The organism is Iodobacter sp. BJB302, from assembly GCF_002735645.1.
Classification (GTDB): Bacteria; Pseudomonadota; Gammaproteobacteria; order Burkholderiales; family Chitinibacteraceae; genus Iodobacter.
On sequence record NZ_PDZG01000032.1, the window covers coordinates 1 to 51,526 of the forward strand.

At 50.7% G+C, this 51,526-nt stretch carries 52 protein-coding genes; 33 read left to right on the top strand and 19 right to left on the bottom strand.

Annotation, left to right across the window (positions count from 1 at the left end; genetic code table 11):
* Positions 1-121: IS3 family transposase (locus CSQ88_RS11600; protein WP_143449386.1), on the top strand; the 121-nt coding region annotated here is incomplete at its 5' end.
* A gap of 64 nt (positions 122-185) precedes the next feature.
* Here CSQ88_RS11600 and CSQ88_RS11605 read toward each other — a convergent pair.
* Positions 186-2,909: an ImpA family metalloprotease gene (locus CSQ88_RS11605; RefSeq protein ID WP_180273638.1), complete on the bottom strand. Its 2,724-nt coding sequence runs from the start codon at positions 2,907-2,909 to the stop codon at positions 186-188.
* Positions 2,910-3,352: 443 nt separating this feature from the next.
* Between CSQ88_RS11605 and CSQ88_RS11610 the strand changes: the two genes are divergently transcribed.
* The 4 genes from CSQ88_RS11610 (at position 3,353) to CSQ88_RS11625 (ending at position 8,014) form a co-directional block, all read left to right on the top strand.
* Complete coding sequence (locus CSQ88_RS11610) at positions 3,353-4,813, top strand: catalase (RefSeq protein ID WP_099398260.1); 1,461 nt, start codon at positions 3,353-3,355, stop codon at positions 4,811-4,813.
* A gap of 234 nt (positions 4,814-5,047) precedes the next feature.
* Entirely contained in the window at positions 5,048-5,593 is a 546-nt protein-coding gene (locus tag CSQ88_RS11615; protein ID WP_099398261.1) for a cysteine hydrolase family protein, read from the top strand.
* A gap of 228 nt (positions 5,594-5,821) precedes the next feature.
* Positions 5,822-7,606, top strand: coding sequence for a DNA helicase RecQ (gene recQ / locus CSQ88_RS11620; protein ID WP_099398262.1), 1,785 nt, complete (start codon positions 5,822-5,824; stop codon positions 7,604-7,606).
* An 87-nt stretch (positions 7,607-7,693) separates the two neighbouring features.
* Positions 7,694-8,014 carry a DUF2845 domain-containing protein gene (locus CSQ88_RS11625; RefSeq protein ID WP_099398263.1) on the top strand — a complete coding sequence of 107 codons (321 nt, stop codon included), beginning with the start codon at positions 7,694-7,696 and terminating at the stop codon, positions 8,012-8,014.
* A gap of 55 nt (positions 8,015-8,069) precedes the next feature.
* On the opposite strand, the gene CSQ88_RS11630 is transcribed toward CSQ88_RS11625, so the two are convergent.
* Entirely contained in the window at positions 8,070-8,837 is a 768-nt protein-coding gene (locus tag CSQ88_RS11630; RefSeq protein WP_099398264.1) for an SDR family NAD(P)-dependent oxidoreductase, read from the bottom strand.
* A 108-nt stretch (positions 8,838-8,945) separates the two neighbouring features.
* Here CSQ88_RS11630 and CSQ88_RS11635 point away from each other — a divergent pair, with 108 nt between their 5' ends.
* Positions 8,946-9,314 carry a helix-turn-helix domain-containing protein gene (locus tag CSQ88_RS11635; RefSeq protein WP_099398265.1) on the top strand — a complete coding sequence of 123 codons (369 nt, stop codon included), beginning with the start codon at positions 8,946-8,948 and terminating at the stop codon, positions 9,312-9,314.
* A 221-nt stretch (positions 9,315-9,535) separates the two neighbouring features.
* A complete protein-coding gene (locus CSQ88_RS11640) occupies positions 9,536-10,615 on the top strand; it encodes a patatin-like phospholipase family protein (protein WP_218963073.1) in 1,080 nt (359 codons plus the stop codon).
* Between the two features lie 135 nt (positions 10,616-10,750).
* Here CSQ88_RS11640 and murI read toward each other — a convergent pair whose 3' ends face one another.
* The 14 genes from murI to CSQ88_RS11710 form a co-directional block, all read right to left on the bottom strand.
* Positions 10,751-11,563 (bottom strand): glutamate racemase, encoded by an 813-nt coding sequence (gene murI / locus CSQ88_RS11645; RefSeq protein WP_099398267.1) that lies wholly within the window; start codon positions 11,561-11,563, stop codon positions 10,751-10,753.
* 206 nt (positions 11,564-11,769) lie between these two features.
* On the bottom strand, positions 11,770-13,149 hold the full coding sequence (locus tag CSQ88_RS11650) for a peptide MFS transporter (RefSeq protein ID WP_099398268.1): 1,380 nt from the start codon (positions 13,147-13,149) through the stop codon (positions 11,770-11,772).
* A 712-nt stretch (positions 13,150-13,861) separates the two neighbouring features.
* Positions 13,862-14,335: a copper chaperone PCu(A)C gene (locus CSQ88_RS11655; RefSeq protein WP_099398269.1), complete on the bottom strand. Its 474-nt coding sequence runs from the start codon at positions 14,333-14,335 to the stop codon at positions 13,862-13,864.
* A gap of 375 nt (positions 14,336-14,710) precedes the next feature.
* Entirely contained in the window at positions 14,711-15,067 is a 357-nt protein-coding gene (locus CSQ88_RS11660) for a Mor transcription activator family protein (protein ID WP_257212572.1), read from the bottom strand.
* Positions 15,064-15,645, bottom strand: coding sequence for a gp16 family protein (locus tag CSQ88_RS11665; RefSeq protein ID WP_099398270.1), 582 nt, complete (start codon positions 15,643-15,645; stop codon positions 15,064-15,066). Before CSQ88_RS11665 ends, CSQ88_RS11660 begins: the two co-directional genes overlap by 4 nt.
* Before the next feature lie 67 nt (positions 15,646-15,712).
* The gene (locus CSQ88_RS11670) at positions 15,713-15,997 is read right to left on the bottom strand and encodes an HU family DNA-binding protein (RefSeq protein WP_099398271.1); all 285 of its coding nucleotides are present in this window, start codon (positions 15,995-15,997) and stop codon (positions 15,713-15,715) included.
* A gap of 38 nt (positions 15,998-16,035) precedes the next feature.
* Positions 16,036-16,647, bottom strand: a complete 612-nt coding sequence (locus tag CSQ88_RS11675) for a DUF3164 family protein (RefSeq protein ID WP_099398272.1) — start codon at positions 16,645-16,647, stop codon at positions 16,036-16,038.
* A gap of 107 nt (positions 16,648-16,754) precedes the next feature.
* A complete protein-coding gene (locus CSQ88_RS11680; protein WP_099398273.1) occupies positions 16,755-16,994 on the bottom strand; it encodes a hypothetical protein in 240 nt (79 codons plus the stop codon).
* Complete coding sequence (locus CSQ88_RS11685; RefSeq protein ID WP_099398274.1) at positions 16,976-17,254, bottom strand: hypothetical protein; 279 nt, start codon at positions 17,252-17,254, stop codon at positions 16,976-16,978. The genes CSQ88_RS11680 and CSQ88_RS11685 overlap by 19 nt, the downstream gene beginning before the upstream one ends.
* Complete coding sequence (locus CSQ88_RS11690) at positions 17,251-17,574, bottom strand: hypothetical protein (RefSeq protein ID WP_099398275.1); 324 nt, start codon at positions 17,572-17,574, stop codon at positions 17,251-17,253. Before CSQ88_RS11690 ends, CSQ88_RS11685 begins: the two co-directional genes overlap by 4 nt.
* A 1-nt stretch (position 17,575) precedes the next feature.
* The gene (locus tag CSQ88_RS11695; RefSeq protein ID WP_099398276.1) at positions 17,576-18,796 is read right to left on the bottom strand and encodes an ExeA family protein; all 1,221 of its coding nucleotides are present in this window, start codon (positions 18,794-18,796) and stop codon (positions 17,576-17,578) included.
* A gap of 14 nt (positions 18,797-18,810) precedes the next feature.
* The gene (locus CSQ88_RS11700; RefSeq protein ID WP_099398277.1) at positions 18,811-20,595 is read right to left on the bottom strand and encodes a DDE-type integrase/transposase/recombinase; all 1,785 of its coding nucleotides are present in this window, start codon (positions 20,593-20,595) and stop codon (positions 18,811-18,813) included.
* Positions 20,596-20,598: 3 nt separating this feature from the next.
* The gene (locus tag CSQ88_RS11705; RefSeq protein WP_099398278.1) at positions 20,599-21,591 is read right to left on the bottom strand and encodes a hypothetical protein; all 993 of its coding nucleotides are present in this window, start codon (positions 21,589-21,591) and stop codon (positions 20,599-20,601) included.
* A gap of 12 nt (positions 21,592-21,603) precedes the next feature.
* Positions 21,604-21,912, bottom strand: coding sequence for an HTH domain-containing protein (locus CSQ88_RS11710; RefSeq protein WP_099398279.1), 309 nt, complete (start codon positions 21,910-21,912; stop codon positions 21,604-21,606).
* Positions 21,913-22,386: 474 nt separating this feature from the next.
* Here CSQ88_RS11710 and CSQ88_RS11715 point away from each other — a divergent pair, with 474 nt between their 5' ends.
* The 18 genes from CSQ88_RS11715 (at position 22,387) to CSQ88_RS11800 (ending at position 43,773) form a co-directional block, all read left to right on the top strand.
* Positions 22,387-22,836, top strand: coding sequence for a helix-turn-helix domain-containing protein (locus CSQ88_RS11715; protein WP_180273639.1), 450 nt, complete (start codon positions 22,387-22,389; stop codon positions 22,834-22,836).
* Positions 22,836-23,363: a hypothetical protein gene (locus tag CSQ88_RS11720; RefSeq protein WP_099398280.1), complete on the top strand. Its 528-nt coding sequence runs from the start codon at positions 22,836-22,838 to the stop codon at positions 23,361-23,363. The genes CSQ88_RS11715 and CSQ88_RS11720 overlap by 1 nt, the downstream gene beginning before the upstream one ends.
* Positions 23,364-23,425: 62 nt before the next feature.
* Entirely contained in the window at positions 23,426-25,186 is a 1,761-nt protein-coding gene (locus tag CSQ88_RS11725) for a DUF262 domain-containing protein (protein WP_099398281.1), read from the top strand.
* A complete protein-coding gene (locus CSQ88_RS11730; RefSeq protein WP_099398282.1) occupies positions 25,183-27,720 on the top strand; it encodes a DUF262 domain-containing protein in 2,538 nt (845 codons plus the stop codon). Before CSQ88_RS11725 ends, CSQ88_RS11730 begins: the two co-directional genes overlap by 4 nt.
* Positions 27,721-28,129: 409 nt before the next feature.
* Positions 28,130-30,925, top strand: coding sequence for a class I SAM-dependent DNA methyltransferase (locus CSQ88_RS11735; RefSeq protein WP_099398283.1), 2,796 nt, complete (start codon positions 28,130-28,132; stop codon positions 30,923-30,925).
* Entirely contained in the window at positions 30,918-32,192 is a 1,275-nt protein-coding gene (locus CSQ88_RS11740; protein ID WP_099398284.1) for a restriction endonuclease subunit S, read from the top strand. The genes CSQ88_RS11735 and CSQ88_RS11740 overlap by 8 nt, the downstream gene beginning before the upstream one ends.
* On the top strand, positions 32,185-32,835 hold the full coding sequence (locus CSQ88_RS11745; RefSeq protein ID WP_099398285.1) for a DUF4433 domain-containing protein: 651 nt from the start codon (positions 32,185-32,187) through the stop codon (positions 32,833-32,835). Before CSQ88_RS11740 ends, CSQ88_RS11745 begins: the two co-directional genes overlap by 8 nt.
* Positions 32,835-33,941 carry a macro domain-containing protein gene (locus tag CSQ88_RS11750; protein ID WP_099398286.1) on the top strand — a complete coding sequence of 369 codons (1,107 nt, stop codon included), beginning with the start codon at positions 32,835-32,837 and terminating at the stop codon, positions 33,939-33,941. The genes CSQ88_RS11745 and CSQ88_RS11750 overlap by 1 nt, the downstream gene beginning before the upstream one ends.
* A 7-nt stretch (positions 33,942-33,948) precedes the next feature.
* Positions 33,949-37,212, top strand: coding sequence for a type I restriction endonuclease subunit R (locus CSQ88_RS11755; protein WP_099398287.1), 3,264 nt, complete (start codon positions 33,949-33,951; stop codon positions 37,210-37,212).
* Positions 37,212-37,919 carry a M48 family metallopeptidase gene (locus CSQ88_RS11760; RefSeq protein WP_099398288.1) on the top strand — a complete coding sequence of 236 codons (708 nt, stop codon included), beginning with the start codon at positions 37,212-37,214 and terminating at the stop codon, positions 37,917-37,919. The genes CSQ88_RS11755 and CSQ88_RS11760 overlap by 1 nt, the downstream gene beginning before the upstream one ends.
* A gap of 26 nt (positions 37,920-37,945) precedes the next feature.
* Positions 37,946-38,524: an N-acetylmuramoyl-L-alanine amidase gene (locus CSQ88_RS11765; protein ID WP_257212574.1), complete on the top strand. Its 579-nt coding sequence runs from the start codon at positions 37,946-37,948 to the stop codon at positions 38,522-38,524.
* Positions 38,511-38,759, top strand: coding sequence for a hypothetical protein (locus tag CSQ88_RS11770; protein WP_099398290.1), 249 nt, complete (start codon positions 38,511-38,513; stop codon positions 38,757-38,759). The genes CSQ88_RS11765 and CSQ88_RS11770 overlap by 14 nt, the downstream gene beginning before the upstream one ends.
* A 585-nt stretch (positions 38,760-39,344) precedes the next feature.
* Positions 39,345-39,680 carry a hypothetical protein gene (locus CSQ88_RS11775; protein WP_099398291.1) on the top strand — a complete coding sequence of 112 codons (336 nt, stop codon included), beginning with the start codon at positions 39,345-39,347 and terminating at the stop codon, positions 39,678-39,680.
* A complete protein-coding gene (locus CSQ88_RS11780) occupies positions 39,673-39,987 on the top strand; it encodes a hypothetical protein (RefSeq protein ID WP_099398292.1) in 315 nt (104 codons plus the stop codon). The genes CSQ88_RS11775 and CSQ88_RS11780 overlap by 8 nt, the downstream gene beginning before the upstream one ends.
* A gap of 72 nt (positions 39,988-40,059) precedes the next feature.
* Positions 40,060-40,605 (top strand): DUF3486 family protein, encoded by a 546-nt coding sequence (locus CSQ88_RS11785; protein WP_099398293.1) that lies wholly within the window; start codon positions 40,060-40,062, stop codon positions 40,603-40,605.
* On the top strand, positions 40,602-42,101 hold the full coding sequence (locus tag CSQ88_RS11790; protein WP_099398294.1) for a terminase large subunit domain-containing protein: 1,500 nt from the start codon (positions 40,602-40,604) through the stop codon (positions 42,099-42,101). The genes CSQ88_RS11785 and CSQ88_RS11790 overlap by 4 nt, the downstream gene beginning before the upstream one ends.
* Before the next feature lie 117 nt (positions 42,102-42,218).
* A complete protein-coding gene (locus CSQ88_RS11795; protein ID WP_099398295.1) occupies positions 42,219-43,409 on the top strand; it encodes a DUF935 domain-containing protein in 1,191 nt (396 codons plus the stop codon).
* A gap of 148 nt (positions 43,410-43,557) precedes the next feature.
* The gene (locus CSQ88_RS11800; RefSeq protein ID WP_099398296.1) at positions 43,558-43,773 is read left to right on the top strand and encodes a KTSC domain-containing protein; all 216 of its coding nucleotides are present in this window, start codon (positions 43,558-43,560) and stop codon (positions 43,771-43,773) included.
* Between the two features lie 270 nt (positions 43,774-44,043).
* On the opposite strand, the gene CSQ88_RS11805 is transcribed toward CSQ88_RS11800, so the two are convergent.
* The 3 genes from CSQ88_RS11805 to CSQ88_RS23395 form a co-directional block, all read right to left on the bottom strand.
* Positions 44,044-44,481, bottom strand: a complete 438-nt coding sequence (locus CSQ88_RS11805) for a hypothetical protein (RefSeq protein WP_143449470.1) — start codon at positions 44,479-44,481, stop codon at positions 44,044-44,046.
* A gap of 269 nt (positions 44,482-44,750) precedes the next feature.
* Positions 44,751-45,035 (bottom strand): hypothetical protein, encoded by a 285-nt coding sequence (locus tag CSQ88_RS11810; RefSeq protein ID WP_099398298.1) that lies wholly within the window; start codon positions 45,033-45,035, stop codon positions 44,751-44,753.
* Between the two features lie 79 nt (positions 45,036-45,114).
* Positions 45,115-45,879: a PAAR domain-containing protein gene (locus CSQ88_RS23395; RefSeq protein WP_257212575.1), complete on the bottom strand. Its 765-nt coding sequence runs from the start codon at positions 45,877-45,879 to the stop codon at positions 45,115-45,117.
* Between the two features lie 175 nt (positions 45,880-46,054).
* Between CSQ88_RS23395 and CSQ88_RS11820 the strand changes: the two genes are divergently transcribed.
* Genes CSQ88_RS11820 through CSQ88_RS11855 form a run of 8 tightly spaced genes read left to right on the top strand, consistent with a single transcriptional unit; the run spans position 46,055 to position 51,368 of the window.
* Complete coding sequence (locus tag CSQ88_RS11820) at positions 46,055-47,158, top strand: peptidase (protein ID WP_099398299.1); 1,104 nt, start codon at positions 46,055-46,057, stop codon at positions 47,156-47,158.
* Positions 47,159-47,168: 10 nt separating this feature from the next.
* Positions 47,169-48,092, top strand: coding sequence for a hypothetical protein (locus CSQ88_RS11825; protein WP_099398300.1), 924 nt, complete (start codon positions 47,169-47,171; stop codon positions 48,090-48,092).
* 11 nt (positions 48,093-48,103) lie between these two features.
* Positions 48,104-48,388: a hypothetical protein gene (locus CSQ88_RS11830; protein ID WP_099398301.1), complete on the top strand. Its 285-nt coding sequence runs from the start codon at positions 48,104-48,106 to the stop codon at positions 48,386-48,388.
* Positions 48,385-48,798 (top strand): capsid cement protein, encoded by a 414-nt coding sequence (locus tag CSQ88_RS11835; RefSeq protein WP_099398302.1) that lies wholly within the window; start codon positions 48,385-48,387, stop codon positions 48,796-48,798. The genes CSQ88_RS11830 and CSQ88_RS11835 overlap by 4 nt, the downstream gene beginning before the upstream one ends.
* A gap of 2 nt (positions 48,799-48,800) precedes the next feature.
* Positions 48,801-49,265 carry a gp436 family protein gene (locus CSQ88_RS11840; protein ID WP_099398303.1) on the top strand — a complete coding sequence of 155 codons (465 nt, stop codon included), beginning with the start codon at positions 48,801-48,803 and terminating at the stop codon, positions 49,263-49,265.
* Complete coding sequence (locus tag CSQ88_RS11845; RefSeq protein WP_099398304.1) at positions 49,265-49,729, top strand: Gp37 family protein; 465 nt, start codon at positions 49,265-49,267, stop codon at positions 49,727-49,729. Before CSQ88_RS11840 ends, CSQ88_RS11845 begins: the two co-directional genes overlap by 1 nt.
* Positions 49,726-49,932, top strand: a complete 207-nt coding sequence (locus CSQ88_RS11850; protein WP_099398305.1) for a hypothetical protein — start codon at positions 49,726-49,728, stop codon at positions 49,930-49,932. Before CSQ88_RS11845 ends, CSQ88_RS11850 begins: the two co-directional genes overlap by 4 nt.
* A 2-nt stretch (positions 49,933-49,934) precedes the next feature.
* Complete coding sequence (locus CSQ88_RS11855) at positions 49,935-51,368, top strand: phage tail sheath subtilisin-like domain-containing protein (protein ID WP_099398306.1); 1,434 nt, start codon at positions 49,935-49,937, stop codon at positions 51,366-51,368.
* The last annotated feature ends 158 nt before the right edge of the window (positions 51,369-51,526 follow it).

Below are 51,526 nucleotides of genomic sequence, written 5' to 3' on the forward strand. Positions count from 1 at the left end.
TCTTGAGCAACTAGAGCAAGGCATCGTGGATTACATCCATTACTATAACCACGACCGAATCAAACTGAAGTTAAAAGGGCTGAGTCCTGTGCAATACAGAACCCAGCCCTTGAGCGCCTAGCTTTTAATACTGTCCAACTAATTGGGGTCAGTTCAGACCTGCGGGCTTTTTCTGCATACGCCATTTATTGCGGATAGGCTGGTGTTGCTGAGGCTAAATCCAGCCATTTTCCGCTGGAAACCTGGTTGAATTTCTTTTGGGCCAGCGCATAAAACTGCTCCGGGGCCAGCGGCAGCTTCAGATCGGCCACCGAATCCAGCGCGGTCTGGCTTAAAGGCAAGCCATACATGGCAAAGATTTTACGCACATCCTGCCCGATGATTTTGGAGCTCAACACATAGAGCAGCTCATGATTGCTGATGGTGTTATTGGTGTAACGGCTCATGCCATATTTATTGCCCGCTTCCCACTCCTTACAGACTAAACGATCGGCCTTTGTCAGCAGGGTGAAGTAATCCATGCTGGCCTGCATACCCGGCACGGCTTCTTTGGCACGGTATTTACTGAACAGAAAGGCCAGCTGAAAATGCACCGCCCGCATCGGGTCCTGAGTATCGCCGCCCCAGAGGCGGTTTTCCATATCGGCGCGTTGTGCTTCACCGCTCTTGCCGCTTTGGCGGTTTTCTACAATGTACTGATACAAAGCGGGGTGATCGGTGATATGGCCGTTATCAATCCCTGTAAGGGCGTACTGCCGCATCATATGGGCGCTGGCCAGTATATTGTTATCACACTCAACCAGGCAGCCTTTGCCGTTAAGCTCGATATGCATCACACGCTGCACGGTGTTGTGCCCCAGCTCATGAGCATGCCCCCAGCCTGTACCGCTTATACCCGCAAAACCATCCGAAGGATTACCCGAGCACAGATAGCCGCAAGCCGCTATCCAGCCCACAAAATGCTGTACACCCGGCGCACGGTGAATTGGCCCGTCACACGTCCAGCCCAGTTGCATACACAGTGTGGCCACATTGGCCGACATAGGCATATTGCTGTAGCCATTGGCAATATGGTTGGAATCAAACAGCAGGCCTTTAATCTGATCGACAATATAGACTTTAGGGTCCAAATTGCCCATCGCCTCATTGGCGTAATGAATGGTCTGCTGGATTTCTCCACCCACAAACTTGGCGGTTTGCCAGCCAAAATCTTTGCGCTTTAAAGCGGCAACCGCCTCGTTAATATCCTCATCGCTTTGCGCTTTAGTAAAATCAAAGTGTGAATATCTGGCAGCGCCACGGATTTTCAGCGTCACACTCTGGCCTGCAGCAGCGCCCGCATAATTTAAATACAGCGGGCCGCCAAACGGGCTGACCAGCACCGTTTCACCGCTCGCTTTCAATGGCAGCGTAAACGACTGCGGATGGCGCGGGCGCTTATAGCCCTCGCTCAGCTCATCGGTCAGCGGGTTGCCCCAGGTGCGCAGATAATTACTTTGCACGCCCAGCTTGCCGTTGCTTGCCAGCACTTCGATATAAACCGGCTTACCCGGCACCGCCGCCCGGCCAATCGCCGTTACACCATCAGCCTGAGCAATCGTTACCTCAATGGTTTCGGCACTGCTGCTTACTGGTAATTGCTGCGCAACCTGCGGCATAAAATCGCCCTGCCCGGCCCGTGCAACCGTGGTATTCGCCCGGTTAAAAGCCAGCCACGAATCAGAAGCATAAGTGCGCAAAAATTCAGCAGGCTGAGTGCTGCGATTAATTTTGCCGTATTCAATATCCGGACGGTACAGATCGGCCCACAAAACCAGCAACTGATGAAGATCTGCAGTGGCTTCGGCAAACACATCACCACCTGTGCTCTGCAGGCTCTCCAGCTCTTTATGTATTGCCGTAATTGCATCGGCAGATGATGTGTCTTTACTTAAATCCAGGCTTAAGTTACTGCTGCTCATCTGCGAAATGGCTTGTATCAACAGCGCCAACTTATCGCCCTGCTTAAGGGCATCGCTCACCGTACGCTGGCTGCCTGCCGACATCCCCGCCGTGCTTGCAAAATAATTACCGCCATAGCCACCCAAATCCATGCCCATGGCTTGCAATACCTTGCGCCCTCCTGCCGAATCACCCCAGTTGGGGTGCATATAGATCACGGCTTTGCCGCTTTCTAAATATTTACGGACCTGGCGGCTTAGCTCGGCATCGTCTTTTACCCCTGCGCCAAAGAACAACACATCGGCATCCTGCCAGCAGCTGTTAGTACTGGCGGCCAGATCGCAGGCCTGGGCTTGCGGCGTTTTGCCCATGCGGGTCAGCAGTTTAGTCACACTTCTGGCGTCGTAGCCCGCCGTGGCAAATTTAACGGTGGCGGGCAGTGGCCCGGCCGCCTTGCCTGTTAGCACCCAGTTAAAGGCACGGCTGAACAAAGCAAAGTGCTGATTCTCTTTAGACTGATCAGCCATCCAGGCCAGCACATCCGCGCCATAAGCCAGGCCGCGCCCCTTGCCATACTGGCTGATTGCCGCCAGACCCCGGCCTTCATCCGACACCATTAAGGGCGTGGCAATGGTCGACAGAGCGGGAGTAATTAAATTGCTGTTTTTGCTTAGATTAAGCGTCAGATCAAGGCTGGCACCGCCATAGATATCGCTCAGCGCGGCATTGTTCTGCTGCTGATAACGCTGAGCCAGCAGTAAAGCCTGCTGCAATAACAAGGCGCGATGTGAAGCGTTCAGGCCTGCCGTGCTGCCATTTTTAACCGCCGTCGCAATTAAACTTGCATCGCTGCTGCTGATGGGCACATTTGCCGGGGGTGAAACGGATGGTGAATCAGAGCTGCCACTGCCACCACAAGCGGTAAGCAGGCCCAGCATCAGCATACTCAGAAGAGATTTATATTTCATCAGGGGAAATGCCTCGTTGAAACCGCGCGATTTGCTCTGCTTGAAGAGCATTAGATTTTCATGATATTACCAAGCGCCCCAAAAGCATGACATTGGTGTTTCTAATCAGCAGGGTAAATCATCCACTGGCACGGCCCCTCGCTGCCGCCCGTCAGTAAAACCCTCATTACAGCGATTACTGAACAACAGTGATAAAGATCCTGCACTTGCAATGATAAAAACTATCAATCAAATTTAAACAATCAATTTGTTTTAACTATAGCAAAACTGCATAATCGTTTTCAACAAAAGCGAGGCCACCATGAAGCAAGAAATGTCTTTGGGGGAACTCTTTTGCGAGCTGCTTGCCAGTCTTGTCTGGATGCAGTAATCCCAAACCAAGCGCTGAGCAGGTTGTCCACTGCCCTACCCATGCCTGCAGCGTTAAGCAAAGGAAGCAAATCATGTCATCTAAAAAACTCACCACCCAGGCAGGCGCACCCGTCAGCGATAACCAGCACGCCCTTACAGCAGGCCCGCGCGGCCCGATGCTGATGCAAGATGTTTGGTATATGGAAAAGATGGCGCACTTTAACCGTGAAGTGATTCCTGAGCGCAGAATGCACGCCAAAGGCTCAGGCGCTTACGGCACCTTTACGGTAACGCACGATATCAGCCAGTACAGCAAGGCGAAGATTTTTTCTGAAATTGGCAAAGAAACCCCAATATTCATGCGCTTTTCTACCGTTGCCGGTGAGCGCGGTGCGGCAGATGCCGAGCGCGATATCCGTGGTTTCTCAATGAAGTTTTATACCGAAGAAGGCAATTGGGATTTGGTCGGCAATAACACGCCCGTGTTCTTTTTACGCGACCCGCTCAAGTTCCCTGATCTGAACCATGTGGTGAAACGCGACCCGCGCACCAATATGTTTAACCCCAATTCGCAATGGGATTTTTTCTCCAGCCTGCCCGAAGCGCTGCACCAAATCACCATCGTAATGAGCGATCGCGGCCTGCCTAAAAACTACCGCCAGATGCACGGCTTTGGCAGCCACACCTTTAGCCTGATTTCTGCCGACAACACGCGCACATGGGTGAAATTCCACTTTAAAAGCATGCAAGGCATAGCAAACTACAGCAATGAAGAAGCCGCAGCGGTGGTGGCCAATGACAGAGAAAGCTCGCAGCGCGATTTATACAACAGCATCGAAAACGGCGATTTCCCGCGCTGGAAAATGTGTGTGCAGCTGATGAGCGAGGCCGAAGCGGATAACTACGCAATCAACCCCTTCGATCTGACCAAAGTCTGGCCACACGGTGATTTCCCACTGCATGAAGTAGGGATTCTGGAGCTGAACCGCAACGCAGAAAACTATCACGCCGAAGTAGAACAATCCGCGCATAACCCGGCCAATGTGGTGCCCGGCATCAGCTTCTCGCCAGATAAAATGCTGCAAGGCCGCTTATTTGCTTACGGGGACGCACAGCGCTACCGCCTTGGCGTCAACCACGGTCATCTGCCGGTGAACGCGCCTAAATGCCCGTACCACAACTATCACCGTGACGGGCAAATGCAAATGGGCAACTACAACGGCAGCGCCTACCCAAGCTACGAGCCAAACAGCTTTGGCGGCCCGGTTGAGGTCCCAAGCGCAGCCGAACCGCCTTTGGCGATTCACGGCAGCGCAGATCGCTACAACCCGCTGCAAGATCAGCCGGATGATTACAAACAAGCAGGTGATTTATTCCGCCTGATTGGCAAAGAAGCGCAAGAGCGCCTGCTGGACAATATGGCGGGCGCACTGAGCCAGGTCACAATCAAAGAAATCCAGGTGCGCCAGCTACGCCACTGTTATAAAGCCGATCCGGCTTATGGCTTGGGCTTAGCGAGTCGTTTGGGGATTGATGGAGCTGAGATTAAGTAAATAGATTTGCCAAGCTATAAAGCAAAAAAAAGGTCACTCTGCAAGGAGTGGCCTTTTTTATGCTTATCAGGCATGCGGCTAGTGCATGTTTTATCAGTCCATAGGATTGCGATAAATTTTTAAATATCGAACGAATAAATCCTTAGCCCATGCCCCCGAACTTAATTTAAAATCGCCCGATGCAATGAATCAAAGCGCTATATCTTTCAAAATATCTTTCACCCCAAGGCCACTATGAAAACCGCAATGCTGATCATTGATGTACAAGAAGCGCTCTGCAGTGGCGAATATGCCGCCTTTGAAGCAGCGCAGGTCATTAACCGGATTAATGCTGTGGCCCAATTAGCACGCCAGAATAAGGTGCCAGTGATCTATATCCAGCACGAGGCCAATGATGGCCTGCTTGAATATGGCTCTGTTGGCTGGCAATTAGCCGTGGGCTTGCAAGCTCAGCCGGACGATTTATTTATCAGAAAAACGGCATCGGATTCATTCCACAATACCAATCTGCACACCCTGCTCAAAGACCTTGGTACCGAGCACTTAATTATTTGTGGATTACAAAGCGAATTTTGCGTAGACACCACCGTCCGCCGCGCCCTTGCCTTAGGCTACCCGGTTACGCTGATTGCCGATGGCCATTCCACCGTGGACAACGGCGTATTATCAGCCGCACAAATTTCCGCGCATCACAATGTCACGCTTTCAAACCTAGCCAGCTTCGGGCCACGGGTTAAAGCTATTACAGCGGAGCAGATAGGATTTTATTCAATATCATAATGTGCAGCATTGTAGGGCGTACTCAAAGCGCGACAGCACCGTAGCTTGGGCAAGTTTTATCTGCCCAAGTAACTGCGGTAAATTAAGAAGTGTTGAGCTGATAAAACTTTAGCCCAAGCTACCCTACTGTGCTCCTTCCCACGTAAATCTTCCCCCAAAACCAAGCCAGGTTTTAGCTTCGCCCCGCACACGGGTACAATCCTCCCTTTGCTGCACATAAGATTTGCCATGTCCCCCCATTCAGTCCTCGAACACGTCTTTGGTTACCGCAGTTTTCGCGGTGAGCAGGAAACCATTGTCAGCCATGTGGCGGGGGGTGGGGATGCGCTGGTTTTGATGCCTACCGGCGGGGGGAAATCGCTTTGTTATCAAATCCCCGCTCTGCTGCGGGATGGCTGCGGCGTGGTGGTGTCGCCACTGATTGCACTAATGCAGGATCAGGTGGACGCACTAAAAGAGCTAGGTGTTGCAGCGGCTTATTTAAATTCAAGCCTAAATCAGGAAGAAGCGCGTGATGTAGAAAACGCGTTTATCAATGGCCAGCTCAAGATGCTGTATGTAGCGCCAGAGCGGCTGGTTACGCCGCGCTTTATGGCGCTACTCAAACGCGCGCATATTGGCCTGTTTGCAATTGATGAGGCGCATTGCGTATCGCAGTGGGGCCATGATTTTAGGCCGGAATATCTGGCGCTATCCTTACTTGCCGATGAATTCCCCGGCATTCCGCGCATTGCCCTCACCGCCACGGCGGATCATGCCACGCGCACCGAGATGATAGAGCGGCTGCGCTTAGAGGACGCGCAAAAGTTTGTCTCTAGTTTTGATCGCCCCAATTTGCGCTACGCCATGGTGGAGAAAAAAAACGCCCGCGATCAGCTGCTCACCTTTATCCGCAGAGAGCACGAGGGCGATTCGGGCATTGTGTATTGCTTAAGCCGTAAAAAAGTTGAAGACACCGCCGCCTGGCTGCGAAGCAAGGAAATCAACGCCCTGCCCTATCACGCCGGGCTGGATGTGAGCGTGCGCACCAAGAATCAGCAAATATTCATTCGTAACGAAGGCGTGGTGATGGTGGCGACGATTGCCTTTGGCATGGGCATTGATAAACCCGATGTGCGCTTTGTGGCCCACTTGGATTTACCCAAAAGCATAGAAAACTATTATCAGGAAACCGGCCGTGCCGGGCGCGATGGCTTGCCTGCCAACACCTGGCTGGCGTATGGCCTGCAAGATTTAATTCTGCTCAATAGCATGATTGATAACTCCGGCTCGCCGGACATGCAAAAGCTGGTAGAGCGGCGCAAGCTCGACGCCATGCTGGGTCTCGTGGAGGCCACGGCCTGCCGCCGTCAGACACTTTTGGGCTATTTTGGCGAAGAAAGCCAGCCCTGCGGCAATTGCGATAATTGCATCAACCCGCCCAAGCTGGTGGAAATGACCGAAGCCGCCCGAAAAGCGCTGTCGTGTATCTTCAGAACCGGCAATCGCTTTGGCGTTGGGCATTTAGTGGATATTTTGCAGGGCAAGGCCACGCCCAAGGTAAAAGAGCATTTTCATGACCGCATCACCACCTTTGGCATAGGCAAAGATGTGGATGAATCCGGCTGGCGTGCTGTGTTTCGGCAGCTGTTGGCCCGTGGTGCAGTCCGCCTGAATGAGTCCGGCCACGGCGGCCTGGAGCTGACCGATGCAGCACGGCCCTTACTCAAGGGCGAAACATCGCTGTTTTTGCGTGAGCGCACCGAGAAATTTAATTACAAGGGCGAAAAAGACAGCGATTTTATTACCGGCTCTGATCAGGCCCTCTGGCAAGCGCTGCGCCGCCGCCGCAAAGAATTGGCCGACGAACAAAACGTGCCCGCCTATATTATCTTTGGCGATGCCACACTCAAAGAAATGGTGAGATTACGCCCGGGGGACCATTATGAAATGTCCCGCGTTTCCGGTATTGGTGACAGAAAGCTGGAAAAATACGGCGATGCATTTTTGAAAGTGATTGCAGAGAATATGTAAAGAAATCAACCAGTATAAATCAGCCCGTATATAATAAAGCTCGATATACAGCTCTGAATAAAACCCGAATCATCACAAGGCACAACAATGAAATACCTCTGCGCGCTTAGTCTTTTAGCCAGCATGGCAGCCCATGCCGATACCATGCGCTGCGATCAGCAGCTTGTTAGCAGTGGTGATCTATTAACGATGGCGGCTGAAAAATGCGGCCCTCCCACCGAAAAACGCGAATACAGCATGCCAGCTACTTATCGTAACTCAGCAGGTGATTTAGTAGCCGACCCAAGCAAAGCCCCCATTCAGCATCGGGAATGGACATATAACTTTGGCTCAAGCCGACTCATGATGCGGATCTATGCTGTTGATCAAAAAATAAACAAAATAGAAACCTTAGGCTACGGTAAGTAAATACTGGGGCCAGCTTGCAGCGGCAGATTTAAAAAAATCTGCAGCTTCTTCTGTCTTAATTACGCCCTGCCATCACTCCGCCATCCACATCCCAAACCGCTCCCGTTACCCAAGCGGCCTGATCACTCAGTAAAAAAGCAATCACCTTTGCTACGTCATCCGGCTCTGCAATCCTGCCTATTGGGTGGAAAGCATTAAATGAAGCCATTACAGTATCGATTTGCTCAGCTTCAATAAACGACTGGTAAATGGGTGTTTTAACTACGGCTGGTGAAACCGCATTCACGCGAATATGGTGCGCCGCTAATTCCATTGCTAAATGCTGGGTTAATGAATGCAAACCCGCTTTAGCCATTGAATAAGCCGATGAAGGCGTGGCTTTAATGGCCTGCTTAGCCCACATTGAGCCAATATTGACAATTGATCCGCCCCCGTTAGCCACCATATTTTTAGCCACGGCTTGGGTAATAAAAAAGGTAGCGCGATTTAAATTTAAATACTGATCGTACTCTTGCGCACCATGCTCCAGGAATGATTTAGGGTTAAATGATCCGGCTGCATTCACCAGATATTTAATATGCTGTTCATGATTTTTGGCAAAGTTAATTAAGCGCTCAATATCCGCTGCATTAGATAAATCAGCCTGCAGGGTTTCAATTTCACCAGTGCCAGCTAATTGCTGCTGAGCTTGTGCTAATTTGGCGGCAGAGCTACCCACAATCACGGTTTTAATGCCTTGCTCTGATAAACGCTTTGCCGTGCTCAGGCCCATACCGCTTGAGCCGCCCACAATAAGGGCAATCGTTTGATTTAAGTTTTTCATTAGTGCGTCTCCGTTAAACAGTAAGATGTGAAACAGAGTTTATTTCCCCCCTGGCCCCATGAAAACTAGGCACAAAACGGTGGGGTAGGCACAAATGGGTACATCTTGATGATTGAACAGAGCAAAAAATTTTCTAAAAAAACCGCACCAGAGCGCAGTGCACGCATGGTTGAAACCATCTGCGGCTGCAAATGGTCGCTTACTGTGTTTAGCCTTCTGGCGAACGGCATCAGGCGCCCAGGTGAGATGGTGCGCTGCGTGGATGGCTTAAGCACCAAAGTGCTGAACGAGTGCTTACGCAAAAATATGGAATTTGGCATTTTAGAAAAAACCATCTACCCCGAGCTGCCGCCGCGCGTTGAATACGCCCTTACCCCTCTGGGTGAAAAATTCCTTCATATCCTGGATTCGCTGGAAAAACTGCAGCAAGAAATGGATAGTACGCCAGCCAATCCGGAAATCCTTTCTGATAAATAATTTATAAGAAAGAAAAAAGTTAGAAACTAAATAGAAAATCCATAGACCATCATCTATCTTATTGAAAGCACTTCGCCAAATTTTTCATGTCTTTTGTAAGCACCCAGCGAAGATGCGTTCCTCCTTAAAATAATTTTAAGGAGCCATTCGTAACATTGTATGGAGTGACTGAGATGGCGGCGGCAAGCAAAAAATCGACAAAATCCCCCAAAGTGGTTCTTGTGCTTCAAGGTGGAGGTGCCTTAGGCGCTTATCACATTGGTGCTTATGCTGCGATGCAGGAAGCAGGCTTTGAGCCTGATTGGGTAACAGGTATTTCTATAGGTGCAATCAATGCGGCAGTGATTGCCAGCAACCCGCCGGAAAATCGCCTTGAAAAACTGGAAACACTCTGGGAATCGATTTCCCGCCCAGATGGCTGGGGCAGCTTTTTATCAGGGAAAAGCCTTTGGGCTTTTAATCAGTTTAATGTGGCCGAAGCCATGCTGCTGGGCCAGCCTAATTTCTGGCTGCCACGCCTGCCCAGCCCGCTTTTATTGCCATCGCTGCCAACCGATCAGGCCAGCTTTTGCGACACCACCCCTATGCTCAGCACCCTGCGTGATTTAGCCTCTTTTGAAAACTTAAATGCAGGAAAAACAGCAAGGCTAACGCTTGGGGCCACCAAAGTAGATACAGGCGAGCTGGTGTTTTTTGATTCTGCCACACAAAAAATTGAAGCCGAGCACGTACTTGCCAGCGGCTCGCTTCCGCCTGGCTTTGCAGCCACAAAAATCGGTGATGAGTATTACTGGGATGGAGGCTGCGTCAGCAACACACCTTTAAACGCAGTACTGGATGACAAGGGCGAAGATGACTTGTTGGTGTTTATGGTGGATTTGTGGAGCGCCGAAGGACCACTTCCTACCAGCATGGATGCCGTGGCATGGCGGCAGAAAGAAATCCAGTATGCCAGCCGTAATACCCAAGTAGAGGCCGCCTGCACCACGCACAATCTGCGCCGCGCTCTGGCCCAGGCCTCGCCAGACACTAAAGCCGTAGGCAAGGAAAGCGCAATCGATGTGCCACAACGCCATATTGATATTGTGCACATTACTTACACCCCCAGCGCAGAAGAAGGCTCTTGCAGCGATGCTGAATTTTCCCGCCCATCCATAGCCCGGCGCCGTGCGGCAGGCTATGCCGATATGCAGGAAGCGCTGGCTCAGTCACCATGGAAAAAACAAGAAAGAGCCGCCCATATCGCAACCACCCTGCACCGCTTGCAAGCAGGCAAATTAGATACACAGGTGTGTTTATAGGGAGATGTCAGTAACCTTGTTGCATCAACACCGTCAAAATCGTCGCCCCCGAGTGGTTTTATCGGGGGTCCAGCAAAGACTCTGGATTCCCGATAAAACCACTCGGGAATGACGATCCTTTGAATGCGTTTAAAACTAGAGATTCACCCGCTCAATCTTATTCAGGCTGCGCCCTAAGAAGCGCTCGCCGATGCTCTGGAACTTTACCGGCACATCGGTCACGTAAAAACGATAATCCGGGGCCTGATGAGATGGGTTGGCCATTCCGGAAGATTGCAGCAAATCGGCCGCCTGATCGGCAATGGATAAGGCTGAATCCACCAGCTTCATCCGCCCGCCCACTACATCAAGCAGCAGCGGTTTAATCAACGGGTAGTGGGTACAGCCCAAAACCAGCGTATCGATTTTTTCTACAAACACGGGCTTTAAATATTCCTGCGCCGTCAGTTTAGTAACGGCATGATCCAGCCAGCCTTCTTCTACCAGCGGCACAAACAACGGGCAAGCTTGCGAATACACGCGATAGCCGGGGTTGAGCTGATGAATCGCACGGGCATAGGCATTTGAATTAATGGTGGCTGGCGTGCCGATCACGCCAATGCCGCCGGTCCAGCTTACATCCACCGCATTTTTGGCTCCCGCCTCAATCACGTCCAGCACCGGCACATTGGCGCTGGCCCGCACCAGATCAGCAGCCACCGCCGCCATGGTATTACAGGCAATAATCAGCATTTTTACCTGCTGGTTTTGCAGAAACTGGGCAATTTCCTGCGTGAAATGAGCGATGGTATCCACCGATTTCACCCCGTAAGGCACACGGGCGGTATCGCCAAAATAAATGATATTTTCAAACGGCAGTCTGTCCATCAAAGCACGCACTACGGTTAAACCGCCTACGCCAGAATCGAACACACCAATTGGATGAGAAGGAAGAGATGGATTTTGCATGGGATGGCATTTTACGCCGGAGTACCGATCTGAGCGAGCCGGATATTGGGTAATGCTGGCTTATATCGCATATTTTTTGCTGATAAACAGGAAAACACACTCTGAAACCACTTCAGCAGCAGCGCTTATCGCGCTTCACGGTAGAAATAAAAATGGCCCGTTTCACTGAAACGGGCCATCACTCAGGTATCAATGACTAACGATACTTAAGCCACTTCCGGGTGCATCATTTTTTGCAGCTTCTTAGTCGACAAGAGCAAGAGTGCCGCTGCGGCCATCGCCATCCCTACAAACAGCATAAAGAATTCATAGATGCCGCTGATTTGGTAGCCCATAAAGCTTGGTATGGCCTGGCCTGATTCCGGGTAAAAACCCGCCAGGATACCGGCAAACCAGTTTGCAGCCGCGCTGGCCGTAAACCAAACCGCCATCAACAGCGATGCAAAGCGTGCAGGAGCCAGCTTATTCACCAAAGACAAACCAATCGGTGAAAGACATAACTCGCCCATGGTGTGCAGCCAGTACATAGTCACCAGCCACATGATCGATACTTTTACGCCCGGCTCGATATGCTTCACGGCCATCGCAACCACGATATAACCAAAGCCAAGGAATAACAGACCCCATGCCATTTTGGTTGGCGAGCTGGGCTCTGCGCCTTTTTTAGACAAGAAAGTCCAAAGCGAAGCCAGTACCGGTGCAAAAATCAGCACAAACACAGGGTTTAAGGATTGGAACCATGATGTGGGCACAACAAAGCCCAATACTTCACGATCAAGCGATTCAGCCGCAAAGAATGTCAGCGAAACACCTGCCTGCTCAAATGCAGACCAGAAAAAGATCACGAAGAAGGACAATACGCCAATCACGATAATGCGTTCGATATCCACCTGCGTGAGCGGGGTATCGCGTTTAGCGCGCTCTTCTGCACTGATTTTACCCGGAGCCCGGCCAATGAGCTGGCCAGCCGGATCAACCAGATATTTATCACGGAAAGTAATAAAGATCGCCAGAGAAATCAGCATACCTAAGCCGGCCGTTAAGAAGCCCCAGCGAAAATCGGCCGGATTACCTGTGTCGCCCAAAGCGCCGCAAATCAGCGGAGCCATAAACGAGCCTAAGTTAATCCCCATATAAAAAATGGTGTAGGCCGTGTCTTTGCGACTGTCGTTTGGCTCATAAAGCTGGCCAACCATGGTCGAGATATTGGGTTTAAAAAAGCCATTGCCCGCAATAATAAAACCTAAGCCACTGTAAAACAGCGGGATCGCAATTTTAGCTTCTTGAAACCAAGTACCCGCAAAGAACAAGAGAAACTGCCCCAGTGCCATCAGCAAACCGCCCACCACAATAGAGCGGCGATTACCCCAGAACCGATCGGCTACATAACCACCAACCAGGGGGGCCAGATAAACCAAGCCCGTATATTGGCCATACAGTGCCGAGGTAAAGTGCTTGTCAAACGACAAAGCTGAAATCATAAACAGTGCGAGTAAGGCACGGTTACCGTAGTAAGAAAAGCGCTCCCACATTTCAGTGGCGAATAAAAGGTAGAGGCCTTTAGGGTGGCTAGACTGTTTTGCCATCTGGGCATCCTTAGTGAGTGTGAGTGTTATATTGCTACTATTAATACCTTACAAACAGGCGGATGCGTTACTAAAAATAACCACTTTTTAGCTGGTAATTTTCACATCAAAGGAACTTCATTCCTAAAAACAACACTAAGGCGACGTAAATTTTATAGATTCAGGATGTGCAAAATCCCCGCAATGCCGCGTAAATACTCACTTTTAGTGCTGCAATTTTTCATGTAAGGAAATACGCCCAGGGGAATATACCAGGAGCCAGGTAAGAGCTTGGCTTTTAATGACAGGAGATTGCTTGATCTAGCGCAGATATTGGCTTTTTATGCTTATGATAGGATCATAAACATAAATATATTTGATAAATTAAATGATGAACGGCAAATAGTTGCTAAACCCATAAGAAAAACTTAAGTAAGAATACATACAATATTCTTACTTAAACAGAAAACAATTAAGCGGGCAGAAAGCAAGTTTACAAAGCGGCCATGGCCAGCCCGGCAAGCCATTATGGCCCAGCCAACCAAGCTCTGGCGAAGAGGCTTTTGGCTTAAAGCAAAATACCGCAGCCACAATCCATCCTTAAAATACACAGCGCCCCACAGAGAAACCCTGGTCTGATGGTTTTCTCCGCGAAGCGCTGTGAGCCTGCAAAAGCCAGCTACTTTAAAGCTGGCTGGCACTCAGGCACCGCCAAAAATCTTGCCGGTCAAAATTAATGAAAGTGCCCTTCTGCGGCTTTAACACCCATATCACGCTCCTGCACCATCACCGATACTTCTACTGATCCTGATTTTTTGAACTGCAATTTAAGCGGAAATTTGTCCCCTGCTTTTAGTGGCTGCTTCACGCCAAAAATCATCAGGTGATAGCCCATGCCCGGCTTCATCTTAATGGTTTCACCGCCCTTCACCTCCAGCTCTGGCACCTGGCGCATTTTCATCACATCACCTTCCATACTCATGGTGTGGATCTCTACCCGCTCAGCCCGATCGCTGCTTGCCGCAATCAGCTGATCATCCGCAGAACCTTTGTTTTCCAGCCCGATATACACCGAGCCAATGTCTTTACCCGGCAAGGTAGGCACCGAATACGGATGCACCACCCGAATCTCCCCGGCCTTGTATTCATGGGCAAAAGCAGTAGCAGACACGCAGACAGCGGCCAGTAGTAAAGCGATTTTTTTCATTTTTATTTCCCTTAAAAGAGGCAGAACATGGATCTGCCAAAGTAATAAACGAGCGTTACATCATGCTTAGGGCGGGTGAAACCCGCCGTTTTCCTGGCATTTCATGCAAAAGATTGATAGGTTGCACCCCATACGCGCTCAGCGATTTGGTTCTTAGTAGTAAACAACGAAAAAACACAATAACCACGCTCTCGGCACGGGGCTTAAATCTCCCCTTGAAACACGCCGGATGAGGGGGTGTGAGATAAATCCACAGGGGTGTGCACGATAAGTGGGACTAACTGGAATGATACGGGAAGGTATGGGACTGTTGAAGTGAAATACTCTTGCTGCAGGTGAAACGCAAAACGAGCCACAATTTTGGCTCGTTTTTGTTTACACAAACAGATCCTGCTGTCTGCGGGCGATCTCTTCCAGCCGTACTGTTTTGACTATCTTATAGATCCACTGCAGCGACACACCAAATTTGCGGGCCAGATCGCTGTGATTGGTGCCGTCAAACTCATCATAAATCAGCTGATCCCGTTTGGATAATCTCACCGACAAGCCCATCGGAAAATAAATATTCTGCCCGCCCCAATGTGCGGCCATCCGGTCGGCAATTTCGCTGGCCAATTGCGCGGCTTTTTCCTGGTCGATATTCGCAAGCTCAACCAATGCCGCTGCGATATTGTCTGTCAGATCCACCAGCAACTCTGGCCCCTTGCTGCGAAAATTTTTATCCATGCTCATGATTTTTTCTTTGAATGATTCAAATGATCCGTCATGAATTCCCACACCGCGTGCATCGGATCAAACGCGCCACGGCTGGTGAGGCTGAGCAATCTCGCCATCTCAATCTTCACCTCTTCAGTGCAGCCAACAGCGTCAATCTCTTGCTGCAGCTTGGTGACGGCGGCGGGTAGAAACCGCATTGCCCATTTTTTGAGTGATTCAATCAGCGTTTCTGCCTGCCTGTGATTAATCCACTGCAGCGCCTCTACACCTGTAATTCGTTTCACATAAGCACCCAGCGCCGCCTCTGATGGATTTTTAACGCCACCCAAGTCATGCAAAAACAACCACAGCGCCCGGATTTTTTTGCTCGTTTCTTCCTGATCCAATGGTCGGCTTGAACCCGCCTTTGCAGATGTCACTTTAAAACCCCGCCGTTTTAAATGGGCCAGCACTGCCAGTGCTTTCGGTACGCTTAAATTCTTGGCCGACTCAACACCCGCAATCTCTTTCAACATGGCGCGATAGGTGTCGTCATCCATTGCAAGTTGTTTTTTTGCAATGTGGATTTGAGCTAAATGAGCATTACTCGCCATGATCAGATTCCAGATTAAATTCACTTCGCACAGCGCCCTTATAGATAAAGGCGCTGTACGCAGAAAATTAACGATTCACTGCCGTTTTCAAATCCTTGCTCACGCTAAATTTAGCGGCGCGGCTGGCGGCAATCGTGATGGTTTCACCCGTGCGAGGATTGCGGCCCTCGCGCTCTGCACGCTCCGCAACCGACAACTTGCCCAACCCCGGCAACGTCACATCATCACCATTAGCCAGCGCCTCTTGCGTGACCTCACCCAATGCACTGAGAAACGCCTCGACATCGGCTTTGCTCATCTGACGGTCTTGAAGCTTGATTGCTAATTTGTTGATCAAGTCTGCTTTAAACATGCTTTGCTCCTTTAGAGCGTTAAAAAAAAGTTTTACTACTACACCCCGGCAACATCTAAAGAAATCGCCTCATATTTGCCTTCTTTACCCACCCGCTCATACACCCTGATATAGGGCACCGTACCTTGCACGCGCAGGCTCTCGCCCAGGGCTAACATCGCCAGCTCCCACTTGCCCGTGGCATCCACCATTTGCAAACGGCGCAGGCCCAGCACACGGCCTGCGCTGATTTTGCCTTCCTTATCCACCTGAAAAGCGTCATTCACCAGCACGCGGATATTCGGGTTTGCCCCTTCTGACCAGCTATTCACGCACTCATCAATCAGCGCCTTCGCCGCCTGCAGCCCCTCATCGAATGTCAGCACGTCATGCATAGCGCGCACAACTTTGTACTGGCCGTTAAACGTGGTCAGCGTCACATTGCCTTTTTTACCGCCGATGGGCGCGTTGTAGCGCTCAAAACTCAGATCGCAAAACGCCTCCACATCGCCCATCAAATCCAACTTAAATTTACGCAATAATTCGCGCATTTTCTTAGCTTTATCTACGATCTCCTTAACCAGTTTGTCGCGTTCGAGATCAATTTCTTTAATGCTGGCCACGGGGACCTGGCGTCCCTTAGCGTCTTCCATAAAATCTTCAGGTTTCATGACTTCACTCCAGCTTTTAGACGCATCTTCAGTTTTTCCAGCTCGCTGCGGGACTTCTGCATGCGCTCCGGGGTAAAAAAATCCTGGCCACTGTCCGGGCGGGGGATCTACCAACTTTTAGGCTGATAGCTTTTGCCCTTTTCCCTTGTTGGAGGTAATGGCGGCGGGCGCTCATCAATACCTGCCACGCCCGCCGCGATCGTTACCAGCTCGGCCTGGTAATCATCCCAAACACGGCGGCGAGCCAATAAGCGATCCATCCCGCCCAGCACCAACTTATCTACCTTGCCTGCCAGCTCAGCACGGGTGGCCTCGTCCAGATCGTGCATCACGCCGCTTCGCGCCATAAAATATGCACGCCATACAACTGGGTGCTGTGCACACACACCCGCACGCCCTCAACATCGCGCACCTGCATCTTGCCCAGCATCACATTGCGCAATGCCCGGCGAAAAACCGCGTCAATCTCCAGCGTGATTGCATCGTCTGCTGGCACTACTTGCGAGCTGGGTATCACCCGCAGTACTGGCACTCCAAACCCACGCAAACGGCGCAGTGCCTCGTTTTCGCGGTTCAGCACATCGGGCTTCAATACAGTAGCGCTCATGATTTCACCTCCAGCCATTGGATCAGGCAGCCATTCATTTCAAACTGCCACACCTCAAACGTCCCCGTGTGATTGCAAACGCAGCGCACCCGCTCGGCACCAAAATCCGCTTTAAATTTGGAGCAGTAACCGTGGGCGTATTCAATAAGCACAAACGGTTTGTCAGTCAGCTCATCCTTGCTGCCCTGCAAAGCCACAGACAAACCCTTGCGAATCAGCCAATCGATAGCGCGTAACGACATAGTTACGTTTTCAGCGACCTTCATCGCCTTGGCCAGCCCTGGGCGCTGCAGATCCACTGCATGCATTGCGATTCCCATCTCACACCCCCTTCACTACATCAGCAGTAACAACCGGCGCACCCAGCTGCGCCGCCAGATTCATGCATGCAGTCAGCAGGTTGCCTACTGCCAGCGGGTACAACAGAGAAACGGATTCATTTCGACCGGATCGGTTGCTGGCCAGAGTCAGCTTGCCCCGCAGCGCCTCAACACCGCTCGTGTCGATCACCTCGGCCACCGGCTTATTCATGCGGCTAAATTTGAATTTCAGATAATCATCCAGCCTTGCCCCATCCAAAGGCAGCAGCTCCACCACTTCGCAGCGCTGTACCACCTCGCGCACTTCAGAATTGCGTTCGGAGAGCTTCGCTTTTAGCTCTGGCTGGCCCACCAAAATAATGCTCAGCAGCTTTTTGAAACCCATTTCCAGCTCAAAAAATCGCTTTAAGTGCTTCAGCGTGGCAATCGGCAGCGAGTGGGCTTCGTCGATAATCAAACAATGGCTGTACCCTGCCTGATGGCTGTCGCACAGCGCAGTGTGCAGCTGCTTAAACCGCGCTTCTGGATTAACCCGGTTTCTTTGCAGCGGGGCCACCGCGCTTTTAATCGCCTCAACGATATCGGAGGCTTTCAGCGTTTTACCGCTGCGATCATTCCCCTCCATCGCCAAAACGTAGGGGCGGATAATCATAATCGGCAGGTTTTCGCGCAGAATACGGTCTTGCAAATCACGCATCAGCGTGGTTTTGCCCGCGCCAGATTCAGCCACTACAGCCATCATTCCGCCGTGCTTAGCGGTCTGAAACATCGCTTCCCGCACGTATCGCACATCCGGGCTGATATACATATCCTCGTGCGACTGCACCGCCTCATCCGCAAAAGGGTCTCGAAACAGCCCAAAGTGCTTGCGGGTGGCTTGATGCAGAGTTTGTTTTCGTAGCAACATAACGTCATCCTCGTTGAGTGCAGTTTTTGAATGGTGAATCCGCGCGTTTTGAACCTGATCGTTATTAACCCGAATTCCTGTAAATGCTGCAGGGCTGGGTTCAATTTCAAATACGTACTGCATTTGCGCCACAGCCGCGCCGTGCTCCGCTAAAAATGCCAAAATGGCGGCTTTTAATTCGTCTGTACTTCTCTGCTTGGGCCAATCATTGTGGTTAATGATTTGCGCTACACCCGCATCTGAAACACCAATGGCGGTAGCCAAATCACATTGCTTTATTAATAAAGAGTGCAAAACGCCTTTTAATCTCAACATTTTCAGCTCCCTAATCAGGCCGCTTTAACGATGCGCAGCGGTGTTTTTTTGTCCGCAGCAGGGCTAATCAGCTCAGCGGCGATTGCTTCGATTTGTTCTTGAGGCACGCCCGCTGGATAGCGCTGTGCCAACCATTGGAAACGCTCGCCTGACCACGCCCCACCGGCATTTTCAACAGCGGCTTTGAGCAATTTGGCGGCTTCAATATGCGTGAGCGGCTGGAACTCAATCAGGGGTGCGATCAGGTTATGCTCGGTACCACGGCGCGGCAGATAGGTCGGCAGCTCGGCATCATCTATGTGTTTATAAGGATCAAGCTGGCCTCCAAAGGGCAACACTTTGGCTTTGCGGGCGGCTTCAGCGTCAATCAAAGAGTCTGTACCAGTTACCAACTGCTCAATACGTTTAACCGCAACTTGAGCCGGTGTTTCTGCATGGGATTTAAATTCACCAAACGTCGCCGCTGTGTCCGCAAAGCCGTATTCGTTTTTCACCACTTCCGGCACGATGTGGAACACCTCCATGCCGTCCTCATTCACCAACACCACCTGCGCCGCATCACTGCGCCAGGGGTTGCGGGTGATCATCAGCTTTTCGCCCACCATCACATCCGGCACGCTGGACACATCAAACTCACGCCCTTGGAATGACACGCGCAGCTTAGGTGACACCTTGCGGCTTTCCGGCTCGGCCACCGCCAGCTCCCGGCATACCTCAAGCGAGGGTGCTTTAATCAACTGGCTGGCTAAAATGGTCATCCACATCTGATTGCGGGTCTTGCCATGGCGGCTATGCACGGCGGTAGCATTAAAATGAGCACGCCATTTCTTAGCCAGTGCATTTAACTCATCCAAATTAGCCACCGGCTGAAACTTCAAACCCGGCTCCAGCTTGCGTTCGATAATATTGCGGGCGTTTTCAACTTGGCCGGTGGCGCGGGCGCTGCCTGCCTTATGCACCACCATCTGAATGCCCAGCGCCCGACACAGATTTTTAGTCATGGATGCCGTATTGGCCGAGCCGGGGTCCAGATTCAGGATCTTCGGCACCCCGTGCAGCAGGTCTGCACCGCCACGCTCCTGCATGGCATTAATCAGTACCGAGCAGAGGTTTTCACCCGACTCTGCCCCCATCACGTATTCCACATAAATCCAGCCGCTGCAGTGTTCGGTGATCTCATAACTCCACACCCGATCCGCCGCAATTCGCGCCACGTTTTTAGGTTTGTTTTTATAAAACTCCGCGTGATCCATCACCCGCAGCCCGTTTGCATTCAGATCAATTGACGGCTTCAGGTAATACAACACGCATAAACTGGCATCGATTTGCCAAACATGATTAGGGTGCAAGCTGGCCAGCTCCATCACGGGTGCAGGGGCCAGTAATTGATCTGGGTGCAGGCCGTAGCTACGCAGTGCCCGTGAAATCGTAGTGATGGAGAGCGGCCGCACTTCACCCGATGCTTTATCAACACATTCCGCCCGAATCATGGCATTCGCCCGCAGTGTTTCCACCGCATCCGCCACCGAATACAAGCGCTTGCCATTTTTACGGGTGGATTCCATCAACAGAGCCGAAATCAGCATCGCCTCCTCTCTGCCCAGCTGGCTTTGCCCCGCATCGTTGCGCTGTTTTCTTGGTGGGGTCACGGAGACTTCCTTTAATTTTCTGGCCAGCGTGCCGGGGGAAAGGCATAGATCACGGCACGCTATTTCATAAATCGCCCCTTTGCCGCCATGCCCGGCAAGGCGAGCGGCGTGTGCCACAGCAACAATGCGTTCGGTAAGGACGGCGCTCATGGTTTAAGCCTCTTCCTGCGCGGTGGGCAGCGGGGCTTCTTCTCTCATCCAAGCGGGCATCACTTCGCCATCAGGGGCTTCTTTAATACTGAATTCACCGCGCAGCTGATTGAGTGCAAATTGCAATTGCCCCAATAGCCCCGCCATAAAATCGTCATGCATAAACCCATGCTGTTCGGTGTGCTCAGCTAATGCGGCAAACGGTTTTTTTAATAAACGCAGTGCTATTTCGGCTGCTGAGACTTTTTGACTCACCTCAACCCTAAGTTCATCCCCCACATCAATCGGGTCCATTTCTGCAATCAGTTTTTCGCGCTTAGCTAATTCAATTTTCAGTTGGTCGCGTTCTGCATTGGTATTGGCCTGTAACTTGCTAAGTGCCTGATAGTTTGACTGAGACTCTTCTCTTGCTTTTTCACTGGCCGCCAGTGCTGCCTTAGCCTGCTCTTTTTCCTTAGCGTGCTTAGCAGACAGATCATCAATCAACTCCAGCAGCGCTTCTTTGTCATCGCTTTTGGCTGCCTCTGCAATGACTGCCTTTTCATCTTCTGGTAACTGGCGCAAGTCGCGCATGGTGCCAGGGCCGATACCAATTTGGCGCATCGCATCAAATAGCTCGGGGCCGAGTTGCTTTAGATGATTAATATCAACGTCAATTGCCTCACGTGAGCGGCCTTCGATACGTTGGCAATACTCTTCCCAAGTGGTAATGGAATACCAGTTTCCACTTTCATCAAGATGCTTGAAACCCTTGTATTGCTTGGATTCCTTGATGCGTTGCAGGTCGATCAAATCGGTAACGGATAACAGTTTTCCAATCATCAACGCCATTGACCTGCGGCCAATCCGCTCGCCTATCATCTGTGTGACCTGTCTTTGCTCATCGCTAAAAGCGGCTTCCATTCGGCTTGCCAATTGCTGATCTGCCATGATTTTTTCAGCAGGCAGAGCAGGTAGTTCGACTGTTTCAGTGATACTGTTTTTAGTGCGTCCCATCTCACATCTCCTTTAGTTCATGGCCCCAGCCACGATACGGCGGTTAATTTCAGTAATCCGGTCCTGCAACTTCGCCACATGCTCGGCATGGGCCTGGGCGATTTGCAGCATGGCAATGCTGTGCGCGAAACGCCCGTTGTCCAACTTCACCACCAGACCCGCATCAATTAGATCCGCCATATCGCGGGTGATCGTGACCGCGCTGCAACCTAAAGCATCCGCAAGGTCTTTATTAGATAAGCCGGTAATCGTGTGGCCGCGCAGTGCTTTAAGCACTTGCAATACCCGGCTGCCCTTGCCGCTGGCTTGGGTCTTACTCATTCCTCCTCCTTGCCAGCCTTGCTGGCGGTTAATGTCCACAGCCCATCCCTTCGGCATAAATAGCGACACAATTCCTGTAGAAGAAAAAGTCATCGTAGGGTGGGTTAGGCCGCATCTTGACGCTCATTAGTGCCCTGATCTATTTCGGCCGTAACCCGCCATGACACTGCGCTGCGGTGGGTATGCCGCCAAAGCAGCGCCCGTATTTAATGCGTCTTCTGGTCTAACCCACCCTAGGGATGCATTCCTTATTTAAATTGGGTAGATACTTATGCCCCTAAGGCCTGTCACCTAATTAAATAAACACTTTCACCTAGTGAAAACTTATTACCGCAACTGAAACCGAACAGGCATAATTAGTAAGCTAATCAGCACATCGGCAGCAGGCTGGGCTTTACAAGGCCTCAATGGCATACCACAGGGCCCATGCCATAGTGATTATGGAATCAAATGATTCCAATTTCAGGGTATTTTATGGATATTTTTAATTCCATCGGGGACAGGCTGCGTGCAGAGCGCGAGCTTATGGGACTATCCCAAACCGAATTCGCTGCCATCGCCGCCCGAGCCGGTGTAGCGGGCGCCACCCGCCAATCTCAATCCCTGTATGAAAAAGGCAAGCGCCAGCCCGATGCGGGCTATCTGGCCGCTATCGCCCATGCCGGGGCCGATGTCGCCTATATTCTGACTGGTGAGCGGGATCATCCCGCGCCACAGCGGCTGAGCGCAGAAGAACAAATTCTGCTCAATGAATTTCGCGCCATGGACGAAAAAACCCGAAAACGCATCCTCGCCTTTGCCCTGAGCGGCGAAACCCCAGCCAGCAGCAAATTTGCCGTAGCAGGCCACGTGGGCCAGCAAATAGAATCCGTGAGCGGAGGAGATTTCAGAATTGATATGACGACAAGCAGGAAAGAAAAATAATGCAGCAAAGCGTGAAAATAGAAGGCAATGTAGGCGTGGCCGTGAATGCCGAGCACGGCGCAGCGATCCATTTTCATCTGCCGCAAAGCAATACGCCCCACAGTGCCGCCCTTAACCATGCCGTCTCCAAACTCATAAAAACGTGCACCGACGGCCAGTGCAAAGAAGAATTAGAAAAAATCAGCCAAACGCTCTACGGCATCAGCCTGTTTAAAAGCCTGCAACTCGAACAAATCGCCACCTTGCAAAGAATTGCCGAAGTCATCCAAACCCGCAGCCAGCGCGACGCAGAAAAACACCAACAAACCAAGGCCTTACTCGCAACAAAAGAGCAGGCCAGCAGCCTGATCACCCAGCAGCTAGCCCAAAGCCAGGCCGATTTAAACCAAGCCACATGCAGGGCCAATGATGCGCTGGAAAAAATGCATCAGCCCTGTATGGGCTGCGCAGAGCACATCCGCAGCAAACGCCTTGCCGCCGCTGTTTTACTACTGCTCATTATGGGGATGATGCTTTGGAATGGGTAAATAGCCATTGAGTATCAAACCCCTGCAGTCACACCATACACTGACAAAGAAGTTGAATAACGATGAATGAAAACCAACTCCCTCAAAAACTCTGCCTTAGAAATATCTATGAACTATTAGGAGAGGCTTTTTATATCCCAGCCTATCAGCGTGGATATCGCTGGGGAGCAAGCCAAGTAAAGGATTTATTGGATGATATCTGGGAGTTTAGTCAATCAGCGGGGGGGAGTGATTCTGCATTTTATTGCCTGCAACCGGTCGTTGTGATTCGGCAGAACGATTGCTGGCAGGTTGTAGATGGGCAGCAAAGGCTCACTACGCTCCGCCTTATTCTGCACTATATGGAGCAGGAACATCTAAGGCGCCCTTTGGCGGATGCCTACAAAAAACCCTTGTATGCGCTGCAATATGAAACTCGCCCGGAATGTGAAGCATTTCTACAGGGCATTCATGAAAAATCCAACTTAGATAACATTGACTTCTACCACATGGTCAAAGCGTACGAGGCAATTCAGTCCTGGTTCGCCGAAAAAGATTTCAATGATAACAATAAGTTAATGGCAATCTTACTGGCCAAATCTGCAGAAGAGCGTGCTGTAAAGGTCATTTGGTATGACCTGACTGATGAATGCATCAATAACGATTATGCCATTGATGTTTTCTCGCGCATTAATATCGGCAAAATCCCCCTGACTAATGCTGAATTAATTAAAGCATTATTTTTACAAAAAAGTCATTTTCACAATGATCAGGCAAGATTAAAACAATTGCAGATTGCCACCGAATGGGATGCCATAGAAAAGCGCCTACAGGAGCCTGCACTCTGGTATTTCATCAGTAATTCGAGCGAACGATACCCAACACGAATTGAATATATCTTCGACCTAATCAAGGGGAAAAAGTCGAGTGATGAGTCATTTTTCACTTTTCATAAGTTCCATGAAGATTTCCAAACCAACAAGGTGGATGTTGAGCAGTTATGGCAAAAAATTAAGCGTTATTTCCTGACTTTTGATGAATGGTTTCAGGATAGAGAGCTATATCACTTAATTGGTTTTCTTGTTGATTGTGGAGAGAAAATAGCCGATTTAAAAAAGGAATCGGAACGGGAAAACGCCACTAAAACAGACTTCAAAAACCACCTAAAAACGCGAATCCGTGGCTTGGTCAACGTTCAGTTAGATGATCTTGAATATGGCACCGCTAACATTAAAAAATTGCTTTTGTTGTTCAATATTCAAACCTTATTGTCAACAAAGGAAGCCGACGTTCGTTTCCCTTTTGACCGCTATAAGCAAGAAAAATGGGATATCGAGCATATTCGCTCCCAGACTGACTCCGCACCTGAAGGTACAGCTAGGCAGGAATGGCTAAGAGATATTGAGACCTACTTTGGCAAAAGTGAAACCAAAGAAAATGTCACCCAAGAAGGGCAAGAATTGACTACGCAGGCAAACAGCCTGCTTGGCAAAGAGCGGATTGATGAGAGTGAATTCAAAGAATTCTATGAGAGGGTGATCAAGTTTTTCAAACAAGCACCCATATCATGGGGAGATCAGCTAGGCAATTTAGCCTTACTCGACGCCTCAACAAACCGCAGCTACAAAAACGCGCTCTTCCCAATCAAGCGGGCCCGCATTATTGATAATGATAAACGTGGGGTATTTATCCCCATTGGCACCAAAAACGTTTTTTTAAAATATTACAGCCGCCAATCCGTGATCGAACTGATGTATTGGGAGGAATCAGATGCAAAAGATTATCAGCATGCGATAGGTGAAATGCTAAAAGACTATTTGCCTGAACAAGGAACAATAAAATGAGCAATATAGAAATCAATGCAGTTTCAGGCGAACAACTCAGTTTTTACCAGCTGTTTGAGCAAAAAAACATGCAAGTGGAGATCCCGATTATCCAGCGGGATTACGCCCAGGGCCGCGCTGAAGTGGCAGAAGTGCGCGATACCTTTTTGCAAGCTTTGCACCGTTATTTAGAAAAAGGCCAGCCCTTTCGGGATTTGGATTTTGTCTATGGCAGCATCACAAACAAAGCAGATGGGCGTGGCAGCTTTACGCCGCTGGATGGTCAGCAACGCTTAACAACCCTTTTCTTGTTGCACTGGTATCTTGCGCAAATTGCAGGTGAAGGAGCCTCTTTCCGCCAGGTATTAAGTGCGGGTGGCGTCTCCCATTTTACCTACGAAACGCGCAGCAGTTCGAGGGAGTTTTGCAATGCTTTGGTGGCCAAGGACATCGATTTCAGTGCTTTACTGCAGGAATCCGGTACGGGGTGCCTGAGCAAAACGATTAAAGATCGTGCCTGGTTTTATTTATCATGGGAGAGCGATCCTACGATTCGCTCAATGCTAACCATGCTGGATGCAATTCATCAACAATTTGCCGGGCATGCTGATTTTTTTTACAAACTGATCGACCAAGAAAACCCCGTCATTACCTTTCGCTTCCTGAATCTTGCCGAATTTAAACTCACCGATGACTTGTATATCAAAATGAACGCCAGAGGAAAACCTTTGACACATTTTGAAAACTTCAAGGCAAGGCTGGAAAAAGTCATTAAGTCATTTAAAGCAACATGGCCTGAATACCACCTGAGCTTTAAAGCGAGCGCGGTGTCTGGCTATGACTATTTTATTCATAAAATTGATACGGATTGGGCCGATTTATTCTGGCACTATCGTAATGTCGCATCACAAGATGAGTCTTATGATGATGAGCTAATGAATTTTATCTCTCTCAGTATCGCTAATTTTCTATTGCTTAACCCTGCACAAAACAATGAGAACCTGCCAAAAACCCTGTTTGGTCAGGGAGGTAAAACCAATCAACTTTCCTTTATTGAGTGCGATCGCAATGGGTATTTGTCACAGCCTCTGATCATTGAATTGATCACACGATTAGATTTGCTACGCGGAGCAAGCTCCCCATGCGCTGGGATTGCAATGCACCTGCAGAAAAACAGCCACTACGATGAAGAAAACGTATTCAAAAAAATAATAGCCAATAATTCCAGTTACCCAGAAAAGCTGAGATTCCACGCTTTTTATACTGCTTTGGCTAAGGGTAAGGCGGGTGCTGAATTAGAAGCCTGGATGCGGGTCATTTACAACCTGACAGAAAACACCATTTTTAATTCGGTCGATGATTATCACAAGGCCTTAGTCTCTGTTCATGATCTGGCCCAAATGGAAGGCACAATTCTTAATTTGCTGATCCAAGATGTACAAGTGCAGGGTTTTCTTCCTGTTCAGATTTTTGAAGAGAAACTGAAAGCGCATCTCTTGCTCAAGTCTTCTGAATGGGAGACGGCCATTATTCAACTGGAGGGCCATGAGTTCTTCAGAGGGCAAATCGGCTACGCATTAAAATTTAGCGGCATTGTTGACTACTTTAATCAGCATAAAAACCTTGAGTGGCGTGATGCAGAGGAAAAAAACTACTTCGAGCAATTTAAATACTACGCAAACTGCGGCTCTGCTCTATTTAGCGCAATAGCTCAAAGCTCTGAGGCTTTAGACTTTGCCTGGGAGCGTGCAGTGCTGGCTAAAGGCGACTATCTCACGTCAACAACGGCAGATAGATTTAACCTGCTCAGCACACGTACTATCAAAGGCAATATTGATCGTGACCATTCCTGGCGGCGTTTGTTGCGGCTTCCTCTTGATGAATCAAGCGTGTGGCATCAACGTCAACTTCATGTAAAAGCAGTATTCGATGACCCTCTCTTTGATATTCATCATTTAAAATCTGGCCTAGAAAAAATATGCTCCAAAGTGCTGATTGAAAAGCCACTGAACTGGCAGAGCATGTTAATTGCAAGGCATAAGTTATTTAGTCTTTGTAATCAAGGATTTATTGTTAGAAACTCCGAAGAAGTGGTGTTATTGCACGAATCTCAGCGCAATCACTATCACAGTGAACTTTACTCAAAATATTTAGAATTAGAGCTAAAAGAAAGTCAATCAAGTACCGCACCTTTCAAGAATAAACACTACAACAGCGTACGTAGTAGTGATGAGAGAGCTTCTCTAATCCTTGACGGCTTTTGTGCCAATAAACAACTTTTTGGCTTAAATATATTTTTTATGAAAGAGCAGTACCACCTTCTTTTTTATCGTACTCATGACCAAGCAATCCCGTTCCCAAGTGCTTTACAAGAAGTTCTAGTGCTCTGTGGGTTCTGCGTAATGATGGATTTAGAAGCCTATCCGCCTCAAGACTGGCTATGCACCAATGAGGACTATGTGTACCGCTGTAAAGACACCTCCAATGCCATTGCCAAGATCACGGAGCTTTGCTCCCAATTGGAGGGCTTAAGTGACGAACAAAAGAGCGGATGATGCTTTTGCCCTCGGATGAATCCGTTGTCCCTAGGATAGGTTGGCATGTCATTCGTGGCTGCGTAACCCAATCTTAAGGGTTTTGACTTTAGCTTCCCCCTTTTACTAAGGGGGGGGCTCAAGCAAAACCACGTAAGTGAACGGCATTACTCTTTGTACGGGTTTTATCCTCCCCTGGGGCCGCGACACGAGGAACAAGCGGGCGGGGGTTCTTTGATGCAGTTTGCGCAGGTATTTGACCGCTTAAGTGGCTACAAAATGACTTTTTTGCAGCCCTTACGGGTGGTCTATGCCTGCTGATAGCAGGTACAATGCGCTGATCTAAAATGATCATTCATGATCATTCTTCCCCCTTGTCAATCAAGGGAGTGTCTTTTATGTATTTAACTTCAATCTGGGACGTTCACACATGGCTTCTGGCAAACTGACTCTTGCCCGGCTCGAAAACCTATTGCTCACCGCCTGTGATGATTTGCGCGGCAATATGGATGCCAGCGAGTACAAGGAATACATTTTTGGCATGTTATTCCTGAAGCGCGCCAGTGATTTATTTGATCAACGCCGTGCCGAAATCCGGCATCAGGCCGCTGCGGATGGTCTGGTGGGCCAGGATGTGGATAATTTACTCAATGATCCCGACCAATACACCGGTAAGTATTTTTATGTGCCGCCACGTGCGCGCTGGAATGACCCATGGTTCGAGATCATCAAAAACAAAGATGGGACAACGGAGTTGTTGCCTCACCCTGCGCTCAAACACGTTAAAGAAAACGTCGGCTCTACGCTAAATAAAGCACTCGAAGCATTGGAAGAAACCAATGTCGATGCCTTGCAAGACGTCCTGAAAGACACCATCAACTTCAACCGCAAAATTGGCCAAAATACACTCGACGACGATACCTTGGTCGACTTCATTCAGAACTTTGAAAAAATTCCGCTGCATGATGATGATTTTGAATTTCCGGATTTGCTCGGTGCTGCATATGAATGGCTAATCAAACACTTTGCCGATTCGGCGGGTAAAAAAGCGGGTGAGTTCTATACCCCTGCTGAAGTGGTGCGGATTTGCGTTGAAATTTGCGACCCAAAGGAAGGCATGAGCGTGTACGACCCGACTGTTGGCTCGGGCGGCATGTTGATCCAGGCGCGCGACTATCTGCGTGAATGCGGCTCTGATGCCTCTGAACTCTCGCTTAACGGCCAAGAAAAAATGGGCACCACTTGGTCTATCTGCAAAATGAATATGCTACTGCATGGTATTTCACATGCCGATATTCGCAATGCCGATACGCTGACCGATCCGCAGCATAAAACCGAAGGCAATGAACTCAAGCGGTTTGACCGCGTGCTGGCTAATCCACCCTTTAGCCAAAACTATGCGCGTAGTCAGTCCAAAGACGATGGCAGCGGCACCAAGAAAAAAGTCGCTATCGCTTATCCGGGGCGCTTTCAGGTCTGGATGCCAGAGAAGGGCAAAAAAGCCGATTTAATGTTCGTTCAGCACATGCTGGCGGTTTTAAAGTCGGATGGTCGTATGGCCACCGTCATGCCGCATGGTGTGTTATTTCGTGGCGGCGAAGAGCGCGAAGCGCGGCAGTATTTTATCGAGCGCGGCTATTTAGAAGCCGTCATTGGCCTGCCGAGTAATCTCTTTTACGGTACTGGCATTCCGGCCTGCATTTTAGTGCTGAATAAAGCCGGTGCGGCAGAGCGTGATCACGTCTTGTTTATCAATGCCGATCGCGAATACCGCGAAGGTAAAGCGCAAAATCATTTGCGCCCCGAAGATATCGATAAAATCGTCCACGCCTATCGGGATGGGAAAAATATTCCTAGTTACGCTCGCCGCGTGCCAATTAGCGAAATCAAAGCCGAAGATTACAACTGCAATATCCGCCGCTACGTTGATAATGCGCCGCCGCCAGAGCCTCATGACGTTCGTGCGCACTTGCACGGTGGCGTACCCGTGAGTGAAGTCGATGCTCTAGCGCATTTCTGGCACAACTACGCAGGCCTGCGTGAAAGTTGCTTTGTGCCGCGCGCAGCACCGGCGAGCGGCGTTCCTTATGCGGATTTTGCTGATGGATTGCAAGATAAACGCGCCATTGCGGGGCATATTAATACTCACCTCGGTGTAACAGAGCGGCAATCTGGCTTTATGGCCCAGCTTGAGGCGTGGTGGGATGTGCATTTACCGATTGTCGAAGCGCTGGCGCCAGATACCAGCAACCAGCTGGCCAAGCCCAGTAATGTCTTCCAAATGCGCGCCACGCTGCTCGATAGCATCGAGCGCACTTTTGCCAGCCAGCATTTACTGAGCCGTTATCAGGTGCGCGGTGCATTTGCCAATTATTACAAGCAACTGGCCTCCGATTTTAAATCCATCGCCGCCAGCGGTTGGGGCCCAGAGCTGATCCCGGACGAAGACATTCTGCAAAGCCAGTTCCCGCAAGTCTTGGCCGAGCTGGAAAGCCAGCACGCACGGCTGGCCGAATTGCAGGCGCTATTTGCCGCTGCCAGCGAAGAGGACTTCGAAGATACCGACGATACCGGCGTACTACCCGCCGATGAAGTCAAAGCACTGAAAGACGAGCTCAAAGAAAACACCGCCAGCTGGAAGGCAGAACTCAAAGCCCTCAAAGCCGCCGCCACCGATTTGTTTAGCGAAATCAAAGTCGCTGGCCTCTTACCCAAAGGGGCCAGCAAGAGCTTTTATTGCAGCGAAGGGCTGAGCGTGGCCGAGGCGGAGTTCAGCCATGGTGAACGCATCCTCACGCTGGCGGCAGAAGTGCAGCATCGCTCGCCACGCATTGCGCTGGTACAGCAAAGTATGCAGCAAGGCCAAGAAGCCAAAGCCGCTGCTGCGCGGGTCGAGGCAAGGCTAGCCACCCACAAAGCGCTCGAAGATGAAGCTAAAAATCTAAAAGTGCTGATCAAATCCACCGAACAAAACCGCGATGAATTAGTAGCGAAAGCGCGTGAAAACATCAGTAGCGATCAAGCGCGCCAGGTGATTATCGAGCGTTTGGGTAAAGTATTGTTTGATAGCTACCGCCAGTATCTGCGCGCCGACCAGCGCGCCTGCATCGCTGCGATTGAAAACCTGTGGGCGAAATATGCGGTCACCGCCAAACAAATCGAAACCGAGCGAGATGCTGCTGCAGCTCAATTGCAGGCGTTTTTGGTGGAGTTGGGGTATGAGTGAGTGGATTGAAGCCCCGTTATCTCAATTAGTAGTCTTTCAAAAAGGACGGAAGGTTGATACCTCTGCATTTATTGGTGAGGGTTTTGCTGCTTACTTAGGAGCATCTGGCATTGAAGGCAGAAATGACGGATATGCCGCAACTCAATTTGCCGTGCTCGCCAAACCGACTGACATATTGATGCTGTGGGACGGTGAGCGATCTGGCTTGGTTGGTTTTGGAAAATTAGGCGTAGTTGCGTCTACGGTGACAAAACTCACACCCAAAGATCAAATTGACCCTCAATATTTATTTTTCGCGTTATCAGATAGGTACAGTTGGATTCAGCATCGACGAACAGGTACAGGTGTTCCTCATGTACCCAAAGATCTTGGTCGCATTCTCAATCTGCGTTATCCAAAAGGGATTGCAGTCCAAAAAAAAATCGCCACCATTCTTTCTTGCATCGACACCGCCATAGAAAAAACCGAAGCACTGATTGCTAAATACCAGCAGATCAAGGCGGGGTTGATGCACGATCTGTTTACGCGTGGCGTTCTCCCCAACGGCCAGCTCCGCCCCCCACGCGAGCAAGCCCCAGAGTTGTATCAGGTGACTGCGATTGGGTGGGTTCCGAGGGAGTGGGAAATTGTACATATGATTGAATTGGCAGAAGATAAAAAAGGTTCAACTACTATTGGACCATTTGGCAGTGACTTGTTGGCAAGTGACTATCAAATTGAAGGTGTGCCAATTGTTTTTGTGCGTGATATCAAGGAGTCTGGGTTTGAATGGAATAGTGAAACTTATGTTTCAGAAAAGAAAGCCATTCAGCTTAATGCTCATCGTATTAAAGCTGGGGATGTTCTCGCAACTAAAATGGGTTTGCCACCTTGTATTAGTTGCCTTTACCCTAAAACAATGCCAAACGCAGTAATGACCGCGGATATTATTAGGCTTTCTCCGGATAGAAATAAAGTAGCAGCAAATTGGCTGGCCTCCGCAATAAATCAAGATCGAGTTAAACGGCAAGTAGCCGGTATTACTGCGGGTGTTACACGACTTAAAGTTACTTTGGCTGATTTTAGGGGAATCAAAGTGGCAAAGCCTGAGTTATGGGAGCAGGAGCTTATTAGTCAGCGTCTCGAAGCGGTACAAACAATGATCGATACAGAGAATGCTCGTGTTGCGTTACTTTGCAATCAAAAACTCGGCCTAATGCAAGACCTACTAACTGGCAAAGTGCCCGTTAAGATCGATGATGTCGCTATTGAGGCCACGCATGGCTGAGGCACAGTACCCCAATCTAAATCCGGAAAAAGCCCTAATTTGGCGAATTGTGCATCGTGATAACCTGTCATGGATTCTGGACCATGGTGTGCCATGCGCTAATTCAGCGGAGCTGGCACCGAACTACGTGCATATCGGCCACGCGGAGTTGATTGATCGACGTCGCCACCGGAATGTACCGATTGCGCCGTATGGTACGCTGGCAGATTTCGTGCCGTTTTATTTCACGCCGTTTTCGGTGATGATGAAAAATATCCACTCCGGGCGGGGCGTGCCACAGCGGCGCAATGATGAGATTGTGATTTTGGTGTCCAGCCTGTATCGGGTGCAGGAATTGGGCTTGCCCTTCGTATTTACCAATGCGCACGCCTATCCGGACTGGACCGAGTACTACGATGATCTGAACCAGCTAGGGCAGATTGATTGGGGTATTTTGCAGCGGCGTGATTTTAAGCGCGATGACGATGATTTACGCAAGATGGAGCGGTATCAGGCTGAAGCCCTTATCTATCAAAGCCTGCCTATCCATGCCCTGCTGGGTATTGTTTGTTATACCGATGCGCTAAAACTCAGTATTGAGCAACAAATTCAGGAGCGGGGGTTGACCTTACCGGTCCATACCCGCCCTAGGTGGTATTTCTAATGATTATATTTACTCAAGGCAATCTGCTGGAAGCCCGCACTGAAGCGCTGGTGAACACGGTGAATACCGTGGGCGTGATGGGCAAAGGCATTGCGCTGATGTTTAAAGAGCGTTTTGCGGATAATTTCCGGCGCTACGCGCTGGCCTGCAAGGCGGGTGAAGTGCAAACCGGCCGCATGTTTGTGACTGAGGTCAACGAGCTGGACGGCCCGCGCTGGATTGTTAATTTCCCAACCAAGCAGCACTGGCGCTCGCCCTCCCAAATGGCGTGGGTGGTGGAGGGTTTGCAGGATTTGCGCCGCTTTTTGCTGGCAAATAACGTTAAGTCGATTGCCATCCCCCCCTTGGGCGCGGGCAATGGCGGCTTGAAATGGGCTGATGTGCGCCTGCAGATTGAGGCGGCGCTGGGTGATTTGGCCATTGATATTCAAATCTTTGAGCCGACCCAGCAATACCAGAATGTCGCCAAACGCAGCGGCACAGAAACATTAACCATTGCCCGCGCCTTGATCGCAGAGCTGGTGCGGCGCTATTGGGTGCAGGGCATGGAATGCAGCCTGCTGGAAATTCAGAAACTGGCATGGTTTCTGGAGCGGCATATCGAGCGCAACCTGCCCAACGATAAAACCCTGAATTTGCAATTTACTGCGCATAAATACGGCCCCTACGCCAACCGCTTGCAGCATTTACTGAATCATCTGGATGGCAGTTTCTTGCATTGCGAAAAACGCATTCAAGATGCCAGCCCGCTGGATGTAATCTGGTTTGATGATGAGCGCAGGGATGATTTGCAAACCTACCTTAAAACCGAAGCCGCGCCCTATTTGCCCGCCTTGGAGCAAACGGCCGCACTGATTGATGGCTTTGAATCACCGTTTGGCCTGGAGCTATTGGCAACGGTGGATTGGTTGCTGAGCCAGCAAAACGTGGCACCGCAAGTCGATGCGGTGCGTGAGGCATTAGCGCACTGGCCAGCAGGCGCGGCAGAGCGTAAACGCAGGCTGTTTGATGCGCCCTCGCTTGAGTTTGCGCTGGCTCGCCTAGGGCAGCAGCCACTTTATAGCCAGTCACCTTCTAGCCAATCACTTTATAGTCATCAGCACTGAGATCACCATGTCGGAATATACCGAAGTAGAGCAGCCTTTTTTGGCGCAATTGGCTGGGCTGGCATGGACAGTGATTGATCAGGGCTGTGCAATCCCTTCAGACCCCAGCGTCAGTTTGCGCTCCTCTTTTCGCCAATGGCTGTTACCGGATGTATTTGATGCCGCAGTGCGGCATATTAATCGCACGTCCGATGGTGAGCCCTGGCTCACCGATGCGCAGCTGGATGAATTGCGTGGGCAATTGTCACGTCAGCCTAATCGCACTTTGTTGGAAGCCAACGAGGCCGTTCAGGCCTTGTTGTTCAAGACTCAGGTGGGCGTAAATGAACTGACGGGTGAAAACGATCCCGTGGTCAGGCTGATTGATTTTCACAACCCCGAAAACAATCAATTTCATGCCATCAATCAATTTCGGATTGATACGCCGGGCTGCGTAAAAGCGTTCATCATTCCCGATATTGTCTTGTTTGTGAACGGTATTCCGCTCTGTGTGGTGGAGTGCAAAAAAGGCTCTGAAACCTGCGCCAATCCCATGCAAGAAGCCTTTGTGCAATTGCAGCGCTATATGCGCCGTCGTAAAGAAACGGAAGCTGCGGGTCTTAAGGAAGGTGAGCCACGTTTATTTCAAAGCAATTTGTTATTGATCCGTAGCTGCGGTCTTGAAGCGGATTACGGCACGATCACGTCGGGTGATGAACATTATTACGCGTGGAAAACCAGCTACCCTTTGCCAGAAGCATCAAGCGAAGGAAAAAACGCGCAAGAGCAGTTGATTGCCGGCATGCTCAGCAAACAGAATCTGCTACAGATTTTGCGTACTTGCGCCGTTTTTATGGATACCGATGGTGGCCCACGTGTCAAAGTGGTGTGCCGCTACCAGCAGTTTCGTGCCGCCAATAAAATCATGGAGCGCCTGCGCACGGGCACTAATGTGCTGGAGCGTAGCGGCGTGGTGTGGCATACCCAAGGATCGGGCAAATCACTGACCATGGTGTTTCTGGCCCGCATGCTGCGTGCAAGTCGTGACTTAAGTGACTACAAAATTGTACTGGTGAATGACCGGCAGGATTTGGAAGCGCAATTAGGCGAAACAGCCACCTTGATTGGTGGCCGCGTGAATGTGATCGAGACTAGACTAAGCCTTCGCCATCATCTTGCGACCGCTAGCTCCGATATCAGCATGGTGATGATTCACAAATTTCAGGAGCATAAGCAGGTTTTAAGTAATGCCGTTGCTGAGGCGCTGGGTACTTATACGGCGATGCCGGCAGCTAAAACCTTCGGCTTGGTGAATTCATCTGAGCGCATTGTGCTGATGATTGATGAGGCGCATCGAACCCAAAGCTCTGATCTTGGCGACAATTTGTTTGAAGCCTTTCCGAATGCCGCCCGGCTGGCCTTTACCGGCACGCCGCTGATTACTGAACGCCATGGCGAAAGAAAAACCCACAAGCGCTTTGGGGAATACATCGATACCTATCGCTTGATGGATGCGGTGGATGATGGTGCCACACTGCAAATCCTCTATGAAGGTAGAACGGCGGATAGTGCGCTCAATGAAAAGCACGCATTCGATCAGGCGTTTGAAGATTTGTTTCGTGATCGCTCCGAAGAAGAATTACTGGCCATCAAGAAAAAATATGGTGCCACTGGCGATATTCTGGAAGCAGAAAACCGCATCAATGCGATCGCAAAAGATCTGGTGCAGCACTATGCCGATCATATTTTACCCAATGGCTTTAAGGCACAGGTGGTGTGCCACTCCAAATTAGCGTGCATTCGTTACCAGACTGGTATTCAAGCCGCTCTGGCTGAGCGGATCGAGTTGGAGCTTGGGCGAGCACAGCCGGATCAGGCGCTCATTCAGCGGCTGAAGTTTTTAAAAACGGCGGTGATCATTTCATCCGATGGCACTAACGAAGCGGCGTTTATTACTCACGCGCGTAAGCAAGCTTCGCAAATGAATGCCGTGGATAATTTCTGCCGAAGCTTCGATTTTGATGATCCTGATCGAGAAAATACCGGCATTGCATTTTTGATTGTCTGCGACATGCTGCTAACCGGTTTTGATGCGCCCATTGAGCAGGTGATGTATATCGACAAAAAGTTACGCGAACACACCTTGCTACAAGCCATTGCACGGACCAACCGGGTTAAAAAAGGCAAGTTGCGTGGTTATATTGTTGATTACATTGGTTTGGCTAATCATTTAACTGATGCTCTAACTTTGTATGCGGCTTCTGATGAGCTGCAAGAGCTTCACGATGGGCTGCAGAATATCACCTCAGAGCTGCCCATTCTGGAAGAGCGCTATCAACGTTTGCTGCAGCATTTTCAGGGCTTAGGCATCAAGCAGATTAAAGCTTTTGTAAGCGGCGCTTTGCCCGATTTGGATGCGGATGCTGCGGTTGTTCATGCCGCAGTAACTGCATTAAAAGATGAAAAGCAGCGGGCAGATTTTGAGGTCTATCTGAAAAAGTTTTTAATGAGTCTGGATATTATTCTGCCGAATGAGTCCGCACATGTGTACCGTGTACCAGCCAAGCGTTTTGGCTATATCTTGCAAGTGGCTAAGGAGCGCTATAAGGACAGTAGCCTGGATTTGGGTAGTGCCGGAGAAAAAGTCAAAGCACTGATTAATGAGCATCTGATTAGTCTTGGCATCAATCCCAAAGTCCCGCCCATTGAATTGCTGTCTGAAGACTTTTTGGAAAAATTGGCGGCGCACTCAGGCCAGAATATTGAAGCAAAAGCCAGTGAAATGGAACATGCGATTCGTAAGCACTGCACGGTGCATCATGACGAGGACCCTGCTTTCTACAAACAGTTATCTGAAAAAGTCGATGCGCTGATTGGAAAACACCATGATGAGTGGGAGCTATTAGCAGAGAAATTGGCCGAGTTGCGTAATGAAGCCATTGCGGGGCGTCAGCAGGGTGAAGAAGGCATGAGCCGTGAAGCCACTACTTTTTATGAGCATATTATTCAAGTGGGCTTTGCTGCGGGCACGGTCGATGAAGCAGATAAATTTAAATTCAAGTTATTAATGGAAGCCATTGTTGAAGTGCTGCAAGAGACCATTGGTAGTATCGATTTCTGGCAAAACCCAGATAAACAGAAGCGGGTTCGTGGTTTGATTAAAACTGAAATTACTAAAACGGGCATTGCTGAGCTAAAAGAAAATCGCGAGCGCGTGGCCGTTGAAGTGATGCGGCTCGCCAAAAACCGGCATGACAGTTTGGTGCAGTTAGCAAGGCAAGGAGTTCATTGATGCAAGTTCGACATATCCGCGATATTGAATATCGTTTACTGCCCGGTACGGATCGAATGACCACCGATATTGTCCTTGAGCGCGATGGCATTATTTCTGTGCGCCCCCCTATCCGCATGACACCTGAGCAGATTGATCAAACTGTATTAAGTAAACGCATGTGGATCTATCGCAATCTGGCCGAATGGCGCGAGCTTAATGCCACAAAAATCCGCCGTGAATGGGTGGGGGGTGAGTCCTTTCCCTATTTGGGACGAAATTATCGCTTGCAGTTTGTAGATCATCAGGATGCCCCGTTGAAACTCAAGGAAGGACGGCTTTGTCTTTTGCGTCAAGTGGTTCAAGACGGCGGCATTGAGGCGGCACATCAAGCTTTTGAGACGTTTTATCAGGAAAAAGGCTTAATCAGATTGCCCGAGCGAGTCGCTCTATTTTCAGCCAAAGTAGGCGTTAAGCCAGGAAATATTCAAGTCAAAGATCTAGGCTTTCGCTGGGCTTCATGCTTAAAAAATGGGGATCTGCATTTTCACTGGAAATGCTTGATGGCACCTCTAAAAATCATTGATTACATCGTGGTGCATGAGTTATGCCATTTTCACCATCGGGATCACTCTGCTGCGTTTTGGAATGAAGTCGATAAAATTATCCCTGATTATCGGGAAAGAAAAGACTGGCTAAAAATGCATGGCGCTGCGCTCAATCTTTAAACCCCATTAAAAGACGCCCCCCACCCATGCCGCTGAAACTAGCGGCATGGTTTATTCAGGGGGTGGCTATGTCACGCAGCATTGAGCAGATTGTGATTCATTGCTCGGCCAGTTTAAATGGCCGCAGCTTGGGCGGCGGGGGTAAAAGCGCGGCAGAGGTGATGGATGCCTGGCACAAGCGGCGCGGCTTTATGCGCCATGCGGCGGCGTGCAGGGTATTTAATCCGGGCCTGCCAGCCCTGGGCTACCACTGGGTGATCGATTGCGGCGGCATACTGGAAAGCGGCCGCAATATCGATGAACCCGGCGCGCATGTGGCCGGGCACAATGCCCACTCTATCGGCATTTGCTTAGTGGGCACCGATGCGTTTACCGCTAGCCAATGGGCGGCATTAGCTAGCCAGATCCGCTATTTACAGCGCCGCTTTCCCGCCGCGCACATCGTCGGCCACCGCGATTTATCGCCGGATCTCAATGGCGACGGCAACATCTCCCCCAATGAATACCGCAAAACCTGCCCCGGCTTTAGCGTGGCCGACTGGCTGGCGGCAGATATGCAGCCGCTGCCACACCATCTGATTGGGGGCAGCAATGCCGCTCTCTGATTTAATCACCCACCCGCAAACCCAGCGTTTAAGCCATAGCAAGCTGTGGGCCAATGTGGCTTGTGCGGCCTCCACAGCGGTGTTTATCAAGCAGGGCTGGGCAGGCACGCTGACCAGCGATGGCTGGCTGGTTTATCTGGGGGTGGTGGGCGGCTACGCCGTGGCCCGGCACTGGCTGGCTACTCGCAAGGGAGGCACCGATGCAGCTGATTTACAAAAGCATAAAGAGCAGTGAAATCAATCAAGAGGAGTCGGTGTTGGGTTACGCGATAAAGCAGTTCATAGCCATCAAGTTAGGCTTTTGTCATCCCCGTGACCACTCATTTGCAAGCATTGCATCATTGAAACCCAATCTTATCAACTAAAGGGGAATTCGTAGGTTGGGTTAGCAGGCTTTATCGCGTAACCCAACATTCTGTTTACGCTGAAGTGTTGGGTTACGCTGGTTTATCCGCCCTAAAATCGGCGAATAAACCAGCTAACCCAACCTACAAAAGCATCCTTTCTCGTTGGTTTTTCTTAAATTGATAGGATTGGGGTGAAACCCGCCAGAATTTGGCCTGAGATGCTACAGAAACGGCGGGGTTCACCCGCCCTACAAAAAAAGTCGGCATGCCATTGGCTTAATTTGGTGTGCTTAAGGTGACGTGATAAAGCAGCTAACCCAAGCTACGAATTCACCTTAAGTTGAAAGGGTTGAGCACAATCGGCCGTACATAAAAGGAACGCCCCCGCAGTGGCTACCGCTCCAAAATCAACGCGCCGAAGGCACTAAACAGCACTGTCTTTGCCAACAAATCTCAGAACAAAGGCAGCCATCATGAGCATCAATATCGATTTCTGGCAGGCACTGAGCTGTGCGGCAGCGGTGTTTGTGTTCTTTTTTGGCTTGCTGATTAGCCTGCTTAAAGTGCTGTTCAAGCAGTTTGAAGATCGCCAATCCGCCAGGTTTACGCAGATCGAAACATCGCTAATCAAGCGCGATGACGATTTCACGCGCTTAGAGCGGGACTGGCTCAAGCACTTAGCCGAGCTGCCCATTCAATACGTGCGGCGCGAGGACTACATCCGGGGGCAGAGCGTGCTAGAGGCCAAGCTGGATGCGCTGTATTCCAAAGTTGAACTAAACCAATTTAGAGGCACCAGCCATGACTGATTTCGTAAAAATCCGCCGCGAATCCATGCGCTGGAATCTGATCAATACCCTGGATAAAGCACGCCCGCACACCAGCAACGAGCAGTTTTTGCTGGAGGTGATGCGGGCCATCTATCCCGATGCCACCGCGCTAGAGGTTCGCCGCGAGCTGGATTACCTGAGCGATCGCCAGCTGGTCGAATTACGCAAGGAGCCGAGCGGCACATGGTTTGCCGACCTGACCCGCTGCGGTGTGGATATCGCTGAATACACGATTGATTGCGAGCCAGGCATTGCCCGGCCCGTTAAATATTGGAGTACGTCATGATCCGGCCCCCCACGCGCCCCCCAAGGGGCAGGATTGCCTCCCTTGGGACGGCCCTGCGGGAGGCAATCTAACATGGCCCGCCGCAGCAGTATCGACGGCCTGCCAGAGGATGCCCGCCGCTGGCTGGAGCGTGCGCTCACCGATAGCAATTTCTCCGGCTATCAGGCGCTGGAGGAAATGCTGCGGGAGCAAGGCTATGTGATCAGCAAGTCGGCCATCCACCGTTATGGCCAGAAGATTGAGCGGCGTTTTGCGGCCATTAAAGCCAGCACCGAAGCCGCCCGTATGCTCACCGAAGGCGCGGCAGATGACAAAGATGCCCGCTCCGAAGCGCTGGTGGCACTAGTGCAAACCGAGCTGTTTGATTCGATCATGAATCTGCAAGAGGCTACTGCAGAAGATGTCAACCCGGCAGACCGCATTGCCATGCTGTCTGACGCGGCTAAAAACATCGCCACACTGGCCCGTGCCTCGGTCAATCAGAAAAAATTCCGGCTGGAGCTGCAATCACGGGTAGACGCTGCGGCTGCAGCGGTTGAAAAAGTGGTTAAAAATGGCGGGCTTTCGGACGCCGCTGCCGATGCCATCCGCCGCCAAATTCTGGGCATTGCAGCATGACAGCCGATACCCGCGCCGCCCGCGCACCTACCGTTCTGCTGCCTTACCAGCAGCGCTGGTGCGCCGATACATCGCCGGTCAAGGTGATGGAGAAATCCCGCCGGATTGGTTTATCTTGGGGCGAGGCGGCTGATTCAGCCTTGCTTTCCGCCAGCCAAAGCGGCATGGATACCTGGTATATCGGTTACAACAAAGATATGGCGCAGGAGTTTATCCGCGATTGCGCCGACTGGGCCAAGCACTACAGCCTGGCCGCTGGCGAGATTGAAGAAACCGAAGAAGTGTTTGTGAATGGCGATGATGAAAAAGCGATCTTAGCTTTCGTCATCCGCTTTGCCTCTGGCCATCGCATCACCGCGCTGTCTTCCCGCCCATCCAACTTACGGGGTAAAGCAGGCCGCGTGATCATTGATGAAGCCGCCTTCCATGAGCAGCTGGGTGAGCTGCTTAAAGCCGCAATGGCGCTGTTGATGTGGGGCGGTCAAGTCCATGTGATCTCCACCCACGATGGCGTCGATAACCCATTTAACGAGCTGATCACTGATGCCCGCTCCGGCAAAAAACCCTACAGCGTGCATCGCGTGACATTTGATGATGCACTGGCAGAAGGGCTGTATCAGCGCATTTGCCTGCGCCTGGGCAAGGATTGGACTGCAGAGGGTGAGGCCCAATGGGCTAAAGAAATCCGTGACTTCTATGGCGATGATGCGGATGAAGAGCTGGATTGCGTGCCCAAAAATAGCGGCGGCGCATGGCTATCACGGGCGCTGATTGAATCCCGCATGAATAAAGACACGCCGGTGCTGCGCTATGAATGCAAAGCAGGCTTTGAGCTATTGCCCGATCACATCCGCAAAGCGGAGTGTGGGGATTGGCTGGAAGAAAAGCTGGCCCCACTGCTGGCCAAGCTGCCGCCGGATGCCATCTCATTTAATGGTGAAGACTTTGGCCGCACAGGGGATTTAAGCGTGCATGTGCCACTGATCCAGCAGCAAAACCTGACATGCCATGTGCCGTTTGTTTTAGAGCTGCGCAATGTGCCGTTCCGCCAGCAAGAGCAGATCTGTTTTTATCTATTAGATAGATTGCCCGGTTTTATGGGTGGCGCATTTGACGCACGCGGCAATGGCCAGGCACTGGCTGAATATGCCATGCAAAAATACGGCATCAGCCGCATTCAACAAGTCATGCTCACCGAAGGCTGGTACCGCGAACACATGCCGCCGGTTAAAGCGGCATTAGAAGACGGCACCATTACCGATCTACCCAAAGATGCCGACATTCTGGCCGATCTACGCGCCATTGAAGTGGTACGCGGCGTGCCGCGTATTGCAGAAAAACGCAGCACCGGGGAAGACAAGGGCAAGCGCCACGGCGATGCCGCCGTCGCCCTGGCGCTGGCCCACTTTGCCAGCCGCGAACTCAACAAAGGCCCGGTCAAAGTCAAATCGCGCCGCCGCCGTGGCGGTGAAAAAATCACACGGGGCTATTTATGATCCGGGATTGCGTAGGTTGGGTTAGCGGCTTAATTCGCCTGATTCTTGGCGAATTAAGCCGCGTAGCCCAACAGTCGCTGGTGAAATAAGCTTCAATAAACAAGGATAGAGTAAGCGATGAAAAAGAATGGCTTATGGCTTAGCCCCACAGAATTTGTCGCTTTTGGCGAGCAGAACAAAGCGCTCTCCGAGCAGCTGGCCACGCGCAGCCGCAGCATTGATTTTTACGGCCTGGGCATGTACCTGCCCAACCCGGATACGGTGCTAAAAAAACTAGGCCAAGACATCAGGGTCTACCGCGAGCTGCGCTCGGATTCCAGCGTAGGAGCATTTATCCGCCGCCGTAAATCCGCCATTAAAGCGCTGGAATGGGGTATTAACCGCGAGTCAGCCAAAAGTGCCGCCAGCAAATTAATTGAGTCGGTGTTTAGTCAGCTAAAACTGGAACGCATCATTAATGAAATGCTGGATGCGGTGCTGTATGGCTACCAGCCGATGGAGATCGTGTGGGGTAAGGTCGGCAGCTATATCGTGCCGATCGACATCATCGGCAAACCCGCCGAGTGGTTTGTGTTCAGCCCGGAAAACGAGCTGCGCTTACGCACCAAAGAAAACCGCATTGCAGGCGAAGCGCTGCCAGATCGCAAATTCCTCCTGCCCCGGCAAGACCCCAGCTATGACAACCCTTACGGCTTCCCCGATCTGAGCATGGTGTTCTGGCCAACCACCTTTAAAAAAGGCGGCTTAAAATTTTGGGTGACGTTTACGGAGAAATTCGGCATGCCGTGGATTGTGGGCAAACACCCACGCGGCACACCCGAATCAGAGTCTGACCGGCTACTCGATAGCCTAGAGAGCATGGTGCAGGATGCAGTTGCCGTGATCCCCGATGACTCCAGCGTGGAGATCAAAGAAGCCGCAGGCAAGGCGGGTAGTGCCGATGTGTACGAGCGCTTATTACACTTTTGCCGCTCTGAGGTTTCCATTGCCCTCTTGGGCCAGAACCAGACCACCGAATCCACCAGCAATAAAGCGTCTGCCACGGCAGGGCTGGAGGTCACCCGCGATCTGCGCGATGGCGACAAGGCCATTATTGAGGAAACGCTGAATCAGCTGATTGCCTGGATCTGCGAGCTGAATTTTGGCGAGGGTGTAGCGCGGCCCACATTCACCATGTGGGAGCAGAAAGAAGTAGATGATGCACTATCGGCCAGAGATGAAAAGCTGATGCAAGCAGGCGCTAAATTCACCCCCGCTTATTTTATGCGGGCCTACCACCTGCGGGCGGGGGATTTACAGCAGGAATAAGACGCCTTACAAACGCACGCCCGAAGAGCTGTAGCTTGGGCTAAAGCTTTATCAGCCCAACATTTCAATTGGCCTCAGAATGTTGGGCTGATAAGGCGCTAGCCCAACCTACCGTACTACCGTTTTAACCCTAAGCAGAGGACTAGTCATGGATCTTATCTCCGTTTCATCTTCAAACCTGAAAGCCGTTGGCTACGATCCAGCAAGCCAAACCTTGCAAATCGCTTTTCGAAACGGTGGGCGCTACGAGTATTACAACGTGCCCCCAGCCATCCACGCCGCACTGATGGCAGCCAGCTCCAAAGGCGCTTACTTTCACGCACGCATCAAAAACGCCTCCTACCGCTACCGCAAGCTGCGCTAGGGAAAGTCTGTGGTTTTGCAGGGGGCAATAATTTTTAAGCCGTGGAGGTAGTTTGGCCTGAAACTGTATCAGCCCAAGCTACCTTGCCTGGATCACCTCACGCAAGCAGCTCTCCGATAATGAGCCTGTTTACGCTCTTTGCTCCCGCTTGATATGCAAGCGTAGCAGAGCAAGCACAGCAAAGGCTTCTAAAGCTTTATAAAGGCTTTACGCCCTGTTTAAACTACCTTAACCCTTCGCTGCTTTTCAGCCACGTACCCCATGCCTGCACTAGCTATGATTTGAGCGGTCCATCGCAGAAATAAATTGCTCTTTAGGAACCTGGGCGTTCCTGATCATAATCAGATTATCTCTGACAGAATGAATAATGAAGTCCTTAATGTAATACCCTTCCGCAAACCTGCTTTCTAAGGCGATCCCATCCATGGCCCAGTTGTCAGGGTCAAATCCAATATCGTTAAATTTTGCATTAAATGGGAAAACTTTGTATTCATGCCAAAACTGGCTGCTTACGTCATAAGCCCGGTAATTCACATCAGCAATGCGCTCACCATCCAAACAAAGCCACCAGCCGAACACTCTTCCAAAATCAGTATGATCGTAGGGGTGAGGAGGTGTTTTTTTCTTGAAAAACATGCAGCATCCCAGTCTGTAATGATGTTTTATCAAAATAATCAGCGCAGCCACTAGGGTCTGTTGACGTTTCATTCACGGCTGCGTTGGCTGCAGTTTTGGGGCTGAACAAGGCAAAAATTGCGACATGGCACGAGTACCATTAGCGATTTTTAACGATGTGCAGCCCCAAAAATGCAGTCAACCCGAAGGGCTGAGCCGGAAAACGGCCATTCACTGCGTTATGCTCCTCGACAATAACCAGTTATTGCCTTCGTCGTATGCCTTGTGCTTGGCCGTTTTCCGGCTCAGCGCAATTGTGAATGAAACGTCAACAGACCCTAGCCTAAGCTGTTGCGCTGCGTTTATTCAGCATCCAGAAAGCCATCCTGTCGGACTAGGTATTTATCGCCCTCGCAGCCGCCTTGCCATTTTGCTTTAGCATCGTTATCTGTTACGCCTTTGTATAATATTTTGCCATCTGAAACCCGGCGAATTGAAAATTTCAGGTTCGCAAATAATTCTGTATTGCCATCCGCATCTTCAAATGAAACCTCGCCATGTGCAGGTTTACAAACTTTTTTTGCAGGAGCGGAATAGGCCGCAGCAGAAAGTAATAGTGCCAAAACACAGCATGTCGTTTTCAACATAAAAATACCTTAATGAATTGGAAGCGCAACACTTGAGGGCGTGCGTTCAATGATTTACTTAGGGAGTTGAGCAGCGGGGCTAGTCTTTAGCGGCTTTTTCAATCACAAATTGATATACATTCTCTGGATCAATAAATTTTGCAGTGACTTGCTTGTCAGATTTGTAGAATTTTTTGCCATCACTTGTATATTCAGTAAAGGTAACGCCTGAAGGGAAGTCCGCGTTTTTTTCATAGCGGTATTCCACTTTATCAAAGGTGATTCCACCCTGTTGATTCAAACGAACCCCTTTGCAGGAGGCAAACAAGCTGGGCAGTTTTATAAAGACCCGTGATTTGGGCTTGTTTCCAATAAGGTGAACGGCGGTGTGCCTCACTGCACTGCCACTGGCCGATGGGGAAACGCTTTCTAAGCAAGTAAAGTCTTTGGAAAAGTAGACCGAAGTACCCCTGCCAAAATCATCCCTGTTGCTGTGCTCATTAGGAAAAATCACCGCAGATTGCATCGTTAAACATCGGCCATTGATCTGAATACGGCCTGTATCCAGAACAACACGCTGCTTGCGCCCGTCAGCCACACCTTCCCAGGCATATTTAATCTCTTGGCCAGTGCTTAATGGCTGCATCTCATAGCCCGCATCAGCGTGAAAAATCGCTCCGGGTAAAGAGGCATAGTAGGAATCGTATCCGTCATAAACCGCTTCAGCATTGGCTAAAGAAGCGGCAAAAATGAGTATTGCGGCGGTGAGTGCAAGAGGCTTGCCAAACATGTTGGTCGTAGAAGCCCCACTTAGTACAACACCACCATGACTGGTTTGATCGCCTAAGCGAATCACTTTTTTCATAAAGCCCTCTGTGAATAGCTCAGTACGGCAATCTTAAATGGTGCTTACAGTCTTAACAATCAGCAAAGATACCCATTTGCTCCCTTAATGCCGTGGCCACAGCGGAAGTTTCCACGAGCGTTAATTGTAAAGTCGATTAAAAGACCCTCTCCCCCATGGCGCTGAAAATAGCGTCATGAATACTCCAGCCCCCCTCCATATTTTTAAGCCCGGCCGTCAAACCGCAATGAGCGGGGTGACGCTGGATTTTACTGACGCAGATTTAGCAGCGTGTGCCGCTGCATACGATCCGGCGCTGCATGAAGCGCCGATTGTGATTGGCCACCCCAAGCATGATGCACCGGCCTATGGCTGGGTAAAGTCGCTTAGCACTAATGCTGACGGCCTGATGGCTGAGCCGCAGCAGATGGATGTCAGCTTTGCTGAGCTGCTAGCCGCAGGCCGATACAAAAAAATCTCCGGCTCTTTTTACACCCCCGATGCTCCGGCCAACCCGGTACCTGGCGTTTATTACCTGCGCCATGTGGGCTTTCTTGGTGCGATGCCGCCAGCGGTTAAAGGGCTAAAGCAGGCCGAGTTTGCCGAAGCAGAAGAAGGTGTCATCGAATTTGGCGAATTGCCCGCCGGTGCCGTCTCACGCATTTTCCGAGGTCTGCGTGAGTGGATGATTGGCAAGTTTGGCTTGGATGAGGCCAATAAAGCCCTCTCGTCATGGGATGTTGACTGGATACAGGAACAAGCCGCCCAGCCCGAACCTGAATTTTCCCCCGCTTTTTCCGAACCTGACCCCGTTACCAAGGAGCTTACTGTGACCCCAGAACAAGCCGCTGCTCTCGAAGCAGAAAACACCAAGCTCAAAGGGCTGGTTGCCTTTGCTGAATCAGAACGAAAAAAGCTACTGGCAGACCAGCGCCACGACGAGCATGCCAGTTTTGCCGAGGGGCTGATCGCAGACGGCACGCTGGCCCCTAAACACAAAGAAACCGTGGTTGCGCTGCTGGATTTTGCTGACGGCGAGCAAGTGCTGGAATTTGGCGAAGGCGCTGCAAAGCAAGCCTTGCCTGCGGCGCTGAAAGGGTTTCTCTCCGAGCTGCCCAAGGTGGTGGAGTTTGGCGAGCACGCCACCAAGGGCAAAGCTTCTACGGCAGACGCTGGGGGTGCCGTGGATTACGGTGAAAACGCAGATCCAGAGCGTGTTCAGCTGGATCAAAAGATTCGTTCACATATGCGTGAGCATTCAGTGGATTACGCCACTGCGGCGAATGCAGTTATTAAATAAGGAGTAGGTCATGGGACGTTTATCTAATCTGCGCGTTGTTGATCCGGTTTTATCGCAACTGGCGCTGGGCTATAGCAATCTGGAATACGTGGGCGAGCTGCTGATGCCTACTGTTGAAGTGCAAAAGGAAGGCGGCAAGATCCCTAAGTTTGGGAAAGAAGCTTTCAAAATCTACAACACCGAGCGGGCCTTACGCGCTAAATCCAACCGCATTAATCCAGAAGGCTTGACTGGTATTGATGTGGTTCTGGATGAGCACGATCTGGAGTACCCAATCGATTATCGTGAAGAGCAAGAAAGCGCCTTCCCGTTGCAATCTAACGCCACCTTTGTGGCCACGGAGGGGATTGATCTACGCCGTGAAAAGATGATCGCAGATATGGCGCAAAACCCTGCCAACTATGCGGCCAGCAATAAAATCGCGCTGTCCGGTACCAGCCGCTTTACTGACCGTGTGAATTCCGACCCAATTGGGGTGGTTGAGGTGGGCAAGGAAGCCATCCGCGCCAAGATTGGCCGCTACCCCAACACCATGATCATTGGTGCCTCAAGCCAGTCGGTATTAAAAAACCACCCGCAGTTGCTGGATCGCATCAAGTATTCCATGAAAGGCATTGTGACTGCCGATCTGATGCGCGACATCTTTGAGATCGAAAACATCGCTGTTGGTAAAGCGGTTTACGCCAACGATCAGGATGTGTTTTCGGATCTCTGGCTGGACAACATCATCCTGGCCTATGTGCCAAGCAAACGCGCTGGACAGAGTCGCACCCCCTACGAGCCTGCCTTTGGCTACACCATCCGCAAAAACAAGCCGATCGTGGATACCCGCACCGAAGACGGCAAAGTTGAGATTGTCCGCTGCACCAATATTTTCCGGCCCTTTATTGTGGGCGCGGAAGCGGGCTATCTGATCTCAGATACTAACGCCTAAGGGGTGCTGAAATGATCGAACGTTTTCTCGTGAAAGACTCACCCATTTTGCACAATGGGGAGCGTTATGAACCAGGCGATAAAATTGAAATGAGCATGAAAGAAGCGTTCAGCTTGCGTGCTTTTTTAGAGCCTGATCCGAGCTGGGTGCCAGAACCAGCAGCGCCAGAGCCTGAGGCCGTCATCACCCCTCCGGCCATTATCGAAACCCCACCTCCGGCAACGGATAGTTTGCCTGCCGATGCTGCCCCAGATGCAGAACCGACAGCGGCAAACAAAAAAGGAGCTAAAGCATGAAAACAGCACAGCCTCTAGGTATTACTTCCATCCTTGCTGCGGTCAACTTACCCCGTTTCCGGTTTGTCGATTTCAGTGGTGGTCTGTGTACGGCTAACTCAAAAGCACTGGGTGTAACGGATAGCGAAGCAGATGCGGGCCAATATGGGGCGCTGGTTTTTTCCGGGATCGCCCTGGTTGAATGCGCGGGGGCAATTAATCGGGGAGTATCGGTCACGTCCGATGCCACCGGCAAGGCTGTCACCGCCAGCATGTTCACTGCCACATCACCCGCAGGAGGTACGGCAGTGACATCGACCAGTGCTGCACCAGCCATGACGCTTGCAGGCGGCGTATTGCCGCAGGCTATTAATGGCTATGCCCTGGATGCCGGTGTGGCGGGTGACATCATCCGTGTCCTGGTGATCTGAACATGCGCTACTGCACCCTGGCTGACCTGCAGCTGGCCATCCCACTGCAAACGCTGATTGCGCTGAGTAATGACGCTCAGCCAGATCTGAGCTACGGCGGCACATCCACGCCGCCGCAGCTGGTGATGGAAGTGATTGAGGATAAGGTGCGGCAAGCGGAAGAGGTCGTGGATTCGCATCTGCGTGGCCGCTACACGCTGCCGCTGCTGCCCGTGCCTACTGTGATTAAAGACCTCACCATCAAACTGGCCCGCCATGAGTTGTATGCCCGGCGGCCTGAGGGCGGCGATTTGCCCGATGCCGTAGTGCGTACTTACAAAGCATCCATGCTCATGCTGGAGCATATCCGGGACGGCAAACTCACTATCGGCATTCCGCTGACGGGTGAAGCCGCGCCCGAAGCGGGGGAAATGAAAGCACGCACGCGTGTGCGCCGTTTTAATAACAACTTGCTGGATCGCTACTAATGGCCAGCACAGTAGAAATTCTGGATGCCGTTGTGCAGCGCCTGCATTTGAAATTGCCGCAGCTGGCCGTGGAGTATTTCCCTGAAAACGCTAAAGGCTACATGCTGAATCATTCACTGGGCGCATTGCTGGTCAGTTATCTGGGCAGCCAGTTTGATGACACAGCGGATACGGGTTTTGTGGCCCAGCCCCGCACCATCAAAATCTCCATCACGGTGGTGGTGCGCCAGCTCAATGGCCGTGGTGGCGTGATTGAGGTATTGGATTTAGCTCGCCGTGCTGTGGTGGGATTTAAGCCCCCGGATTGCAAAAAAATACGGGCCGTCAGTGAAAAATTTTTAGGCCAAAACGCTGATCTTTGGCAATACGCATTAGATATATCCACCAGCGGCATGCTGGTGGAAGACGAAGAAGTTGGAACAGAGCACCCGCTCACTGTTGTCAATTATGAGGAGGCACCATGAAGTTTATATATAACGGCCCAAGCTCTGGTGTCACTCTGCGTGATGGCGAGGCTGAAACAGAAGTCATGCTGCATGACGGCGCAGAGGTAGATCTGCCTGCAGAGCATGAATATACCAAAACCCTAGAAGCACTGGGCCACCTCACTGCGGTGATTGAAAAACCGGCCAAGGCCAGCAAGACCGCCACGGCAGAAGGAGCGTAATCATGCCTGCAAGCTATTTACACGGTGTAGAAACGATAGAACTGGAGCGCGGCCCGCGCCCTGTAAAAACGGTCAAAAGCGCAGTAATTGGGTTGATCGGCACCGCCCCCATTGGGCCTGTAAATGTCACGACGCTGAGCCTGTCAGAAACAGACGGCGCGGCATTTGGGCCTCAACTGCCTGGCTTTACTATCCCGCAGGCGCTGGATGCCATTTATGATTTTGGCGCTGGCACCGTGCTGATCATTAATGTGCTCGACCCTGCAGTGCATAAAACCAATATTGCGGCCGAATCGGTTGCGCTGGATGCCAGTACCGGCAGCGGTAAAACCAGCAAACCTGCTTTATTGAATGCCACGGTTAAAAGCGGGGACAATGTCACTACCTATGTGGCAGGCACTGATTACTCAATCGATCTGGTCTGCGGCGTGATTACCCGCATTAAAACCGGGGCAATTCCTGCATCACCGCCACCACTCAAAGTGACGTATGACTATGCCGACCCGACTAAAGTCACGTCTGCAGACATCATTGGAGCCGTCAACGCAGCAGGCCAGCGCATTGGTATGAAGGCACTGAAAGATACCTATAATCTGTTTGGCTTCTTTGCCAAAATTCTGATCGCACCAGCGTTCTGCACGCAAAACTCGGTGTCAGCCGAGCTGATTGCAATGGCGGATCAGCTGGATGCCATCGCCTATATTGATGCGCCCATCGGCACCACATTTGCCCAGGCCCTGGCTGGCCGTGGCCCTGCCGGTACGATCAACTTTAATACCTCAAGCGATCGCGTTCGGCTTTGCTATCCACACGTTAAGGTTTACGACACGGTGCTAAAAGCCGAGCGACTGGAGCCATTGTCCGCTCGCGCTGCTGGCCTGCGGGCCAAAGTCGATCTCGATCAAGGCTTTTGGTGGTCTAGCTCTAACCATGAATTATTGGGCATCACAGGCGTAGAGCGCCAGCTTTCAGCCATGATTGACGACCCCAGCTCTGAAGTGAATATGCTCAATGAGGTGGGCATTACCACGGTATTTAATAGCTACGGCACCGGCATGCGTTTGTGGGGCAATCGCTCCGCTGCATTTCCTACCGTTACCCACATGCGTAATTTTGAAAACGTGCGCCGCACTGGCGACATGCTGAACGAGAGCATGCGCTACTTCAGCCTGCAATATACGGATATGCCACTTAATCAGGCGCTGATCGACAGCCTGGTCGATTCAACCAATGCCTACGGCCGCAAGCTCATCGGTGATGGGGCATTAATCGGATTTAAAGCCTGGTTTGATCCGGCACGTAATCCGCAGACCGAGCTGGCTGCCGGGCATTTACTCATCAGCTATAAGTACACCCCACCGCCACCGATGGAACGGCTGACGTTTGAAACCGAGATCACATCGGAATACCTGCTCACGTTAAAAGGGGCTAAATAATGTCCAGGATCGAAATCAACCGAATTACCAACGGTAATTGTCAAACCAGTTGTCGCCTTAATCGTTTAATATTTATGCCGTTCTTTGCTCTGCTTTTTTCCTTACAGCACCCGTCTCCGCTTCCGGTGATTTTTCTGGATTGAGGTGGACGATATTCA

Coding starts and splice junctions, on each gene's coding strand:
- CSQ88_RS11655 (WP_099398269.1), bottom strand. CDS start 14,335: ATGAAAAAAATCGCTTTACTACTGGCCGCTGTCTGCGTGTCTGCTACT.
- CSQ88_RS11855 (WP_099398306.1), top strand. CDS start 49,935: ATGCCTGCAAGCTATTTACACGGTGTAGAAACGATAGAACTGGAGCGC.
- CSQ88_RS11700 (WP_099398277.1), bottom strand. CDS start 20,595: ATGAGCGCCGTCCTTACCGAACGCATTGTTGCTGTGGCACACGCCGCT.
- CSQ88_RS11805 (WP_143449470.1), bottom strand. CDS start 44,481: ATGAAACGTCAACAGACCCTAGTGGCTGCGCTGATTATTTTGATAAAA.
- recQ (WP_099398262.1), top strand. CDS start 5,822: ATGTCCCCCCATTCAGTCCTCGAACACGTCTTTGGTTACCGCAGTTTT.
- CSQ88_RS11610 (WP_099398260.1), top strand. CDS start 3,353: ATGTCATCTAAAAAACTCACCACCCAGGCAGGCGCACCCGTCAGCGAT.
- CSQ88_RS23395 (WP_257212575.1), bottom strand. CDS start 45,879: ATGAAAAAAGTGATTCGCTTAGGCGATCAAACCAGTCATGGTGGTGTT.
- CSQ88_RS11670 (WP_099398271.1), bottom strand. CDS start 15,997: ATGTTTAAAGCAGACTTGATCAACAAATTAGCAATCAAGCTTCAAGAC.
- CSQ88_RS11740 (WP_099398284.1), top strand. CDS start 30,918: ATGAGTGAGTGGATTGAAGCCCCGTTATCTCAATTAGTAGTCTTTCAA.
- CSQ88_RS11745 (WP_099398285.1), top strand. CDS start 32,185: ATGGCTGAGGCACAGTACCCCAATCTAAATCCGGAAAAAGCCCTAATT.
- CSQ88_RS11755 (WP_099398287.1), top strand. CDS start 33,949: ATGTCGGAATATACCGAAGTAGAGCAGCCTTTTTTGGCGCAATTGGCT.
- CSQ88_RS11695 (WP_099398276.1), bottom strand. CDS start 18,796: ATGTTGAGATTAAAAGGCGTTTTGCACTCTTTATTAATAAAGCAATGT.
- CSQ88_RS11770 (WP_099398290.1), top strand. CDS start 38,511: ATGCCGCTCTCTGATTTAATCACCCACCCGCAAACCCAGCGTTTAAGC.
- CSQ88_RS11825 (WP_099398300.1), top strand. CDS start 47,169: ATGGGACGTTTATCTAATCTGCGCGTTGTTGATCCGGTTTTATCGCAA.
- CSQ88_RS11760 (WP_099398288.1), top strand. CDS start 37,212: ATGCAAGTTCGACATATCCGCGATATTGAATATCGTTTACTGCCCGGT.
- CSQ88_RS11795 (WP_099398295.1), top strand. CDS start 42,219: ATGAAAAAGAATGGCTTATGGCTTAGCCCCACAGAATTTGTCGCTTTT.
- CSQ88_RS11690 (WP_099398275.1), bottom strand. CDS start 17,574: ATGGGAATCGCAATGCATGCAGTGGATCTGCAGCGCCCAGGGCTGGCC.
- CSQ88_RS11780 (WP_099398292.1), top strand. CDS start 39,673: ATGACTGATTTCGTAAAAATCCGCCGCGAATCCATGCGCTGGAATCTG.
- CSQ88_RS11685 (WP_099398274.1), bottom strand. CDS start 17,254: ATGAGCGCTACTGTATTGAAGCCCGATGTGCTGAACCGCGAAAACGAG.
- CSQ88_RS11790 (WP_099398294.1), top strand. CDS start 40,602: ATGACAGCCGATACCCGCGCCGCCCGCGCACCTACCGTTCTGCTGCCT.
- CSQ88_RS11675 (WP_099398272.1), bottom strand. CDS start 16,647: ATGAAACCTGAAGATTTTATGGAAGACGCTAAGGGACGCCAGGTCCCC.
- CSQ88_RS11850 (WP_099398305.1), top strand. CDS start 49,726: ATGAAGTTTATATATAACGGCCCAAGCTCTGGTGTCACTCTGCGTGAT.
- CSQ88_RS11710 (WP_099398279.1), bottom strand. CDS start 21,912: ATGAGTAAGACCCAAGCCAGCGGCAAGGGCAGCCGGGTATTGCAAGTG.
- CSQ88_RS11615 (WP_099398261.1), top strand. CDS start 5,048: ATGAAAACCGCAATGCTGATCATTGATGTACAAGAAGCGCTCTGCAGT.
- CSQ88_RS11785 (WP_099398293.1), top strand. CDS start 40,060: ATGGCCCGCCGCAGCAGTATCGACGGCCTGCCAGAGGATGCCCGCCGC.
- CSQ88_RS11845 (WP_099398304.1), top strand. CDS start 49,265: ATGGCCAGCACAGTAGAAATTCTGGATGCCGTTGTGCAGCGCCTGCAT.
- CSQ88_RS11750 (WP_099398286.1), top strand. CDS start 32,835: ATGATTATATTTACTCAAGGCAATCTGCTGGAAGCCCGCACTGAAGCG.
- CSQ88_RS11650 (WP_099398268.1), bottom strand. CDS start 13,149: ATGGCAAAACAGTCTAGCCACCCTAAAGGCCTCTACCTTTTATTCGCC.
- CSQ88_RS11660 (WP_257212572.1), bottom strand. CDS start 15,067: ATGAGCATGGATAAAAATTTTCGCAGCAAGGGGCCAGAGTTGCTGGTG.
- CSQ88_RS11715 (WP_180273639.1), top strand. CDS start 22,387: ATGGATATTTTTAATTCCATCGGGGACAGGCTGCGTGCAGAGCGCGAG.
- CSQ88_RS11665 (WP_099398270.1), bottom strand. CDS start 15,645: ATGGCGAGTAATGCTCATTTAGCTCAAATCCACATTGCAAAAAAACAA.
- CSQ88_RS11730 (WP_099398282.1), top strand. CDS start 25,183: ATGAGCAATATAGAAATCAATGCAGTTTCAGGCGAACAACTCAGTTTT.
- CSQ88_RS11810 (WP_099398298.1), bottom strand. CDS start 45,035: ATGTTGAAAACGACATGCTGTGTTTTGGCACTATTACTTTCTGCTGCG.
- CSQ88_RS11835 (WP_099398302.1), top strand. CDS start 48,385: ATGAAAACAGCACAGCCTCTAGGTATTACTTCCATCCTTGCTGCGGTC.
- CSQ88_RS11765 (WP_257212574.1), top strand. CDS start 37,946: ATGCCGCTGAAACTAGCGGCATGGTTTATTCAGGGGGTGGCTATGTCA.
- CSQ88_RS11840 (WP_099398303.1), top strand. CDS start 48,801: ATGCGCTACTGCACCCTGGCTGACCTGCAGCTGGCCATCCCACTGCAA.
- CSQ88_RS11635 (WP_099398265.1), top strand. CDS start 8,946: ATGATTGAACAGAGCAAAAAATTTTCTAAAAAAACCGCACCAGAGCGC.
- CSQ88_RS11820 (WP_099398299.1), top strand. CDS start 46,055: ATGAATACTCCAGCCCCCCTCCATATTTTTAAGCCCGGCCGTCAAACC.
- CSQ88_RS11625 (WP_099398263.1), top strand. CDS start 7,694: ATGAAATACCTCTGCGCGCTTAGTCTTTTAGCCAGCATGGCAGCCCAT.
- CSQ88_RS11705 (WP_099398278.1), bottom strand. CDS start 21,591: ATGGGACGCACTAAAAACAGTATCACTGAAACAGTCGAACTACCTGCT.
- murI (WP_099398267.1), bottom strand. CDS start 11,563: ATGCAAAATCCATCTCTTCCTTCTCATCCAATTGGTGTGTTCGATTCT.
- CSQ88_RS11725 (WP_099398281.1), top strand. CDS start 23,426: ATGAATGAAAACCAACTCCCTCAAAAACTCTGCCTTAGAAATATCTAT.
- CSQ88_RS11735 (WP_099398283.1), top strand. CDS start 28,130: ATGGCTTCTGGCAAACTGACTCTTGCCCGGCTCGAAAACCTATTGCTC.
- CSQ88_RS11830 (WP_099398301.1), top strand. CDS start 48,104: ATGATCGAACGTTTTCTCGTGAAAGACTCACCCATTTTGCACAATGGG.
- CSQ88_RS11800 (WP_099398296.1), top strand. CDS start 43,558: ATGGATCTTATCTCCGTTTCATCTTCAAACCTGAAAGCCGTTGGCTAC.
- CSQ88_RS11775 (WP_099398291.1), top strand. CDS start 39,345: ATGAGCATCAATATCGATTTCTGGCAGGCACTGAGCTGTGCGGCAGCG.
- CSQ88_RS11680 (WP_099398273.1), bottom strand. CDS start 16,994: ATGGCGCGAAGCGGCGTGATGCACGATCTGGACGAGGCCACCCGTGCT.
- CSQ88_RS11605 (WP_180273638.1), bottom strand. CDS start 2,909: ATGAAATATAAATCTCTTCTGAGTATGCTGATGCTGGGCCTGCTTACC.
- CSQ88_RS11630 (WP_099398264.1), bottom strand. CDS start 8,837: ATGAAAAACTTAAATCAAACGATTGCCCTTATTGTGGGCGGCTCAAGC.
- CSQ88_RS11720 (WP_099398280.1), top strand. CDS start 22,836: ATGCAGCAAAGCGTGAAAATAGAAGGCAATGTAGGCGTGGCCGTGAAT.